At 54.7% G+C, this 55,409-nt stretch carries 54 protein-coding genes and 1 other annotated feature; of the genes, 33 read left to right on the top strand and 21 right to left on the bottom strand.

Annotation, left to right across the window (positions count from 1 at the left end; translation table 11 throughout):
• On the top strand, positions 1 to 336 hold a 336-nt coding region (locus tag GTGU_RS06150; RefSeq protein ID WP_038154975.1), incomplete at its 5' end, for a metal-dependent hydrolase.
• 42 nt (positions 337 to 378) lie between these two features.
• Here GTGU_RS06150 and cysS read toward each other — a convergent pair.
• On the bottom strand, positions 379 to 1,764 hold the full coding sequence (cysS, locus tag GTGU_RS06155; protein ID WP_038154977.1) for a cysteine--tRNA ligase: 1,386 nt from the start codon (positions 1,762 to 1,764) through the stop codon (positions 379 to 381).
• 172 nt (positions 1,765 to 1,936) lie between these two features.
• Here cysS and ppiB point away from each other — a divergent pair, with 172 nt between their 5' ends.
• From ppiB to mnmH, 7 genes are all read left to right on the top strand, one after another.
• Positions 1,937 to 2,431: a peptidylprolyl isomerase B gene (gene ppiB, locus GTGU_RS06160; RefSeq protein WP_038154980.1), complete on the top strand. Its 495-nt coding sequence runs from the start codon at positions 1,937 to 1,939 to the stop codon at positions 2,429 to 2,431.
• A 3-nt stretch (positions 2,432 to 2,434) separates the two neighbouring features.
• Positions 2,435 to 3,157 (top strand): UDP-2,3-diacylglucosamine diphosphatase, encoded by a 723-nt coding sequence (gene lpxH / locus GTGU_RS06165; protein WP_038154982.1) that lies wholly within the window; start codon positions 2,435 to 2,437, stop codon positions 3,155 to 3,157.
• Between the two features lie 60 nt (positions 3,158 to 3,217).
• Complete coding sequence (locus GTGU_RS06170; RefSeq protein WP_038154984.1) at positions 3,218 to 4,090, top strand: hypothetical protein; 873 nt, start codon at positions 3,218 to 3,220, stop codon at positions 4,088 to 4,090.
• Positions 4,087 to 5,028, top strand: a complete 942-nt coding sequence (locus GTGU_RS06175) for a DUF1848 domain-containing protein (protein WP_038154986.1) — start codon at positions 4,087 to 4,089, stop codon at positions 5,026 to 5,028. Before GTGU_RS06170 ends, GTGU_RS06175 begins: the two co-directional genes overlap by 4 nt.
• A gap of 117 nt (positions 5,029 to 5,145) precedes the next feature.
• The gene (gene purE, locus GTGU_RS06180; protein WP_038154988.1) at positions 5,146 to 5,655 is read left to right on the top strand and encodes a 5-(carboxyamino)imidazole ribonucleotide mutase; all 510 of its coding nucleotides are present in this window, start codon (positions 5,146 to 5,148) and stop codon (positions 5,653 to 5,655) included.
• On the top strand, positions 5,652 to 6,719 hold the full coding sequence (purK, locus tag GTGU_RS06185) for a 5-(carboxyamino)imidazole ribonucleotide synthase (protein ID WP_038154990.1): 1,068 nt from the start codon (positions 5,652 to 5,654) through the stop codon (positions 6,717 to 6,719). The genes purE and purK overlap by 4 nt, the downstream gene beginning before the upstream one ends.
• A 109-nt stretch (positions 6,720 to 6,828) precedes the next feature.
• The gene (gene mnmH / locus GTGU_RS06190) at positions 6,829 to 7,911 is read left to right on the top strand and encodes a tRNA 2-selenouridine(34) synthase MnmH (RefSeq protein ID WP_038154992.1); all 1,083 of its coding nucleotides are present in this window, start codon (positions 6,829 to 6,831) and stop codon (positions 7,909 to 7,911) included.
• Between the two features lie 41 nt (positions 7,912 to 7,952).
• On the opposite strand, the gene ybbP is transcribed toward mnmH, so the two are convergent.
• Together ybbP and ybbA are read right to left on the bottom strand one after the other, a co-directional pair.
• Entirely contained in the window at positions 7,953 to 10,367 is a 2,415-nt protein-coding gene (gene ybbP / locus GTGU_RS06195; protein WP_038154994.1) for a putative ABC transporter permease subunit YbbP, read from the bottom strand.
• Entirely contained in the window at positions 10,364 to 11,050 is a 687-nt protein-coding gene (ybbA, locus tag GTGU_RS06200; RefSeq protein WP_038154995.1) for a putative ABC transporter ATP-binding protein YbbA, read from the bottom strand. Before ybbA ends, ybbP begins: the two co-directional genes overlap by 4 nt.
• On the opposite strand from ybbA, the gene tesA reads away from it, so the two are divergent.
• The 3 genes from tesA to GTGU_RS06215 are packed head-to-tail and all read left to right on the top strand — an operon-like array spanning position 11,018 to position 13,355.
• On the top strand, positions 11,018 to 11,644 hold the full coding sequence (gene tesA, locus GTGU_RS06205) for a multifunctional acyl-CoA thioesterase I/protease I/lysophospholipase L1 (protein WP_156964078.1): 627 nt from the start codon (positions 11,018 to 11,020) through the stop codon (positions 11,642 to 11,644). The two genes, ybbA and tesA, sit on opposite strands and share 33 nt — an antisense overlap.
• Positions 11,645 to 11,672: 28 nt before the next feature.
• On the top strand, positions 11,673 to 12,443 hold the full coding sequence (locus tag GTGU_RS06210) for an SDR family oxidoreductase (protein WP_038154996.1): 771 nt from the start codon (positions 11,673 to 11,675) through the stop codon (positions 12,441 to 12,443).
• Between the two features lie 57 nt (positions 12,444 to 12,500).
• Positions 12,501 to 13,355 carry a co-chaperone YbbN gene (locus tag GTGU_RS06215; protein WP_038154997.1) on the top strand — a complete coding sequence of 285 codons (855 nt, stop codon included), beginning with the start codon at positions 12,501 to 12,503 and terminating at the stop codon, positions 13,353 to 13,355.
• Between the two features lie 17 nt (positions 13,356 to 13,372).
• Here the strand turns inward: GTGU_RS06215 and fetB are convergent, their stop codons facing one another.
• Both fetB and fetA read right to left on the bottom strand, forming a co-directional pair.
• Positions 13,373 to 14,152: an iron efflux ABC transporter permease subunit FetB gene (gene fetB / locus GTGU_RS06220; protein WP_038154998.1), complete on the bottom strand. Its 780-nt coding sequence runs from the start codon at positions 14,150 to 14,152 to the stop codon at positions 13,373 to 13,375.
• Positions 14,139 to 14,819, bottom strand: coding sequence for an iron efflux ABC transporter ATP-binding subunit FetA (fetA, locus tag GTGU_RS06225; RefSeq protein WP_038154999.1), 681 nt, complete (start codon positions 14,817 to 14,819; stop codon positions 14,139 to 14,141). The genes fetB and fetA overlap by 14 nt, the downstream gene beginning before the upstream one ends.
• Positions 14,820 to 14,968: 149 nt before the next feature.
• On the opposite strand from fetA, the gene GTGU_RS06230 reads away from it, so the two are divergent.
• On the top strand, positions 14,969 to 15,886 hold the full coding sequence (locus GTGU_RS06230; RefSeq protein ID WP_038155000.1) for an SPFH domain-containing protein: 918 nt from the start codon (positions 14,969 to 14,971) through the stop codon (positions 15,884 to 15,886).
• The gene (locus GTGU_RS06235; RefSeq protein WP_038155001.1) at positions 15,883 to 16,344 is read left to right on the top strand and encodes an NfeD family protein; all 462 of its coding nucleotides are present in this window, start codon (positions 15,883 to 15,885) and stop codon (positions 16,342 to 16,344) included. The genes GTGU_RS06230 and GTGU_RS06235 overlap by 4 nt, the downstream gene beginning before the upstream one ends.
• Here the strand turns inward: GTGU_RS06235 and cueR are convergent, their stop codons facing one another.
• On the bottom strand, positions 16,345 to 16,761 hold the full coding sequence (gene cueR, locus GTGU_RS06240; protein ID WP_038155003.1) for a Cu(I)-responsive transcriptional regulator: 417 nt from the start codon (positions 16,759 to 16,761) through the stop codon (positions 16,345 to 16,347).
• Between the two features lie 114 nt (positions 16,762 to 16,875).
• Here cueR and copA point away from each other — a divergent pair, with 114 nt between their 5' ends.
• From copA to ybaK, 3 genes are all read left to right on the top strand, one after another.
• Entirely contained in the window at positions 16,876 to 19,377 is a 2,502-nt protein-coding gene (gene copA, locus GTGU_RS06245; protein WP_038155004.1) for a copper-exporting P-type ATPase CopA, read from the top strand.
• Between the two features lie 88 nt (positions 19,378 to 19,465).
• Positions 19,466 to 20,260, top strand: coding sequence for a TraB/GumN family protein (locus tag GTGU_RS06250; RefSeq protein WP_038155005.1), 795 nt, complete (start codon positions 19,466 to 19,468; stop codon positions 20,258 to 20,260).
• Positions 20,261 to 20,459: 199 nt separating this feature from the next.
• A complete protein-coding gene (ybaK, locus tag GTGU_RS06255; RefSeq protein ID WP_038155007.1) occupies positions 20,460 to 20,939 on the top strand; it encodes a Cys-tRNA(Pro)/Cys-tRNA(Cys) deacylase YbaK in 480 nt (159 codons plus the stop codon).
• Between the two features lie 2 nt (positions 20,940 to 20,941).
• Here ybaK and ushA read toward each other — a convergent pair whose 3' ends face one another.
• Positions 20,942 to 22,594, bottom strand: coding sequence for a bifunctional UDP-sugar hydrolase/5'-nucleotidase UshA (ushA, locus tag GTGU_RS06260; RefSeq protein ID WP_038155008.1), 1,653 nt, complete (start codon positions 22,592 to 22,594; stop codon positions 20,942 to 20,944).
• A 165-nt stretch (positions 22,595 to 22,759) separates the two neighbouring features.
• Here ushA and GTGU_RS06265 point away from each other — a divergent pair, with 165 nt between their 5' ends.
• Positions 22,760 to 23,962: an MFS transporter gene (locus GTGU_RS06265; RefSeq protein ID WP_038155009.1), complete on the top strand. Its 1,203-nt coding sequence runs from the start codon at positions 22,760 to 22,762 to the stop codon at positions 23,960 to 23,962.
• 234 nt (positions 23,963 to 24,196) lie between these two features.
• Entirely contained in the window at positions 24,197 to 25,873 is a 1,677-nt protein-coding gene (ybaL, locus tag GTGU_RS06270) for a YbaL family putative K(+) efflux transporter (RefSeq protein ID WP_038155010.1), read from the top strand.
• Here the strand turns inward: ybaL and GTGU_RS06275 are convergent.
• The 9 genes from GTGU_RS06275 to GTGU_RS06315 form a co-directional block, all read right to left on the bottom strand.
• A complete protein-coding gene (locus tag GTGU_RS06275; protein WP_038155011.1) occupies positions 25,870 to 27,174 on the bottom strand; it encodes an inosine/guanosine kinase in 1,305 nt (434 codons plus the stop codon). The two genes, ybaL and GTGU_RS06275, sit on opposite strands and share 4 nt — an antisense overlap.
• A 107-nt stretch (positions 27,175 to 27,281) precedes the next feature.
• The gene (gene hemH / locus GTGU_RS06280) at positions 27,282 to 28,244 is read right to left on the bottom strand and encodes a ferrochelatase (RefSeq protein ID WP_038155013.1); all 963 of its coding nucleotides are present in this window, start codon (positions 28,242 to 28,244) and stop codon (positions 27,282 to 27,284) included.
• Positions 28,245 to 28,370: 126 nt separating this feature from the next.
• Positions 28,371 to 29,015, bottom strand: coding sequence for an adenylate kinase (adk, locus tag GTGU_RS06285; RefSeq protein ID WP_038155015.1), 645 nt, complete (start codon positions 29,013 to 29,015; stop codon positions 28,371 to 28,373).
• Positions 29,016 to 29,195: 180 nt separating this feature from the next.
• Positions 29,196 to 31,070, bottom strand: a complete 1,875-nt coding sequence (gene htpG / locus GTGU_RS06290; protein ID WP_038155016.1) for a molecular chaperone HtpG — start codon at positions 31,068 to 31,070, stop codon at positions 29,196 to 29,198.
• Positions 31,071 to 31,181: 111 nt separating this feature from the next.
• Positions 31,182 to 31,787, bottom strand: a complete 606-nt coding sequence (recR, locus tag GTGU_RS06295; RefSeq protein WP_038155018.1) for a recombination mediator RecR — start codon at positions 31,785 to 31,787, stop codon at positions 31,182 to 31,184.
• Positions 31,787 to 32,116 (bottom strand): YbaB/EbfC family nucleoid-associated protein, encoded by a 330-nt coding sequence (locus GTGU_RS06300; RefSeq protein ID WP_038155020.1) that lies wholly within the window; start codon positions 32,114 to 32,116, stop codon positions 31,787 to 31,789. The genes recR and GTGU_RS06300 overlap by 1 nt, the downstream gene beginning before the upstream one ends.
• 47 nt (positions 32,117 to 32,163) lie before the next feature.
• Complete coding sequence (gene dnaX / locus GTGU_RS06305; RefSeq protein WP_038155021.1) at positions 32,164 to 34,095, bottom strand: DNA polymerase III subunit gamma/tau; 1,932 nt, start codon at positions 34,093 to 34,095, stop codon at positions 32,164 to 32,166.
• Positions 32,770 to 32,834, bottom strand: a sequence feature (DnaX frameshifting element). Its footprint overlaps the gene before it by 65 nt.
• Positions 34,096 to 34,188: 93 nt before the next feature.
• Positions 34,189 to 34,740, bottom strand: a complete 552-nt coding sequence (gene apt, locus GTGU_RS06310; RefSeq protein WP_038155023.1) for an adenine phosphoribosyltransferase — start codon at positions 34,738 to 34,740, stop codon at positions 34,189 to 34,191.
• A gap of 150 nt (positions 34,741 to 34,890) precedes the next feature.
• Positions 34,891 to 35,268 carry a DUF454 family protein gene (locus GTGU_RS06315; RefSeq protein ID WP_038155024.1) on the bottom strand — a complete coding sequence of 126 codons (378 nt, stop codon included), beginning with the start codon at positions 35,266 to 35,268 and terminating at the stop codon, positions 34,891 to 34,893.
• A 67-nt stretch (positions 35,269 to 35,335) separates the two neighbouring features.
• On the opposite strand from GTGU_RS06315, the gene priC reads away from it, so the two are divergent.
• On the top strand, positions 35,336 to 35,863 hold the full coding sequence (priC, locus tag GTGU_RS06320; protein WP_038155025.1) for a primosomal replication protein N'': 528 nt from the start codon (positions 35,336 to 35,338) through the stop codon (positions 35,861 to 35,863).
• 11 nt (positions 35,864 to 35,874) lie between these two features.
• Positions 35,875 to 36,066: a pleiotropic regulatory protein RsmS gene (gene rsmS / locus GTGU_RS06325; protein ID WP_038155026.1), complete on the top strand. Its 192-nt coding sequence runs from the start codon at positions 35,875 to 35,877 to the stop codon at positions 36,064 to 36,066.
• Positions 36,067 to 36,253: 187 nt separating this feature from the next.
• On the opposite strand, the gene mscK is transcribed toward rsmS, so the two are convergent.
• Both mscK and acrR read right to left on the bottom strand, forming a co-directional pair.
• Positions 36,254 to 39,607, bottom strand: a complete 3,354-nt coding sequence (gene mscK, locus GTGU_RS06330) for a mechanosensitive channel MscK (RefSeq protein WP_038155027.1) — start codon at positions 39,605 to 39,607, stop codon at positions 36,254 to 36,256.
• 126 nt (positions 39,608 to 39,733) lie between these two features.
• Positions 39,734 to 40,378, bottom strand: a complete 645-nt coding sequence (gene acrR / locus GTGU_RS06335) for a multidrug efflux transporter transcriptional repressor AcrR (RefSeq protein ID WP_038155028.1) — start codon at positions 40,376 to 40,378, stop codon at positions 39,734 to 39,736.
• A gap of 142 nt (positions 40,379 to 40,520) precedes the next feature.
• On the opposite strand from acrR, the gene acrA reads away from it, so the two are divergent.
• The 12 genes from acrA (at position 40,521) to GTGU_RS06395 (ending at position 53,248) form a co-directional block, all read left to right on the top strand.
• On the top strand, positions 40,521 to 41,714 hold the full coding sequence (gene acrA / locus GTGU_RS06340) for a multidrug efflux RND transporter periplasmic adaptor subunit AcrA (RefSeq protein WP_038155029.1): 1,194 nt from the start codon (positions 40,521 to 40,523) through the stop codon (positions 41,712 to 41,714).
• A 22-nt stretch (positions 41,715 to 41,736) separates the two neighbouring features.
• Complete coding sequence (gene acrB / locus GTGU_RS06345; protein WP_038155030.1) at positions 41,737 to 44,886, top strand: multidrug efflux RND transporter permease subunit AcrB; 3,150 nt, start codon at positions 41,737 to 41,739, stop codon at positions 44,884 to 44,886.
• Between the two features lie 504 nt (positions 44,887 to 45,390).
• Positions 45,391 to 45,765 carry an Hha toxicity modulator TomB gene (tomB, locus tag GTGU_RS06350; protein ID WP_038155031.1) on the top strand — a complete coding sequence of 125 codons (375 nt, stop codon included), beginning with the start codon at positions 45,391 to 45,393 and terminating at the stop codon, positions 45,763 to 45,765.
• Between the two features lie 26 nt (positions 45,766 to 45,791).
• Entirely contained in the window at positions 45,792 to 46,010 is a 219-nt protein-coding gene (locus GTGU_RS06355) for an HHA domain-containing protein (RefSeq protein WP_038155032.1), read from the top strand.
• Between the two features lie 208 nt (positions 46,011 to 46,218).
• Positions 46,219 to 46,680, top strand: a complete 462-nt coding sequence (locus GTGU_RS06360; protein WP_038155033.1) for a YlaC family protein — start codon at positions 46,219 to 46,221, stop codon at positions 46,678 to 46,680.
• 78 nt (positions 46,681 to 46,758) lie between these two features.
• Positions 46,759 to 47,460, top strand: a complete 702-nt coding sequence (locus GTGU_RS06365) for a GNAT family N-acetyltransferase (protein ID WP_038155035.1) — start codon at positions 46,759 to 46,761, stop codon at positions 47,458 to 47,460.
• 225 nt (positions 47,461 to 47,685) lie between these two features.
• Entirely contained in the window at positions 47,686 to 48,714 is a 1,029-nt protein-coding gene (locus GTGU_RS06370) for an isopenicillin N synthase family dioxygenase (RefSeq protein ID WP_038155037.1), read from the top strand.
• Between the two features lie 20 nt (positions 48,715 to 48,734).
• Positions 48,735 to 49,541: a MetQ/NlpA family ABC transporter substrate-binding protein gene (locus GTGU_RS06375; RefSeq protein ID WP_038155039.1), complete on the top strand. Its 807-nt coding sequence runs from the start codon at positions 48,735 to 48,737 to the stop codon at positions 49,539 to 49,541.
• Positions 49,538 to 50,329, top strand: a complete 792-nt coding sequence (locus GTGU_RS06380; protein WP_084222754.1) for a methionine ABC transporter ATP-binding protein — start codon at positions 49,538 to 49,540, stop codon at positions 50,327 to 50,329. Before GTGU_RS06375 ends, GTGU_RS06380 begins: the two co-directional genes overlap by 4 nt.
• Complete coding sequence (locus tag GTGU_RS06385) at positions 50,326 to 50,985, top strand: methionine ABC transporter permease (RefSeq protein WP_169741168.1); 660 nt, start codon at positions 50,326 to 50,328, stop codon at positions 50,983 to 50,985. Before GTGU_RS06380 ends, GTGU_RS06385 begins: the two co-directional genes overlap by 4 nt.
• 117 nt (positions 50,986 to 51,102) lie before the next feature.
• Positions 51,103 to 52,662, top strand: coding sequence for an EAL domain-containing protein (locus GTGU_RS06390; RefSeq protein ID WP_038155042.1), 1,560 nt, complete (start codon positions 51,103 to 51,105; stop codon positions 52,660 to 52,662).
• Positions 52,663 to 52,702: 40 nt separating this feature from the next.
• Entirely contained in the window at positions 52,703 to 53,248 is a 546-nt protein-coding gene (locus tag GTGU_RS06395; RefSeq protein WP_038155043.1) for a flavin reductase family protein, read from the top strand.
• A gap of 3 nt (positions 53,249 to 53,251) precedes the next feature.
• Here the strand turns inward: GTGU_RS06395 and GTGU_RS06400 are convergent, their stop codons facing one another.
• Positions 53,252 to 53,524, bottom strand: a complete 273-nt coding sequence (locus GTGU_RS06400; RefSeq protein ID WP_038155044.1) for a metal/formaldehyde-sensitive transcriptional repressor — start codon at positions 53,522 to 53,524, stop codon at positions 53,252 to 53,254.
• A gap of 132 nt (positions 53,525 to 53,656) precedes the next feature.
• Here GTGU_RS06400 and GTGU_RS06405 point away from each other — a divergent pair, with 132 nt between their 5' ends.
• Positions 53,657 to 54,484, top strand: a complete 828-nt coding sequence (locus GTGU_RS06405; RefSeq protein WP_038155051.1) for a nickel/cobalt efflux protein RcnA — start codon at positions 53,657 to 53,659, stop codon at positions 54,482 to 54,484.
• A 44-nt stretch (positions 54,485 to 54,528) separates the two neighbouring features.
• On the opposite strand, the gene GTGU_RS06410 is transcribed toward GTGU_RS06405, so the two are convergent.
• Both GTGU_RS06410 and GTGU_RS06415 read right to left on the bottom strand, forming a co-directional pair.
• Positions 54,529 to 54,882 carry a DUF1428 domain-containing protein gene (locus GTGU_RS06410; protein WP_038155045.1) on the bottom strand — a complete coding sequence of 118 codons (354 nt, stop codon included), beginning with the start codon at positions 54,880 to 54,882 and terminating at the stop codon, positions 54,529 to 54,531.
• 62 nt (positions 54,883 to 54,944) lie between these two features.
• Positions 54,945 to 55,409 (bottom strand): beta-galactosidase small subunit-related protein (locus tag GTGU_RS06415; protein WP_483855307.1); only part of this gene is annotated, 465 nt, incomplete at its 5' end.

The raw sequence follows: 55,409 nt of genomic DNA on the forward strand, positions 1-55,409 counted from the left end.
GCCTGGCGCGCGGCATTCGTGGTGCCGCTGCTGTGCGTGCTCATCGGGCGACGATGGTTTCGCGCCAGCCTGATGCGTTGCTGGCTGTTTCTGACCGTGTCGCTGCTGTCGCACAGCCTGCTGGATTCAGTGACCACCGGCGGCAGAGGCGTTGGCTGGCTGTGGCCCTGGTCAGATGAACGCTTCTTTGCGCCGTGGCAGGTCATCAAAGTCGCGCCGTTCGCGCTGTCGCGCTATATGACGCCATACGGTCATCAGGTGATTATTTCAGAGCTGTTGTGGGTGTGGTTGCCGGGCGTGGTGATAATGGGATTATTGTGGTGGAAACGGCGTTAAATTCCACGCCCGGCAGGCATCATGCTACCGGGCGTGACAGACTTACTTACGGCGCCAGGTGGTGCCTTGTGGGCCATCTTCCAGAATGATGCCCATTTCGTTCAGACGATCACGTGCCGCGTCAGCCGCCGCCCAGTCTTTCGCCTGACGGGCTTCCAGGCGCTGTTTGATCAGCGCTTCAATCTCCGCGACCTCATCGTCATCCGCCTGCGCACCGCTCTGCAGGAAGGTTTCCGGCTCCTGCTCCAGCAGCCCCAGCACCCCGGCGAGTTTACGCATATGCGACGCCAGCGCGTTCGCCGCGGCGGCATCTTCCATTTTCAGGCGGTTAACGTCGCGCGCCATGTCAAACAGCACAGAGTAGGCTTCCGGCGTGTTGAAATCGTCATCCATCGCTTCAACAAAGCGAGCTTCGAATGCCTCGCCACCAGCCGGTGCTACGGATTTATCGGTGCCGCGCAGCGCCGTGTACAGACGTTCCAGCGCTGAACGCGCCTGTTTGAGGTTCTCTTCGCTGTAGTTCAGTTGACTACGATAATGACCGGACATCAGGAAATAACGGATGGTTTCCGGATCGTAATACTTCAGCACATCGCGGACGGTAAAGAAGTTGCCCAGTGATTTGGACATTTTTTCGCGATCCACCATGACCATTCCGGAGTGCATCCAGGTATTAACGTATTCACCGTCGTGCGCACAGGTTGACTGCGCGATTTCGTTTTCATGATGCGGGAACATCAGATCCGATCCGCCGCCGTGAATATCAAAATGGGTACCTAACTGTTTGCAGTTCATGGCCGAGCACTCGATGTGCCAGCCAGGGCGCCCTTCGCCCCACGGCGACGGCCAGCTTGGCTCACCCGCTTTGGACATCTTCCATAGCACGAAGTCCATCGGGTTGCGTTTGACGTCAACCACGTCAACGCGTGCGCCCGCCTGCAGTTGCTCCAGATCCTGGCGTGAAAGCTGACCATAGGTCGGGTCGGTCGGTACAGAGAACATCACGTCGCCATTGTCCGCCACGTAGGCATGGCCGCGATCAATCAGGCGCTCGGTGATCTCAATGATCTCGTGAATATGGTGCGTCGCACGCGGTTCGCTGTCCGGGCGCAAAATATTCAGTGCATCAAAATCTTTGTGCATTTCGACGATCATGCGATCAACCAGCGCGACAAAGCTTTCGCCGTTTTCATTCGCGCGCTTAATGATTTTGTCATCGATATCGGTGATATTTCGCACGTATTTGAGTTTGTAACCCAGAAAGCGCAAATAGCGCGTCACAACATCAAACGCCACGAACGTACGACCGTGACCAATATGACAGAGATCGTAAACGGTAATGCCACACACGTACATGCCGACTTCCCCGGCACGAATGGGTTTGAATTCCTCTTTCTGACGAGTCATGGTGTTGAAGATTTTTAGCATCGAAGATTCCATATATCCGTGTGTGAACGAAAAGCGCGTATTCTACCCGTAATTCAATCCGGAAGCAGCACACATTGCAAGATGATCCCGCCCCAAGGTTATGCTATAACAGCCCCCTACATCTGACCTATTGTTGGGTCTACGCACTACTCTACCGGAACAGGATGCAAAAATGGTTACTTTCCACACTAATCATGGCGATATCGTTATCAAAACTTTTGATGAAAAAGCGCCTGAAACAGTTAAGAACTTCCTGGACTACTGCCGTGAAGGTTTCTACAACAACACCATTTTCCACCGTGTAATCAATGGGTTTATGATCCAGGGCGGCGGTTTCGAGCCTGGCATGCATCAGAAAGAGACCAAAGCGGCGATCAAAAACGAAGCGAACAACGGTCTGAAAAACAGCCGCGGTACGCTGGCAATGGCCCGTACTCAGGCACCACACTCTGCTACCGCACAGTTCTTCATCAACGTAGTAGATAACGACTTCCTCAACTTCTCCGGCGAAAGCCTGCAGGGATGGGGCTACTGTGTTTTCGCCGAAGTGGCTGAAGGCATGGACGTGGTCGACAAAATCAAAGGCGTCGCCACTGGCCGCAGCGGTATGCATCAGGACGTACCGAAAGAGGATGTCATCATCGAAAGCGTGACTGTCAGCGAGTAGCTCGTGGCGACTCTCTTTATTGCAGACTTGCATCTGCACACAGAAGAACCGGCGATCACCGCCGGTTTCCTGCGATTTTTAAACGGTGAAGCCCGGCAGGCGGACGCGCTCTATATATTGGGCGATCTGTTTGAAGCCTGGATCGGTGATGACGATCCAAACCCGCTATATCGTGAAATTGCCGCGGCTATTCACGCGCTGGTGGATACCGGCGTTCCCTGCTATTTCATCCACGGCAACCGTGATTTCCTCGTCGGCAAACGGTTTGCGCGCGAAAGCGGAATGATCCTGCTACCTGAAGAAAAGGTTCTCGATATCCATGGTCGCCGGGTGCTTATCCTGCATGGCGACACACTCTGTACCGACGATACCGAGTATCAGGCGATGCGTAAAAAAGTGCACACGCCATGGATCCAGACCTTGTTTCTCGCCCTGCCGTTGTTTATCCGCCACAAAATCGCCGCCCGGATGCGTGCGAGCAGTAAAGCCGCTTACAGCAACAAATCTTTAGAGGAGATGGACGTCAACCCGCAGGCGGTGGTCAATGTAATGGAAAAACACCGCGTCCAGTGGTTGATCCACGGGCATACCCATCGCCCGGCGATTCATTCCCTTCAGGCCAACGGCAACGAGGCGTTTCGCGCGGTACTGGGTGCCTGGCACCGTGAAGGGTCGATGATCAAAGTCACCACTGAGGACGTTAAGCTGATCGCCTTCCCGTTTTAAATTTTCTTTTCTCATTATGTTCTACTGATGTAGATCATCATCCCGGGTAGCGGGACCGCTATGCTGAAACGCAATAACCAATATTGCGGGATCGTTATGAACATAGAACGTGATTTTATCCATGAGGTTGTTAATAATTTCTATAACAGCATCATGCAGGATGGTGATTTATGTGGCTACTCGGACGCATCACCAGCAAATGGCAATTATGATGATGAAATTTATCAAAAACTCTATGCTCTGAAATACCTTCCCGCTTATTATTTCGAATATTGCGTTCTTGCCACAAAACTTGCCAACAGATTGAAAAACAATGGGGCAGATGAAATAAATGTCTCTTCTTTTGGCTGTGGGCTCTATCCGGATTACTTTGCGCTCCTGCATAATCTGCAAGATATTGAGTTTGATTATTACGGTTACGACATCTGCAAATGGAAAACAAGAAATTTACTGCCTGAAAGCGAGGATAACCTGTGCTTAAAAACGATGTCCATTTCCGACATAACGCAAACTGCGCTTGATGATACGGATGTTTTTATCTTTCCAAAATCCCTGGGTGATATTGCTGAAAACATTAATATGCCTTCGTTCGCCAGGAAAATAGCCAGTACGCCGAAGGATACCGTTTACTTCCTTAACTCTTTTATTACCGTCAATCACAATCTTAACCGCCATCATGTTGAACTGTTCTCTCACTTCCATGACGCTCTGTTAAAGCAGGGTTTCACTACCGATGATCCCAGTGACGAGACGTTTTACCGGGGAGACCACGAATTCCAGGGTCTGAAAGGGATAAATTACGGTTTCGACTATCCGGATGGAATACATCTTTGCGAAGAAGGCGCTGAACTTGATTGTAAATGCCGGGTCGTCCATAGCCCGGTAATGAAGAACAGCTATATGAACTATCAAATCCTGGAATACACGCGATGATCATCAGCGCCAGTCGCCGGACCGACATTCCTGCGTTTTATAGCGAATGGTTGATGAACCGCATTCGGGCGGGGTTTCTGCTGACCCGCAATCCGTTTAACTATCATCAGGTATCGCGTGTTTCGCTGCTGCCAGAAGATGTCGATGCCATCGTGTTCTGGACGCGCAACCCCACAAAACTGCTCCCTTACCTTGATGAGCTAAGCGAACTCGGGCATCGCTTTTATTTCCAGTTCACCATCACGGGCTACCCGCGCGTGCTGGAAGCAAAGACGCTGAACCCGCATAAGGCGATCGATGTGTTCAAACAGTTGTCAGCGAAAGTGGGCACTGACAAAGTGATCTGGCGGTACGACCCAATCCTGTTTTCTAACATTCTGCCCTTTGACGAACACCTCCGTCTGTTCAACAAACTGGCAGGCGAGCTGGAAGGCCACACTCGCCGTGTCGTGATTAGCTTTGCGGACTTCTATCAGAAAACCGAAAAGAACCTGAAAACCGTCGATTCGCTGGTGTACAGCGATATTACCCACAACCATGAACTCTGCCTGTCGCTGTCGCAGAAGATGGCGGACATCGCCCGGCAACATGGTCTGGCGATCTACTCCTGCGCCGAGAATGTTGATCTGGCAGCGCAGGGGGTTCTGCATGGCAAATGCATTGATGACGCGCTCATCAATATGCTGTTTGGTTTGTCACTGGCAAATAGTAAAGATCCCGGTCAGCGCGAAGCCTGTGGTTGTGTCAAAAGTATCGATATTGGTGCCTATAATACCTGCCTGCATGGATGCAAATACTGCTATGCCACCTTCAATCACAACCTCGCCAACAGTAATTTCAAAAAGCACGATCCCCAAAGCCCCTTTTTACTCGGTGACGCCACAGGGGTGGATCCGCACCTGTTGCAGCCGGTTATCTTTCAGCAAAATTTATTCTGACACCGTTCGGGTGTCATGATTTCATGGCTGCGCAACCGTTTTCCTTGCCGGTTTTCCGTGCTATTCTCTGTGCCCTCTGCAGCAGTGTGTATGACACCCACAGGAGTTTTAAGACGCATGTCTTCCCGCACTAATCCGGCGCGTATCGCCATCGTTATGGGGTCCAAAAGCGACTGGGCAACCATGCAGTTCGCCAGCGAAATCCTCGATACTCTGAATGTTCCGTACCACGCCGAAGTGGTTTCCGCTCACCGCACCCCGGACAAACTGTTCAGCTTTGCCGAAAGCGCGGAGGCGAACGGCTATCAGGTGATTATTGCGGGCGCGGGCGGCGCGGCGCACCTGCCGGGCATGATTGCCGCGAAAACCCTGGTGCCGGTGCTCGGCGTACCAGTGCAAAGCGCCGCGCTGAGCGGAGTAGACAGCCTCTACTCCATCGTTCAGATGCCGCGCGGCATTCCCGTTGGAACACTGGCGATAGGTAAAGCTGGCGCGGCCAACGCGGCACTGCTGGCAGCACAGATCCTCGCGCAGCACGATGCGGCGCTACATCAGCGTCTGAGCGACTGGCGCAAGGCGCAAACGGATGACGTACTGAATAACCCGGATCCGCGGGGTGCGGCATGAAACAGGTTTGCGTGCTCGGCAACGGTCAGCTTGGACGGATGCTGCGCCAGGCGGGTGAACCGCTGGGAATTGCCGTCTGGCCGGTCGGTCTGGAAGCCGATCCCGAGGCCGTGCCATTTCAGCAAAGCGTGATCACCGCCGAAATCGAACGCTGGCCGGAAACGGCGTTAACCCGTGAACTGGCGCGTCACCCGGCGTTCGTCAACCGCGACGTGTTCCCGATTATCGCTGATCGCCTGACGCAAAAATCCCTGTTCGATAAACTCGACCTGCCTACTGCTCCCTGGCAGTTGCTGGCAGACCCCGGCGAGTGGCCGGGTGTGTTTGCGCGTCTCGGCGAACTGGCTATCGTCAAGCGCCGCACCGGCGGTTATGACGGCCGCGGTCAGTGGCGTCTGCGCGCGGGTGAAACCGACGAACTGCCGCAGGAATGTTACGGCGAATGCATCGTTGAGCAGGGCATAAAATTCTCCGGCGAAGTGTCTCTGGTCGGCGCCCGTGCCCATGACGGTAGCACCGTGTTCTATCCGCTGACGCACAATTTGCATCAGGACGGCATTTTACGCGTCAGTGTGGCGTTTCCGCAGGCCGATGCTCAGCAGCAGGCGCAGGCTGAAAACATGCTTACCGCAATCATGAACGAACTGGATTACGTCGGCGTGATGGCGATGGAGTGTTTTGTCACCCCCTCTGGCTTGCTGATTAACGAACTGGCGCCACGCGTTCACAACAGCGGACACTGGACGCAGAACGGCGCGTCGATCAGCCAGTTCGAGCTACATCTGCGCGGCGTTACTGGTTTACCGTTGCCACCGCCGGTGGTCAACAGTCCGTCAGTAATGATCAACCTGATCGGCACCGACCTGAATTATGACTGGCTTAAACTGCCACTGGTGCATCTGCACTGGTACGACAAAGAAGTGCGTCCGGGTCGTAAAGTCGGGCATCTCAATCTGAATGATAACGATACCGACCGACTACACGCCACACTCGAGGCGCTGACACCCCTTCTGCCCGCAGAGTACGCCAGCGGTATCGCATGGGCGCAAAATCATCTGAAATAACCGCTTTCGCCGGGGAATTCCACATCCCCCTCTTCCCCGGCACACCTCCTGGCGCGTACACTTCCCCGATGCCCTGATCGGCTTCAGATTTTCACAGAAGGATTTGCCCATGAACGATGGGACAGACTACCGTGCGATCCTCAGCGCGGATATCCCCATTATTGACGTTCGCGCCCCGGTTGAATTCAGCCAGGGTGCGATGCCCGCCGCCGTGAATCTTCCGTTGATGGATGACGACGAACGTGCCGCGGTCGGTACCTGTTATAAACGCCACGGTTCACAAGCGGCGCTGGCACTCGGCCACCAGTTAGTCAGCGGCGAAAAACGCGCCCGCCGCCTCACTGCCTGGCGCGAGGCCTGCGCCCGTTACCCGCACGGCTACCTGAGTTGCGCCCGCGGCGGGCAGCGTTCGCACATTGTTCAGCAATGGCTGAAAGAGAGTGGGGTCGATTTTCCGCTGGTGATCGGCGGATATAAAGCGCTGCGCCAGGCTGCCATTCAGGCAACGGAGTCGCTGGTGCAACACCCACTGGTGCTGGTCGGCGGCTGTACCGGCAACGGCAAAACACAACTGGTGCGCGAAATGGCGCAGGGGATCGATCTCGAAGGGCTGGCGCATCATCGCGGATCCTCGTTTGGCCGCACACTGCAGGCGCAACTGCCACAGGCCTCGTTCGAAAATCACCTTGCGGTGGCGTTGCTGAAAAACGCACAGCAGAACGATAACCTGCGCTGGGTGCTGGAAGACGAAGGCCATATGATCGGCGCTAACCATCTGCCGGAGTGCCTGCGCGAGCGGATGGCGCAGTCGCCGATTGCGGTGGTGGAAGATCCGTTTGACATTCGTCTCGAGCGACTGCGGGAAGAGTATTTCACCCGCATGCATCACGATTTTATCGCCGCGATGGGGGAAGACGCGGGCTGGCAGGCCTACAGCGACTATCTGCATCACGGGCTGTTCGCGATCCGCCGTCGTCTCGGGTTACAGCGCTTTGCACAGTTGACTGACCATCTTGACACCGCACTGCTGCAACAGCAAAAGACAGGCTCTACAGAAGTGCATTTCAGCTGGCTAGTTCCACTGCTGAATGAGTATTACGATCCGATGTACCGCTATCAGCTGGAGCGCAAAGCCGGCAATGTCGTTTTTCGCGGCAACTGGCAGAGCGTGAAGGCGTGGCTGAGCAAATAAGCAAACAAACAGGCAGGAATTCCCGCCTGTTTGTTTATCACTCAACCGCTGAACTGGCGGAACAGGGCTTTACCTTTCAGCAGGCGGGTGCCGAGCCAGCCACCGCACAATGACAGCAAAATCGCTCCACAGACAGGCAGCGTGGCCCACAGACGCCAGTCAGGTTCCCACGGGAAATCAAACACGCTTGTCTGCAATACCGCCAACGCGGTTTCCGCGCCGATAGCTGCTACCAGACCGGAGACCACACCCAACAGGGCGAATTCCGCCCATAGCGTCAGCCGCAGCAGCCGTTTACCTGCGCCAAGCGTGCGATAAACCACCAGTTCCTGATGACGCTGGCGCATGCCAACCTGCACCTGTGCCAGCAACAGCAAAATGCCACAGGCGGTGACCAGCACCACCATCACTTCCAGCGCCCGGCTCACCTGCCCCAGTACCTGCCCGACCTGCTGAAGGATTGCGCCAATATCCAGCAGACTGACGGTCGGGAACTGGCGATTCAGTTGCGTCAACAGCGTATTGCCGTTATCCCAGCGGAAACTGGTCAGCCAGCTCTGCGGCTGTCCGTCCAGCGCACCTGGCGGAAAGATAAAGAAGAAATTAGGGCGCAGGCTCTCCCAGTCAACTTTACGAATACTGGTGACTTTCGCGGTGAATTCCTGGGTATCGCCGGTAAACGTGACGCTATCGCCAGTGTGAATGTTCAGCCGTTCGGCCAGCCCCTCTTCGATGGACACTTCTCCGGCTTTCGGCGGCCAGGTGCCGTCGACAATCGGATTATGCTCCGGTCGTTGGCTTTGCCAGGTCAGATTCAGCTCGCGGTTCAGGGATTCATCACTGTTGCCTTCCGTCGGCTCGCCGTTAATTTGCGTCAGCCGTGCGCGAACGATAGGGTAGAACGCTTCCGGCGTCACCTGATGCCCTGCAAGAAACGCTTTCACCGGCTCTACCTGCTCCGGCGCGATGTTAATCAGAAAGTAGTTCGGGCTTTCCGGCGGTAACTGCTGCTGCCAGCGATCCAGCAGATCCCCGCGCAACACCAGCAACAGCGCCAGCAGCATGAACGACAGCGAGAAAGCCGCCAGCTGGCTGAGCGTGGCCCACGGCTGGCGCAGCAGACGGTTAACCGCAAGGCGCAACGGCAGCGCTTTCAGCGTCAAACGTTTAAGGATGTTGAGCAGAAACCAGCCCACCACGCCGCACAGCATCGCCAGCACCACTGCGCCAGCCAGCACCGACCACAGCAGCATGCTTCCACCCATCAACCACGCCAGCAGCAAAACGACCACCACGGTGATCACCGGAATGTAATAGTGCAGCGGCCAGACCTGTGCAACGACGTCGCCACGCAGTACGCGCAATGGCTGTGTTGCCAGCAGCAACCGGTATGGACGTAGCCCGACCAGCAGCGAAATCACCACCATCGCCCCCACCGCCCACAGCCACGGCCAGAAGCTGGCGGGTGGCAGCGTGGCGGGCAACACTGGCTTCAGCAGGATCATTAAGATTTGCTCAAACAGCAGCCCGATAACGCCGCCGGTGATCACAGAAATCACCAGCAACAACAGCCACTGACCGATAATCAGCTTACGCAGCTGCGCCCGTCCGGCGCCGAGCGTTTTCAGGATCGCCACCAGATCGTAACGGCTGCGGCAATAATGCCCCATCGCCACAGCGACCGCCGCCACCGCCAGTAGCAGCGTCAGTAACGCGGAAAGCAGCAAAAACTGTTGCGAACGTTCCAGTGATTTTCCCAGCGCGCCGTCGTCCTGCTCCAGTCCGTACCAGCGATGCTCCGGTTTGAGCTGCGGTAACAACCACTTTTCATAGCTTCCGAGCTGGTCTGGCGTACCGGCAAATTTATAGCGCCAGCTGATGCGGCTTCCTGGTTGCACCGCACCGGTTTTCGCCACATCAGCCATGTTCATCATCAACCGCGGCGCCATCTGGAAAGGATTGAATCCGCCGTCCGGCTCCTGGATCACCGCCCCGGCGATCCTCAGCGTAGCATCGCCCACGTCAATGTTGTCGCCGGGTTTGAGATCAAGCAACGCCATCAGGCGTGGTGCCAGCAGCACTGTTCCGGCGGTCGGTTTCAGCCCCGGCGGGTCGGTTTCCAGCTTGCCATACAGCGGATAGAGGTCATCCACCGCTTTGACGTTGGCGAGCTGCGGCGTATCCCCGGCAAAGGTCATGGTGGTGAAATTCAGTTGCTCGCCGACTTTCAGCCCCTCTTCACGCGCCCGGGTGATCCACGCCGCAGGCACTTCGCGGGAGCTACGCAACTGACGATCGCCCGCCATAAAATCGCGGCTTTGCTGATTGAGCCCTTTTTCCATACGATCGCTGATATTGCCCAGCGCCAGCACACAGGCGACGGCCAGGCTAAGCGCCATCCAGACAATCAGCAGCGAGGGCGAGCGCCACTCGCGCCAGAACCAGCGTGCAATCATGCTTCCTCCTGCAACTGCCCGTCCACCAGACGTAAACGCCGGTCGCAGCGCGCCGCCAGCGCCGGATCGTGGGTCACCAGCACCAGCGTGGTGCCATGTTCCTGATTGAGGCTGAACAACAGGTCGGCGATTTTATCGCCCGTCTGGCGATCGAGATTGCCGGTAGGTTCGTCAGCAAACAACAGCGCCGGGCGACCGTTAAACGCACGGGCCAGCGCCACGCGCTGCTGCTCGCCGCCGGACAGTTGCGCCGGAAGGTGCGTGAGACGTTTCCCCAGCCCCAGCTGTTCCAGTAACGCGCTGGCCTGCTTGCGACTCTGAGCGCTGTTCTCACCACGCAGCAGCGCCGGCAGTTCGACGTTCTCCAGCGCATTGAGCGTAGGAATTAACATAAATGACTGAAAAACAAAGCCAACATGCTGAGCACGCAGTTTCGCCCGCGCTTCTTCATCCATGTTGGTGAGCGATTGTCCGAGCAGTTGAACGTCACCGCTGCTCCCGTCATCCAGCCCGGCGAGGATCGCCAGCAGCGTGGATTTACCAGAACCCGATTCGCCAATCAGCGCCAGGGTCTGCCCCCGTTTGACAACCAGGTCAACTCCGGTAAGGATGGAAAGCTGATGATCCCCCTGACCGACGGACTTCTTAAGATGATGGACTTCAAGTATATTTTCCGCTGGCATTTGCCTTTCCTGTTGCTGGTTCTGTTTGCCTTCCGCGCCGCAGCGGCGGACACGGTGTTAGTTCTGGGTGACAGCCTGAGCGCCGGGTATCGTATGGCGGCGAATGCTGCCTGGCCTGCGCTGCTCAATGAAAAATGGCAGCCACAAACGCGTGTGATCAATGCCAGCATTAGCGGTGATACCGCGCAGCAGGGGCTGGCGCGCCTGCCCGCGTTGCTGAAACAGCATCAGCCGGACTGGGTGCTGGTGGAACTGGGCGGTAACGACGGTCTGCGCGGCTTCCAGCCACAGCAGACGGAACAAACGTTGCGCACCATTTTACAGGATATCAAAGCGGCAAATGCCCGGCCCGTGCTGATGCAAATTCGCCTGCCCGCCAACTACGGGCGTCGGTATAATGAGGCGTTCAGCGCAATTTATCCAAAGCTTGCCGGTGAATTCAGCGTCCCTCTCCTGCCGTTCTTTATGGAAGAGGTCTATCTGAAACCGCAATGGATGCAGGATGATGGCATTCACCCCAATCGTGACGCCCAGCCATTCATTGCTGACTGGATGGCGGCACGTCTGGCTCCCTTAGTTAACCACGACTCCTGAGCCTCCGGGGTCGTTTCCAGGTAAAGATATGCAAAAAACGGTCTTAATTACAGGATGTTCCAGCGGTATTGGTCTCGAAAGCGCACTTGAGCTTAAACGCCAGGGGTTTCGGGTGCTGGCGGCCTGCCGTAAACCGGAAGATGTGGCACGTATGCAGGGAAAGGGGCTGACTGGCATTCAGTTGGATCTCGACTCCCCTGAAAGTGTGGATCGCGCAGCGGATGAAGTGCTGGCGCTCACTAACAATCGCCTGTACGGCATTTTTAATAACGCCGGTTATGGCGTTTATGGTCTGCTCACCACCATCAGCCGTACGCAGATGGAACAGCAGTTTTCTGCCAACGTTTTTGGTGCCCACCAACTGACCATGCGCCTGCTGCCTGCCATGGTGCCGTATGGCGAAGGCCGTATTGTGATGACCTCGTCGGTGATGGGATTGATCTCCACACCGGGTCGTGGCGCTTATGCCGCCAGTAAATATGCGCTCGAAGCCTGGTCTGACGCGCTGCGCATGGAGCTGCGCCATTCAGGTATTAAAGTGAGCCTGATTGAGCCAGGCCCTATCCGCACGCGTTTTTTCGAGAACGTCAACCAGACACAAACCGATAAACCGGTGGAAAATCCGGGGATCGCCGCCCGTTTTACGCTTGGCCCGGAGGCGGTCGTTGAAAAAGTGCGCCATGCTTTTGTCAGCGACAAACCGAAAATCCGCTATCCCGTGACGCTGGTGACCCGGGCAGTCAGCCTGCTGAAGCGCCTGTTGCCCGACCGCGCGATGGATAAAATTTTACACAACTGAGTTGAAGGCCGCGCCAGCGCCCCCATGTCATTGGAAACTGACTAAAGAGAAAGCCCCATGTCTGTACAGAATATTATCGATATCACTGAAGCTAACCTGCACCAGACGCTGGAACAGTCGATGACGACGCCAGTACTGTTTTATTTCTGGTCCGCCCGCAGCCAGCACTGCGAGCAACTGACCCCGGTGCTGGAGAGCCTCGCGGCACAGTACAACGGACAGTTTATTCTGGCGAAGGTCGATTGCGATGCGGAGCAGATGGTGGCCTCTCAGTTTGGCCTACGTGCCATCCCGACAGTCTATCTGTTCCAGAATGGTCAGCCGGTAGACGGTTTCCAGGGGCCGCAGCCGGAAGAGGCTATTCGCGCCCTGCTCGACAAAGTGCTGCCGCGTGAAGAAGAGTTAAAAGCGCAGGAGGCGATGGCGCTGATGCAGGAAGGCAATTATGCCGACGCGCTGCCGCTGCTGAAAGACGCCTGGCAGCTTTCCGGTCAGGAGAGCCAGATTGGCCTGCTGCTGGCGGAAACTCAGATCGCGCTAAACCGCTCTGAAGACGCCGAAGCAGTGCTGAAAACCGTGCCGTTGCAGGATCAGGACACCCGTTATCAGGGGCTGGTGGCGCAAATTGAGCTGCTGAAGCAGGCGGCGGATACGCCGGAAATCCAGCAGTTGCAGCAGGATGTTGCGCAGAACCCGGATGACGCGGCGCTGGCCTCGAAACTGGCGCTTCAGTTGCATCAGGTGGGCCGCAACGAAGAGGCGCTGGAATTGCTGTTCAGTCATCTGCGCAAAGATTTAGGTGCGGCAGATGGTCAGGTGCGTAAAATGCTGCAGGAGATCCTTGCCGCCCTCGGCACTGGCGATGCGCTGGCGTCGAAATACCGCCGCCAGCTTTATTCGCTGTTGTACTAAGTGTTTCACATTTCCCCTTAGCGTTTCTTCAACACCGTCACCACCAGCTGGTGGCGGTCATTATAAAACTTACGATACGTCAGATAGCAGGCGATGATCGTCGACAGGCTTGCAGTCGACAGCAACATAAACGTCACCATAATCTGGTACTTAATCGCTTTTACCGGATCAATCCCGGCAAAAATTAGCCCTGACATCATCCCCGGCAAACTCACCAGGCCGACAGTTTTTGCAGAATCTACGGTTGGAATCAACGATGCGCGGATGCTGTCGCGAATGAGCTGAGCGGAGGCCATTTTCGGTGTCGCGCCAAGGCTCAGCTTCTCCTGAATCTGCTGTTGCTCGCTACTGAAACGCTGACCGAGGTTGTTGTAGCACAACCCCACCGCCACCATCGCGTTACCGGCAATCATCCCGGAAATGGGGATCACCTGCATCGGGACGAACTCAATCGAACCGGAAAAGACCAGCACCGCAAGCGTTAATCCGGCTCCGGTGGTAATCGCGATAAACGACGAAACAAAGGCTTTATCAATGTATTTACTGCGTTTCTTCGCGTTATATGCCGCGTTAAAGCAAATAAATAACACCATTAATAACGTCAACACCGCATGATTGACGTTAAATATATATTTCAGAACATAGCCGACGATAATTAATTGCACCACCGCCCGGCAAATGCTCCAGATAATGTCTTTTCCCAGTGTCAGTTTTTCGCGATAACTCACCAGAATCGCAATGAACACCAGGATCATCGAGAATGCCAGCGATTCGTTAGTAATATTATGCCCGTTCACGATTTACCTCCCACGCCTCGGTTCTGACGTGCGCCTGAAGGGTGATCACATCATCCGCATGGGCGATTTCGTTTTTATCATGCGTCACCCACAATACCGCAAGCTGCTGTTCCCGCACGTAGCGATGAACGATCTCATTGACGTTCTGCTTATTGGGCTCATCCAGTGCGCTGGTGATCTCATCGAGCAGCAGCACCCTGGGCAAAAACTGCAGATTGCGGATCAGCGACACCCGCTGTTTTTCACCCCCCGACAGTTCGGAGATGGGTTTCTCCAGCGTCTCGTGCGCTAAACCCAAACGAGCCAGATCCGCAAGAAACGTTTTCGGATCAGGTGTCTGATTACGGATTTGCCATGGGAAAATCAGGTTATCGTAGACCGTAGCCCCGAACAGTGTCGGAGTTTGTGCGCAATAAGAGACCTGCTGCCGGTAGGCTTCCGGCGACAGCGTGGCAATGTCTTTACCCTCAAACAGAAGGGTGCCCTCGGTCGGGCTCAGCAGCGAAGCGATGATCTTCAGCAGTGTGCTTTTCCCGCAGCCGGAGGGGCCAGTTATCAGTTTGAATTCACCAGGATTCAGTGTGAGATGGATATTACTGAGGATAGTCGTGTCATCGGGGCGATACCCGACATTGTCTAATTGCAAAAGCGTCATAATTTCCTTCATACCGATTTCGGACTTTCTTCCTGTTTCGTTATAAGTGTACCGGGTTGGTTTATTCCTGGCGAACTCCCCTTAATAAACAGATATACTTACTGGCAACGAGTGACAAATAAATCTCGTCACCACACGGACTGTACGACAGGAGGTTTTTAATGCTTATTGTTATCCCCGTTTTAATTTTCGTTGCGCTGGTGATCGTCGGTGCGGGTATCAAAATCGTCCCGCAGGGTTTCCAGTGGACGGTCGAACGCTTCGGCCGTTACACTAAAACCTTGCTGCCAGGTTTAAACCTTGTCGTCCCGTTCATGGACCGTGTGGGTCGTAAAATTAACGTGATGGAGCAGGTGCTGGACATTCCCTCACAGGAAGTCATCTCGAAAGATAACGCCAACGTCACCATTGACGCGGTCTGCTTTATTCAGGTGATTGATGCGCCGAAAGCGGCGTACGAAGTCAGCAACCTTGAGCTGGCGATCATTAACCTGACCATGACCAACATCCGTACCGTGCTGGGGTCGATGGAGCTGGATGAAATGCTCTCCCAGCGTGACAGCATCAACACCCGTCTGCTGCATATCGTTGACGAAGCGACCAATCCGTGGGGCATCAAAGTCACACGTATTGAAATCCGCGATGTACGCCCTCCCGCCGAGCTTATCGCCTCCATGAACGCGCAGATGAAAGCAGAACGTACCAAACGTGCTTATATCCTTGAGGCAGAAGGGGTGCGTCAGGCGGAAATCCTCAAAGCTGAGGGTGAAAAACAGTCGCAAATCCTGAAAGCCGAAGGTGACCGCCAGTCCGCGTTCCTGCAGGCAGAAGCGCGTGAACGCTCGGCGGAAGCCGAAGCCCGGGCCACCAAAATGGTGTCTGAAGCCATCGCCGCCGGGGACATTCAAGCCGTGAACTACTTTGTGGCGCAGAAATATACCGATGCGTTGCAGCAAATCGGATCGGCGAATAACAGCAAAGTGGTGCTGATGCCGCTGGAGGCTAGCAGTCTGATGGGCTCTATCGCCGGGATCAGCGAACTTATCAGTGAAAGCACGGGGTCACGGAAAAAATCATGATGGAACTGATTCTGGCCCATCCACATATCTTCTGGCTGAGTCTCGGGGGATTGTTGCTGGCGACAGAAATGCTGGGCGGTAATGGCTATTTACTGTGGAGCGGCGTGGCGGCTGTCGTCACCGGGCTGGTGACCTGGCTGCTGCCCCTCAGTTGGGAGTGGCAGGGCGTGCTGTTTGCCCTGCTGACGCTACTCGCCGCCTGGCTGTGGTGGCGCTGGATGTCGAATCGCGTTAAACGTCAGCGCCCGAGCGACAGCCATCTCAACCAGCGCGGTCAGCAGTTAATCGGCAGTCGCTTTGTGCTGGAAAATACGCTGGTGAATGGTCGTGGTCATATGCGGGTTGGCGACAGCTCCTGGCCGGTGTCGGCAGAAGAGGATCTCACCGCCGGGACGAAAGTGGAAGTGATCGCCATCGAAGGTATCACCCTGCGCATCCGCCCCCTGCCACCCCGCTAATCAGGCTTTTGCCTTTGCTTTGTGATGACAGCAGCCGGACAGATTATCAATAATCGGACAGTCGGCGCTGTCATCGCCCGGGCAGGCTTCCGCCAACGCCAGCAGTTGTGCGCGCATCGCCTGCAGTTCTTCAATATGCCGCTCAATATTCGCCACACGTTGTAACGTGCGCGATTTCACATCTGCGCTGTGACGAGCCGGATCGTTAAACAAATTCACTAACTCGCCACACTCTTCCAGAGTAAATCCGACCTGACGCGCCTGACGCAACAGCGTTAGTTCATCAAGGTGTTTTTGCGAGTAGCTGCGATACCCGTTTTCGCTACGCAACGGCGGCGTCACGATCCCTTTTTCTTCATAGAAGCGGATCGCCTTGCTGGTCAAACCGGTTTTTTTCGCCACATCGCTAATATTCATATTTCCCCCTTGACCTTCCCCTTGATGGAAGGTTTACCCTTATTCACAGTGATATGAAAAAGGTGGATCAGGTAGTCTCTGGTCTGATGATTATACCCTAAAAGGAGATGCATTATGTCTCACACGATAAACCTGACGCTGGATGGTCTCAGCTGTGGTCATTGTGTCAAACGCGTGAAAGAGAGTCTCGAACAACGTCCCGACGTTGAAAAGGCCGAGGTTTCCCTTGACCATGCAGAAGTCGTTGGCAGCGCCAGTGCTGACCAGTTGATCGACACCGTTAAACAAGCCGGATATGGGGCAGAGTTAAGCCACCCAAAGGCTGACCCGCTGGCGGAATCAAAAATCCCGTCGGAAGCACTGACAGCGGCGACTCCTGAGCTTCCGGCAGCACAAGAGCCAGATGACAGCCAACAATTGTTGATCAACGGCATGAGCTGCGCCAGTTGCGTCTCCCGTGTGCAGAATGCGCTTCAGGCGGTTCCTGGGGTGACGCAGGCACGGGTAAACCTTGCGGAACGCTCTGCGCTGGTGATGGGCAGCGCGTCCGCAGCCGATTTAGTGCAGGCGGTGGAAAAAGCCGGCTACGGCGCAGAAGCAATCGAAGATGATCTTGAGCGCCGCGAACGCCAGCAGGAAACCGCCCTTGCCACCATGAAACGTTTCCGCTGGCAGGCCATTGTGGCATTGCTGGTCGGTATCCCGGTGATGGGCTGGGGGATGATCGGCGACAACATGATGGTCACCGACGACAACCGCTCACTGTGGCTGATGATTGGCCTTATCACCCTTGCGGTGATGGTGTTCGCCGGGGGGCATTTCTACTCCAGCGCCTGGAAGAGCCTGAAAAATCGCACCGCCACCATGGACACGCTGGTCGCCCTCGGCACCGGGGTCGCGTGGCTTTATTCGATGAGCGTCAATCTGTGGCCACAGTGGTTCCCGATGGAAGCACGGCATCTTTATTATGAAGCCAGCGCGATGATCATCGGTCTGATTAACCTGGGTCATATGCTGGAAGCCCGTGCCCGTCAGCGTTCGTCAAAAGCGCTGGAAAAACTGCTCGACCTCACCCCGCCCTCTGCACGCGTCGTGACCGAAGACGGCGAAAAAACCGTGCCGCTGGCTGACGTTCAACCGGGCATGACACTGCGCCTGACCACCGGTGATCGCGTACCGGTTGACGGTGAAATCACTCAGGGCGAAGCCTGGTTCGATGAAGCGATGCTGACCGGCGAGCCGATCCCACAGCAGAAAAGCGATGGCGAAAGTATCCATGCCGGGACGGTCGTACAGGATGGCAGCGTACTGTTCCGCGCCAGTGCAGTGGGCAGCCATACCACGTTGTCCCGTATTATTCGCATGGTACGCCAGGCGCAAAGCAGTAAGCCAGAAATCGGTCAGATGGCGGACAGAATTTCTGCAGTGTTCGTCCCGGCCGTTGTCGCTATTGCGTTGCTCAGCGCCGCCATCTGGTATTTCTTCGGCCCTGCGCCGCAAATTGTCTACACGCTGGTGATCGCTACCACTGTGTTAATTATTGCCTGTCCGTGTGCGCTGGGACTGGCAACGCCGATGTCGATCATTTCGGGTGTGGGCCGCGCGGCGGAATTTGGTGTACTGGTGCGCGATGCCGATGCGCTGCAGCGCGCCAGTACGCTCGACACGCTGGTCTTTGATAAAACCGGCACGCTGACCGAAGGTAAACCGCAGATCGTGGCGGTGAAAACCGTCGCTCAGCTCGATGAAAGCGAGGCGTTACGCCTGGCGGCGGCGCTGGAACAGGGTTCGAGCCATCCGCTGGCGAGAGCAATCCTCGAAAAAGCGGGCGACACCACGCTGCCGCAGGTCAACGGCTTCCGCACCCTGCGTGGACTGGGCGTCAGCGGCGAAGCGGAGGGGCACACGCTACTGCTCGGCAACCAGGCGTTGCTCAACGAACAACAGGTAGATACGAAAGCACTGGACAACGAACTGGCTGCACAGGCCTCCCGTGGTGCTACGCCAGTGCTGCTGGCAGTTGATGGTCAAGCCGTCGCGCTGTTTGCCATCCGCGATCCGCTGCGTGAAGACAGCGTGGCCGCGCTTGAGCGTTTACACCGCGCAGGCTATCGTCTGGTGATGCTCACTGGCGACAACCCGACCACCGCGAAGGCGATTGCCAAAGAAGCGGGCATTGACGAGGTCATCGCCGGCGTGTTACCGGACGGCAAAGCAGACGCTATCAGGAAACTGCAAAGCCAGGGACGCCAGGTGGCGATGGTCGGCGATGGTATCAACGACGCACCAGCGCTGGCGCAGGCGGATGTCGGGATTGCCATGGGCGGTGGTAGCGATGTCGCCATCGAGACTGCGGCGATCACCCTGATGCGTCACAGCCTGGCAGGCGTTGCCGACGCGCTGGCGATTTCCAAAGCCACGCTGCGCAATATGAAACAGAACCTGCTTGGCGCGTTTATTTACAACTCGCTGGGTATCCCGATCGCCGCCGGGATCTTATGGCCGCTCACCGGCACGCTGCTGAACCCGGTTGTGGCCGGGGCCGCGATGGCACTCTCTTCCATCACCGTCGTAAGCAATGCCAACCGACTGCTGCGTTTTAAACCGAAAGAGTAACCTGACACCCTCTCCCGCCCGGGAGAGGGTTCCGTTTGCACCTGTCTTTGCAACGCGTTAGCATGGTCGCCTCAACCACGGAGTGCGTATGAGCCTGTTAACTCAACTAAAAACGCTGTGGAATCATCTGAAGGGAACGGCGTATTCATGGCCCGCCATCGACCTTTCACTTTCCGGCGATCGCCATTTCCACCTCGTCGGCAGCATTCATATGGGTACGCGCGACATGTCGCCGCTCCCTCCCCGGCTGTTGATGAAAATGCGTCAGGCGGATGCGCTGATCGTCGAAGCTGACATTTCTGGTCAGGAAACGCCATTCAGCAATCTCCCCACTTATCCCCCACTTGAGGAACGCCTCAGCGCCGCACAACGCGAACGGTTAACCATGCTGGCCGAAGAGATGGGGCTTTCCGTTTCGCTGTTCGATAATCAACCGTTATGGCAAATCGCCATGGTATTGCAGGCGACCCAGGCGCAAAAACTGGGTCTGCGCCCGGATTACGGCGTGGACTATCAGTTACTGAAAGACGCCAGAGAGCATGATATGACGATTATCGAGCTCGAAGGGGCAAACTCGCAGATGGCGTTGCTGAATCAGCTTCCGGATAATGGTCTGATGTTGCTTGAAGATACGCTGACCCACTGGCATACCAATGCACGGCTGCTACAGGTGATGATCGGCTGGTGGCTGGAGCAGGCGCCGACGCAGGGGACTGTCGAATTACCAAATACATTTAGCGAATCGCTTTACGATATCCTGATGCATCAACGTAACCTCGCCTGGCGTGATGCGCTACTGGCGCTTCCCGCCGGGCATTATGTGGTGGCCGTTGGCGCGCTGCATTTGTATGGAGAGGGGAACCTGCCGACGCTGTTGAAATAAAAAAGTGGCCAATATTTCTATTGGCCCGTCAAAGAGGAATTTCATCATTATTATTATCCCGGGATTTGCACCCCGGATCTTTCGATTGTCGCTCAAACTCATCATCACTGCCAACACTATTGAGCAAGATAATGCTATTTTTTAGACAACCGTCAGGCGTAATCTTTACCGGTAACGTTATTGTAGAAGAAGGACTGTTATGACTCCCGCGGTTAAGTTACTCGAAAAAAACAAGATTCCTTTCCAGATACACACTTACGATCACGATCCGAATGAAACGAACTTCGGAGACGAAGTGGTGCGCAAGCTTGGTCTGGATCCAGACAGGGTTTATAAGACGCTACTGGTTGCAGTAAATGGCGATATGAAGCATCTGGCGGTGGCGGTCACGCCTGTTGCCACGCAGCTCGATTTAAAGAAAGTGGCGAAAGCCCTTGGCGCAAAAAAAGTGGATATGGCAGATCCACTGGTAGCGCAGCGCACGACGGGTTATCTGGTCGGTGGCATCAGCCCCCTGGGGCAGAAAAAACGCCTGCCGACGCTGATTGATGCGCCGTCACAGGCGTTTGAGACCATTTATGTCTCCGGCGGAAAGCGTGGTCTGGATATTGAACTGACGGCGAGCGATCTGGCAAAAATGCTGAGCGCACAATTTGCCGACATCGCCCGCCGTGACTGACATTACTGCCAGCTCACCTCGCCTTTCGGTTCGTAAGCATTCACATCCAGCGGAGAATTCTGCTGGATGTATTGTTTCAGCACCTCGGCATCAATAAAGCCAGTATTCACATAACCCGGTTTACTGTCGATTTTCGGGTAGCCGTCACCGCCGGTAGCGTTAAAGCTCAGCGTCGCCATACGGTATTTTTTGTTGGGATCGACCGGCTCGCCGTTAATTTTCAGATCAATGAGTTTGCCCGCTTTCGCTACAAAACTGACGTTAGCGAATTGCGGGTAAGCTCCTGAATCCGGCTTCATCTGCGCAACCGCCGTCAGGTAGTCCGTCACCTCCTGCCCGCTCATATCGGCATAGACCAGGATGTTGCCAAACGGCTGCACTTTCAGCACATCTTTATAGGTGATATCCCCCGACTCAATGGAATCGCGGATACCGCCGCCGCTCATAACGGCGAAATCCGCGTTGGTACGCGCCATTTGCGCGGCCAGGATCAGATGCCCCAGATTCGTCTGTACGAAACGCACCTTGCTGCGATCGCCTTCAAGATGGCCATTAACATTGCCGATCTTCACGCCCAGTTGCGCTTTGCCTTTGTTCTGGAACGGTGACAGCAACGACAGCATTTGCGGGTTTTCCGGGATCTGCGGCGTATACAGCACGCGCTCACTCTCGCCGTTGTCGTATGTAATTTTCTTCTTCAGGTTGACAGGGATGAGTTGATAGTGCACCAGTTTCATCTCTCCATTGCGGAATTCAAAATCCGCGCGCCCGACGTATTTTCCCCATTCGTGAGCCTGTACAATCCAGATGCCGTTTTGTTTGTCCGGCGCACAAGGAGTCCCGGGGACGTAATCCACCTGCTTTTTATTTTCCGACGCCATACATACCGGATCCTGCGAGTGACCGCCCACAATCATCGCCAGCGAACCGGCCGTCAGACTGCGCGCCAGCTCAACGTCTCCCGGCGCGTTAGAGCCGTGATTGCCGTTATCGTAATGGCCCATATGGGTGGTCGCGATCATGATGTCCGGCTTCACCGTCTGCTGAAGCTCCTGAATCACCAGCTTTGCTTCCCCGGCAGGCTTGCGGAATTCAATGTCGGTAAAAAACTCAGGATTACCGATTTTCGCCGTGTCATCTGTAGTCAGGCCGATCACTGCGATGTTCAGCCCCTGTCGCTTAAACAACGCCCAGGGTTTAAACAACCGCTCACCGGTGCTTTTCTGGTAAATGTTGGCGGAGAGAAACGGGAATTTCGACCACTTCTCCTGCTGGCGCAACACCGTCAGCGGGTTATCAAACTCATGGTTACCGACGGCCATCGCGTCATAACCAATCAGATTCATGCCGCGAAAATCAGGCTCTGCATCCTGCAAATCAGATTCCGGTACGCCGGTGTTGATGTCGCCGCCCGACAGTACCAGCACGCTGCCGCCCGCCGCTGCCACCTCTTTGCGAATGCCATCCACCAGCGTTTTCTGCGCTGCCAGCCCGTACTCGCCGTAATCGTTACGCCAGAAATGGCCGTGGTGATCGTTGGTGTGCAAAATGGTGATGTTGTAGGTTTTATCCTGTTCGTACGCCTGTGCGGGTAACCCTGCCAGGGACCATGCCGCGACAAATGCCAGCGCCACACCCCGTTTATTCAATTTCATATTTCTCTCCCTGACGTGATGACTTAGCAAAAACTACCGTGGCTGACGGCATTAAACAACACTGTTTTCAGAATTGAGGCTTCCTTCAAACGCCCGACACAGTTATCTTAGTCTGATAATTATTACATCCCCTAAACATCGCACACTCTGAATTAAGTGAAATCTATGGCAATCAGTGAAACCTCCTCTGCGCTGCCAAATAAAGCGCGGACTTCGTTTGGAATTCTGGGAGCGATCAGTCTCTCTCACCTGCTGAACGACATGATCCAGTCGTTGATCCTGGCAATATACCCGCTGCTGCAGTCAGAGTTCTCGCTGACGTTTGTGCAGATCGGCATGATCACCCTCACCTTCCAGCTTACGTCATCCTTGCTGCAACCGGTGGTGGGTTATCTGACCGATAAGCACCCGATGCCGTGGTCGCTGCCGATAGGCATGTGCTTCACGTTAAGCGGTCTGGTGCTGCTGGCGTTGGCTGGCAGTTTTGGCACCGTCGTGCTCGCCGCCGCGCTTGTCGGAACCGGGTCGTCGGTGTTCCACCCGGAATCTTCGCGCGTGGCACGCATGGCCTCCGGTGGCCGCCACGGCCTGGCGCAATCGCTGTTTCAGGTGGGCGGAAACTTTGGCAGCTCGATGGGGCCGTTGCTGGCTGCGGTGATCATCGCGCCATATGGCAAAGGCAATGTCGCCTGGTTCGTGCTGGCGGCGCTGCTGGCGATCGTCGTACTGGCGCAAATCAGCCGCTGGTACGCCGCGCAACACCGCATTAATAAAGGAAAACCAAAGGCACCGGTGCTCAATCCGCTGCCGCGCAATAAAGTTATTCTGGCGGTTTGCGTCCTGTTAATGCTGATTTTCTCCAAATACTTCTATATGGCGAGCATCAGCAGCTATTACACCTTTTATTTGATGCATAAGTTCGGCTTATCCGTACAAAATGCGCAGTTTCACCTGTTTGCTTTCCTGTTTGCCGTAGCGGCAGGTACCGTGATTGGCGGGCCTGTGGGCGATAAAATCGGGCGTAAATATGTTATTTGGGGCTCTATCCTTGGTGTTGCACCGTTTACCCTCGTTTTACCTTACGCAAGTCTTGAATGGACGGGGATCCTGACGGTGATCATTGGATTTATCCTCGCCTCTGCCTTTTCTGCCATTCTGGTCTACGCGCAGGAACTGCTTCCGGGGAGAATCGGCATGGTTTCCGGGTTGTTCTTCGGTTTCGCCTTTGGCATGGGTGGCCTTGGCGCTGCGGTGTTAGGGTTGATCGCCGACCATACCAGCATTGAGCTGGTTTATAAAATCTGTGCTTTCCTGCCACTTCTTGGCATGTTGACCATATTCCTCCCTGACAACCGACAGAAACACTAATTTTCAGGCAGCTAAAGTCAAACTTTGGCTGCCTTGATTTCCTTTGTTCATCAATCACTTCCTTCTTACTACTCTCGTCCTTTTCCGATCCGTGCTTTTTCAGCGTCTGATGACGATTTTCTTCAAAATTCAACAATTATTCATAAACGCAGTGGTTAAAATTGTCATAAACTATTACCAGGTTTTTTGGTTTTTATGCCAAAAAAGGATCACGCACTGACGAAAGGAGACGGAATGCATCACGCCACCCCGCTTATTACCACCATTGTTGGCGGCCTTGTGCTCGCTTTTATCCTTGGCATGATTGCCAACAGACTGCGTATTTCTCCTCTGGTGGGATATTTGTTAGCGGGCGTATTGGCCGGTCCATTTACGCCGGGTTTTGTCGCAGATACTAAACTGGCCCCGGAACTGGCGGAACTGGGCGTGATCCTGCTGATGTTTGGCGTGGGCCTGCACTTCTCTCTGAAGGATTTGATGGCGGTAAAGTCGATCGCCATTCCCGGTGCGATAGCGCAGATAGCGGTCGCCACGCTGCTGGGTATGGCCCTCTCCGCCGTCCTGGGCTGGTCAATCATGACAGGCATCGTCTTTGGGTTGTGTCTTTCCACTGCCAGTACCGTGGTGCTGCTGCGGGCGCTGGAAGAACGGCAATTAATTGACAGCCAGCGCGGACAAATCGCCATAGGCTGGCTGATAGTTGAAGATCTGGTGATGGTGCTGACGCTGGTGTTGTTGCCTGCGGTGGCGGGCATGGTGGAGAAAGGTAACGTCGGCTTCGCTACCCTGGCGCTCGACATGGGGCTGACCATTGGTAAAGTTGTCGCCTTTATCGCCATCATGATGCTGGTTGGTCGTCGTCTGGTGCCGTGGATCATGTCCCGCAGCGCGGCAACCGGTTCCCGCGAACTCTTCACACTCTCTGTGCTGGCGCTGGCACTGGGCATCGCGTTTGGCGCGGTCGAGCTGTTTGATGTTTCCTTCGCCCTCGGCGCTTTCTTCGCCGGAATGGTGCTCAATGAATCAGAACTGAGCCACCGCGCCGCCCACGACACGCTGCCACTTCGCGACGCGTTTGCCGTGCTGTTCTTTGTCTCTGTCGGCATGCTGTTTGATCCGATGGTGCTTATCGATCAACCGCTGGCGGTGATCGGCACGCTGGCGATTATTATCTTCGGTAAATCGGCGGCGGCCTTCATTCTTGTGCGTCTGTTCGGCCACTCGCCGCGTACGGCGTTGACCATCGCGGCAAGCCTCGCGCAGATTGGTGAATTTGCGTTTATCCTCGCCGGACTGGGCATGTCACTGAACCTGCTGCCGCAGGCGGGACAAAATCTGGTACTGGCAGGCGCCATTCTCTCCATCATGCTTAACCCGGTGTTGTTCGCGCTGCTCGAAAAATACCTGGCAAATACTGAAACGCTGGAAGAGCAGACACTAGAAGAGGCTATCGAAGAAGAGAAACAGATCCCGGTGGATATCTGTAACCACGCGCTGCTGGTTGGCTATGGTCGTGTTGGCAGCCTGTTGGGTGAAAAACTGATGGCACAGGGGATCCCGCTGGTGGTGATTGAAACCTCGCGCACCCGTGTGGACGAACTGCGCGAACGCGGCGTCCGGGCCGTACTGGGCAATGCCGCCAACGAAGAGATCATGAATCTGGCGCATCTTGACTGCGCCCGCTGGCTGCTGCTGACCATTCCTAACGGCTACGAAGCCGGTGAGATTGTCGCCTCAGCACGCGAGAAATGCCCGGACATCGAGATTATCGCCCGGGCGCATTACGATGATGAAGTGGACTACATTACCGAGCGCGGTGCCAGTCAGGTGGTAATGGGGGAACGCGAAATCGCCAATACCATGCTGGCGCTGATTGAAACGCCGCCAGCAGGTGAAGTGGTCACGGGTTAGCGGTCCCAGTAGGCTTCTTCGAGGCTATCTTCACGCTCAGGTAGCCCACGGGTCAGTCGCGGCGAATGCTGGTTCAGCACCTGATAACTCACGCGGTTAGCGTATTTGCATACCTGCGCCAGCGATGAGTACGTCAGCCAGGTAAACTGGTGCTTGCTGGAGTTCGGCACGTTGTTGCGGTGGTAGTTGTTGGCGGTAATATCATGCAGTAATGCCGCCAGCGCACCGTCGCCTGCGCCGTTGGTGTTCATGATCTTCTCTGGCCCACCCATGTACGGGGCGATATGCGAATAGATGCGCAGTGGGTGCTGGCAGTCCTGGAAACGCATTGCCCGGCTAAATTCATACTGGTTAAACTCGGCAATAGCACCCGGCAGCAGTGGATGCTGCGTTTTACGCTTCGCGGCTTCCTCAGTATACCCTGCCATGTACAGACCAATCGGGCCTGCGGTGCATAAGACGAGATCCACCCACTCCAGCGCCTTATCGGACGCCAGCAGCGGATCAGCAATCCCTGTCAGCGCTTCCCCTTCTTCCTCGTTCATCGCCAGAATCGAGACGTTTTCTTTGAGAAAATCCTGCCACCAGAGCGGGTTATCGGCAATGACGTATTTGGTGCCCAGCGTCAGTACCACCGGGACGTTGTATTTTTTGGCGTAGCTAATCGCTTTCATTGTAGCGTCTGGCATCGGCTCGCCTGGTTTACAGCGCACCAGGTAGGAGGTGAGCACCAGTGCGGACGCACCGGCAATCACCGCTTCAGGAATACTCTCTGCGCGCAACTGGTTCATATGCCCCGGGCTGATGGCAAACGTCCGCTCGCCTGAATCGCTAATCAGCGTAAAACAGCGGCCAATCGGCCCGTCCACGCCCTGCAAATGATTGAGATCAGTACGGCTGGAAGTGTTGCACAAATAGCGGTAGGCATAGCCGCCAATGTCGATGTTGCTGCACATCACACCCAGCAGGACGGAACGGTCATCTGCCAGCACCGAATAGTTGTGCATGGTGTTGCCAATGGTGCCACCAGCAAACTGATGAGTAATGAGATTTTCGCGAACCAGCTCGTTGTACAGCGCGTCGGCAACCTCATCTTCAATGACCAGCGAATGGCCCGCGCTGAGTCCATACCGTTCGATAAACGCATCATCCACTTTCGCTTCAATATCCACCAGCGTCTGGTCGATGCCGACCACCCAGGACGTACTGGTTTCGCTTTCCGGCTGGATTTGTTTCAGTAGCGGATCGCGAGCATTGACGGGGAAATAGTGTTTAGATTTACGTTTACCGGGAAATTTCATAGTTGTGCTTACGGATGATCAAAAGAGCGGTAAAGAGTACCACATTCTGCTTTCGGCAGCGATTTGCGACGGCGTCCACTATTTTGTTCAGCGACTGGTCTGCTGATTCACCGGTAAGGCTGTGTCAGGTTAACCATCATCTCAATATGTTCCGGTGTAGCATTTAGCGCCGGAATATATTCATATTTCTCGCCACCCGCTTCGAGGAATAATTCCCGGTTCTGCACGGCGATCTCTTCCAGCGTTTCCAGGCAGTCTGCCGCAAATCCGGGACACATCACCTGAATATGCTTCACGCCTTTTTCCGCCAGCATTTTCAGCGTTTCGTCGGTATAGGGCGTCAGCCAGGGTTCGCGCCCGAAGCGAGACTGAAAAGTCATCATGACGTTATCGTGCGGAATTCCCAACGCGGAAACCAGCTCACGCGTGGTATCACGGCAGCGCTGCGGGTAATCGTCACCTTCGTCAGCATAACGCTGCGGAATGCCATGATAAGAGAGCAGCAGGAGATCGGGTTCCCCATGAATGGCAAACGACGCACGGGCGCTGTTGGCCAGCGCGGTAATGTAATCATGGTCATCGGCGTAATCACGGATAAACGAGATGCCGGGAATACGGCGTTTTGTCGCGAAGATCCGCGCCAGCTCGTTCCAGACGGCAGCCACGGTGGAGCAGGAATACTGCGGGTAGAGTGGCAACACGACGATATGGTCAACGCCCTGCGCTAACAGTTCTTCCACCGCGCTCTCCAGCGACGGCGAACCGTAGCTCATACCTAACGCAACGGGTGTGTCCGGCAAACGCGCCGCCAGCGCCTGCTGTTGCTCGCGACTGTACACCATCAACGGGGAACCGCCTTCCATCCAGATGGACTGGTAATGCTTCGCGACCCGGGGCGCACGCAGGGGCAAAATCACGCCGCGCAGTAAGGGCCACCACAGCAGACGAGAGGTGTCGACGACCCGTGTGTCGCTTAAAAATTGTCGTAAATAGCGTTTCACTGCCTGCGGGGTTGGCGCATCGGGCGTGCCAAGGTTGGCTATCAATATGCCGGTTTTCGTCTGACGCATTACCGCCTCTTAATCGTTGAACTGGCTGATAATTGTAGCTGAAAAGGGCGTAAGAAGAACCAATTGTAGCGAAAGGTAAAGTGAGGATGTTCTCACCCGGAAGAGACCGGGTGAGAAACACGGCCATTAGCCGAGGATTTTTTCCAGTTCTGCGCGAACGGCAGTCACGGCCTGAGTGCCGTCAATTTTGGCGTATCTGGTGTTGCCCGCCTGAGCTTCTTTCTGATAGTAGCCGATCAACGGTGCAGTCAGCTGATGGTATTCCACCAGACGTTTACGTACGGTCTCTTCCTGATCGTCTTTACGGGTGGTCAGCGCTTCGCCGGTCACGTCGTCTTTGCCTTCGACTTTCGGCGGATTGAATTTGATGTGGTAAACGCGGCCCGAGGCGGCGTGAACACGGCGACCCACGATGCGTTCAACGATCAGGTCATCCGGTACGTCAAACTCCAGTACGTAATCTACTGCGATTCCAGCTTCTTTCATCGCGTCAGCCTGAGGGATGGTGCGCGGGAAACCGTCCAGCAGGAAACCGTTACGGCAGTCTTCCTGTGCAATGCGTTCTTTGACCAGCGCGATAACCAGTTCATCAGTGACCAGCTTGCCGGCGTCCATGATGTCTTTCGCTTTTTTACCCAGCTCGGAGCCAGATTTTACCGCGGCGCGCAGCATATCACCGGTGGAAATCTGCGGAATACCGTATTTCTCCATGATGAACTGAGCCTGAGTCCCTTTACCCGCGCCCGGAGCGCCAAGCAGAATAATACGCATTGCGAAAATCCCCTCAAATGTCGATTTAATTTTTCAAAAAGCGCTAAACGATACCACCAGAACGCGGATGTCTCAAGGAAGGCGGATCAGCTGAAACGGTTAATGGGAAATATTTAGGAGGAGTACAGGTAACGCCCCTCTCCTGGGAGGAGAGGGGGAAGGTCATCACGCTGATGTGAATTATGACACCAGCAACTGGTTCATCCGGCGAATAAACTGGTTCGGATCTTCCAGCGTGCCGCGCTCGGCGAACAGCGCCTGATCGAGCAGCAGCTCAACCCATTCACTGAATTTTGCTTCGTCCTCGGTATCAGCAGCGCGTTTCACCAGCGCGTGATCCGGGTTCAGTTCGAAGATGTATTTCACATCCGGTACGCTCTGGCCCGCCGCGGCAAACAGTTTTGCCATCTGGGTGCTCATTTCATCCGCATCGGTAGTGACGATAGCCGGGGTATCGGTCAGACGATGGGTCAGACGCACCTCTTTTACTCGCTCGCCGAGCAGCGTTTTCACGCGATCAACAAACGGCTCCAGCGCTTTTTCCGCTTCTTTGCCGTTGTCGTCCAGCTCGTCCGCCAGTTTATCCAGCGATTCATCTGCTTTTGCTACTGACTGGAAGGCTTTGCCGTCAAACTCGGTCAGATAGCTCATCATCCACTCGTCAATACGGTCGGAGAGCAGCAAGACTTCGATGCCTTTCTTACGCAGCAGTTCCAGATGCGGGCTGCTTTTCGCCGCCGCGTAGCTGTCTGCGGTGATGTAGTAGATCTTCTCCTGCCCTTCTTTCATGCGCGAAACGTAGTCTTCCAGCGATACGGTCTGTGCGGAAGAGTCAGTATGCGTAGAGGCAAAACGCAGCAGCTTCGCGATGGTCTGCGTGTTCGCACTGTCTTCTGCCGGGCCTTCTTTCATCACCAGACCGAACTGTTTCCAGAACGTCTGGTATTTTTCAGCATCATCTTTCGCCAGTTTTTCCAGCATCTGCAGCGCACGTTTGCTCAGGGCATTACGAAGATTACGGGTCACGGTGCTGTCCTGCAGGATTTCACGCGACACGTTAAGCGGCAGGTCGTTAGAATCAATCAGACCGCGCACAAAGCGCAGGTAATTCGGCATGAACTGCTCGGCGTCATCCATGATGAACACGCGCTGCACGTACAGCTTCAGACCGTGCTTGTGATCGCGATTCCACATGTCCCATGGCGCCTGAGACGGGATATACAGCAGACTGGTGTACTCCTGCTTACCTTCCACACGGTTGTGGCTCCAGGTCAGCGGATCAGTAAAGTCATGAGCGATATGCTTGTAGAATTCGTTGTATTCGTCGTCTTTAATTTCTGACTTATTACGCGTCCACAACGCCTGCGCCTTGTTGATTTTCTCCCAGGACACAACGGTTTCACCGTCTTTCTCTTCCTGTTTTTCAATCTCAACCGGCAGCGCGATGTGGTCTGAATATTTGCTGATGATGGAACGGACGCGCCAGTCATTCAGGAAGTCATCTTCGCCTTCGCGCAGATGCAGGGTAATTTCGGTACCGCGATCCGCTTTATTGATGTCAGCTACGGTATATTCGCCTTCACCTGCGGATTCCCAGAACACGCCATGGTCCGCACTGTCGCCTGCCGCACGGGTCCGCACGGTCACTTTGTCGGCAACGATAAAGGCCGAGTAGAACCCCACACCAAACTGACCAATCAGCTGGCTGTCTTTCGCCTGATCAGAACCCATGGATTCGAGGAAGGATTTTGTACCGGATTTCGCGATAGTTCCCAGGTGGTCAATCACTTCGTCACGGTTCATACCGATACCGTTATCAGCGATGGTCAACGTGCGTTTTTCCTTATCGAACGACACGCGAACACGCAACTCGCCATCGCCTTCGTACAGGTCAGGGTTCGAGAGCGCACGGAAACGCAATTTGTCGGCGGCGTCGGAGGCGTTGGAGATAAGCTCACGCAGGAAAATTTCTTTATTTGAATACAGAGAATGGATCATCAGATGCAGAAGCTGCTTCACTTCAGACTGAAAGCCACGGGTCTCTTGTCCTTTCATTTGGGAATACCTCAACAAAAACAGGTAACAGTAGAAATAAAACGTTGAGGATGAGATGGGGATACAGGGGGAAAATTTCAAGCGGAGGCCAGTGGTTCAGCCTCCGTTTGTTCAGAATTTAATCTTGTGACGGCCCGCGAGGGAGTGAGACAGCGTGGTGCCATCCACCATTTCCAGTTCGCCACCCACCGGCACGCCATGGGCGATACGGCTGGCATCGACACCATATTGCGCGCAGAGCTCAGCAATATAGTTCGCGGTGGCTTCGCCTTCGACTGTCGGGTTGGTCGCCAGGATCACCTCGCTGAGGGTTTCCTCCTGCAGACGCTGTTCGAGGCGGTCAAGACCGATATCGTCCGGGCCAATGCCATCAAGCGGGGAAAGATGCCCCATCAACACGAAATAACGTCCCGAAAACTGCCCGGTTTGCTCAATGGCGTAGATGTCCGCCGGACTCTCTACCACGCAAATCTGACCATTTTCCTGGCGACGCGGGTTCGCGCAGATGTTGCAGACCTCCTGCTCGGTAAAGGTCCGGCAATCCGCGCAATGGCCGATTTCGGACATCGCACGGGTCAGCGCCTGCGCCAGGCGCATGCCACCGCTGCGATCACGCTGCAATAGCGTAAACGCCATCCGCTGCGCAGACTTGGGGCCAACGCCCGGCAAGCAACGCAGCGCTTCCATTAGCTGGGTTAACAGCGGGCTGGTTTGCATCAGAACGGCATCTTAAAGCCCGGCGGCAACTGCATACCGGAAGAGACAGAGGCCATTTTCTCTTTCTGTGTTTCTTCGATACGGCGCGCAGCATCGTTGAATGCAGCGGCGACCAGATCTTCCAGCATCTCTTTGTCGTCTTCAAGCAGGCTCGGGTCGATCTCGACGCGACGGCAGTTATGCGCACCGTTGATCGTCACTTTCACCAGACCTGCGCCAGACTCGCCAGTCACTTCCAGTTGCGCGATCTCTTCCTGCATTTTCTGCATTTTGTCTTGCATCTGCTGGGCCTGTTTCATCAGGTTGCCCAGACCGCCTTTTCCAAACATAGGCTTCTCTCTCATTGAGGGTTGTCGACCGCAAGCCAGGCTTGCAGTCAAATGGGACGAATACTTTCTTCATCCAGCTCCGCATCAAAGAAGCGGCGCAGAGTCTGAATATTGTTATCCGCGATCATCGACTCGCGCGCTTGCGCGAGTTTCTCTTCATAAATGGCCTGTCGCCACTCCAGCGGTGTTCGCACCGCCGGATTATCATCTTCAACGATGGTCAGTTCAACCGCTTCACCGGTAAAAGCGCGTAACGCTTCCGTCAGTGTCTGTAGCGCACCCGCATTATTCAGGTGGCGCTGCGATGGTCGTAAATGCAAACAAACTGCCGTACCGTTCTGTTCTTTCCAGGCGTTTAACGCGACCTGCTCTACCAGTTTAGGCAATTTAAGCTGGCTGACTTCTGCCGCCCAGCTATCGCGGGCAATGGACTCTTCCGCCAGTTTCGCCGCCAGTTCTGGTGTCTTTTCGTGTTCCAGCGCTTTCTTCAGCGCTTTAGGCGTGGCGATCTCTTCCTTCACCTCATCAGAGATGGTGGTTGCCTTCCAGCGATACGCCTCTTTTTTGACCGCATGTTGTGTTTCCAGCGCAGAAGGCGATGGACGCGACTGCGCGCGTTCGCTCATCGAAGCCAGTCTTTCCAGCGCAGCGTTATTCACCGGCCGCGCGCGGGGTGCGGCTGCCGGTTCACTCTTTTTTGGTTTGGGCGCTCCCTGGGTGCGCTGAAGCTGACTGCGCGCTGCCAGCACCTGGCTGGTCGATTCGGGCAAGGCTTCGTTCTGGTGCGCGGGCGCAGCGGGTTGCAGCGGCGGCACCTGCGTTGGAGTCATCACCGCCGTCGGCGCGACGGGTGCAAAAGAAGGCGTCTGCACTTCCGGTGCCGGCAATGGCTGACGAGGATGGAACGCCAGCGCGCGTAGCAGCGTCATTTCGATGCCCATACGCCGGTCCGGCGCATAGGGCAGCTCTTTGCGGCCGATGAGCATTGTCTGGTAATAGAGCTGGATATCAGCAGGCGGTACGGTACGTGCCAGGTCGCGCATTCGTTGCTCCACCGCGGCCATATCGGCGCCCAGCGCCGATGGTGACAGTTGCACCATGGCGATGCGATGCAGCAGGCTTTGCATTTCAACCAGCAGAGCTTCCCATTCAACGCCACGCTGGGCCGCTTCATTGACGAGCGCCATTACGCGTTCACCGTCTGCCGCAACCAGCGCTTCGATCAGCGACAATGCCTGATCGTCGTCCAGTGTACCGAGCATGGTGCTCACGGCGTCGGTCGTCAGTTGCCCTTCCCCACTGGCAATGGCCTGATCGGTAAGGCTGAGCGCATCGCGCAGACTGCCGTCAGCGGCGCGGGATAACAACTGCAACGCGCGCGGCTCGAAGCTGATTTTCTCTTCACTAAGGATATGCTCAAGCTGATGACGAATTTGTTCGACATCCAGCGCTTTGAGATGGAACTGCAGGCAGCGGGAGAGAATCGTCACTGGCAGCTTTTGCGGATCAGTGGTCGCCAGAAGGAATTTCACGTGCGATGGCGGCTCTTCCAGCGTTTTCAGCAGCGCGTTAAAGCTGTGGCGTGACAACATGTGCACTTCATCGATCAGATAGACCTTAAAGCGGCCACGCGCCGGGGCGTACTGGACGTTATCGAGCAAATCACGGGTATCTTCGACTTTGGTGCGCGACGCGGCATCGATCTCAATCAGATCGACAAAACGGCCTTGCTCGATTTCGCGGCAGTTATCGCACACGCCACAAGGGGTCGCGGTAATACCGGTTTCACAATTAAGCCCTTTCGCCAGCAGTCGGGCAATCGAGGTTTTCCCGACACCACGGGTGCCGGAGAAAAGATAAGCGTGATGAATGCGTCCTAACGATAAGCCATTCGCCAGGGCTGTCAGCACATGTTCCTGGCCAACGACGTCAGCAAAGGTTTGTGGGCGCCATTTTCGGGCTAAGACCTGATAACTCATGGGCAGGCTCTGCAACGCTGGAAGGTGGATTGTCAGGGGAGTAATGCTAACACAGCCTCGCAGTGACCGCGAGACTGTGTCTTCGAGTCGGGATCAATGTCCCGGGAATGGGACGAGGCTGTAGCTATGAATGCCCAGCTTCTCCAGGCGCTTCTCGCCACCCAGATCGAACAGGTTAATGATAAACGCCGCATCAGTGACTTCACCGCCCAGACGGCGGATCAGTTTTACGGTTGCTTCGATAGTGCCGCCAGTCGCCAGCAGATCGTCAACCACAAGCACTTTATCACCCGGCTGGATGGCATCCTGGTGAATTTCCAGTTGATCGGTGCCGTACTCCAGTTCATAGCTTTCGGCGATGGTTTCACGCGGCAGTTTACGCGGTTTACGCACCGGGACAAACCCTACGCCCAGCGCCAGCGCTACCGGAGCGCCAAACAGAAAACCACGAGCTTCGGTACCCACCACTTTAGTGATACCTGCGTCTTTATAGCGCTCGGTAAGCAGTTTGATACTCAGCGCGTACGCTTTCGGGTCTTCAAGCAAACTGGTGACATCACGGAACAGAATGCCAGGCTTCGGATAGTCCTGGATACTTTTAATGCTGTTTTTCAGATATTCAAGCTGCTGTGCAGTCGCGGTCATAGGTTTGTGCCTGATAAATACTGTTACTTCAGACGCGCGACATTCCGGGCCAGGGAGACGATTGTCTAACCTTTGACCGGGCGCGCCTGTACTCGAAAACGCTCGAATTTACTGGCAGAAGGCAATAATTGCAACAGCCATTATTGTGCTTTACGGTTTTTGTTGCTTTTCATCAACCACCGGCAGTCGCCACATAAAAATGAGCAGACAGAAAAGGATAATAAGAAGCAAGATTCGTACCCACATCATTTTTACCACCCACAGCGAGAGACCGAATGTGATTAAAATCACTACAATGGCACGCGGCTTCGCCCCTGCCGGCATCGCTTTATGTTTCTGCCAGAAACGCAAATAGCCGCCAAACCACGAGCGATACAGCAGCCAGTGGTGAAAACGTGGCGATGAGCGTGAGAAACACCAGGCGGCAAGCAGAATAAAAGGCGTCGTCGGTAAAATGGGCAAAAAGACCCCGAGCGTCCCTAAGACTACCGCCAGCCAGCCAATGATGATTAAAATAGTACGTTGCATAATGCGAATCGTTATCAACCCTGATCGCTAATGTAGCATAAACACTTGCCATTACTGGAAGCGCAACGTGAAAACTGACTCGCTTTTACAAACGCTGGAAAAACAGCTGGCTATGCTGGAAGCCCGTGCCGCCCCACTGGCGAATTTCGCGACGCTCGGCCCGCGCTTCGACCGGCAGCTGTTTCAGACGCGCAGCACGCGCCTGGAGGCCTGTCTGACGGAAGCGCGGCACAATCTCAACGCCCTAAAGCAGGCCGTTGAACAACAGCAACTGCCACAAATCGCCTGGCTTGCTGAGCATCTGGCCGCACAAATGGAAGCCATCTTGCGCGAAACCGACGCCTGGTCGCTACGTTCATGGGATACCGGCTCTCCGGCGCTGACGCGCTGGCAGCGTAAGCGGCTACAGCATCAGGAATACGAACGTCGGTTGCTGGCGCTGTGGCGTGAACGCGAGCAGTTACTGGCGCAGGCTACCGGTTTTGAGGAACAGCAGCGGTTGTCCCGTGAAGTGGAAACCTGTGCGGGCAGGCTCCAGCGCTGCCAGAAAGCATTACAGGATATTGAAGCCGTTCTGGCGCGAATGACCCGTTAACAGGAGACACTATGTCACTCGAAAATGCCCCGGACGAGGTCAAACTGGCCGTCGATCTGATCATGCTACTGGAGCAACATGCGATCCCACCGCAGACGGTGTTGCGCGCGCTCGACATTGTGAAGCGAGATTATGAAAGCAAGCAAAAAATGGCGGAAGCCGCTTCGCAAGAAACGAATCATCCCTCTGACGCCGGACGATAAATGCTGTCATCGTGGTGCTTTGCGACAACGATGATGGAAGGAGGAAACGCGAAACATCGCCCGGAAAATGCTGGCTTGTGGTATTGACATCACCACCGTACTGACAGTTACTGGCTTAACGCTTGAAGAATTGACGGCGCTGACGCATTAAATGTTAACGGGGCGAGCATTCCCCCGCCCCGCGTCGTTATTCGCTTACCGCTCCTGCGGCGTCATCCCCTTTGATCTCCCGCTTCACTTCCCTGACTTCATCACCCTTTTCATTACGCAGATGGACTTCCAGCTGGTTAAAGGCAATGTCGATACCATTTTCACGGCACAGGCGATCAATAGCCCGGTTCAGCTCATCAACGGTGTAACTGCGATCGCGTAATTCCCGGACATACAGACGAAGTTCGTGGTCCAGTGTGCTGGCGCCAAAAGTGGTAAAGAACACCGCTGGTGCCGGATCCTGCATCACGGTGGGATGTTCATTCGCTGCCTGCAGCAGCACCTCTTTTACTTTGTCGAGATCAGATCCGTAAGCCACCCCAAGGCGGATCACCACGCGAGTGATGGTATCGGACAATGACCAGTTGATCAGCCGCTCGGTCACGAAAGCTTTATTCGGGATAATCACTTCCTTACGGTCGAAATCGGTAATCGTAGTGGCACGAATACGGATTTTGCTGACAGTGCCGGAAAACGTACCGATAGTGACGGTATCGCCGATGCGTACCGGGCGTTCAAACAAGATGATCAAACCGGAAACAAAGTTACCGAAAATTTCCTGTAATCCAAAACCAAGACCGACCGATAACGCTGCCGCCAGCCACTGTAGTTTATCCCACGAGACACCCAGTGAACCAAAAACGGTCATCGCGCCCACAGCGATAATCACGTAATTGAGAATGGTGGTAATGGCATAGGATGCCCCCTGGCGCATATTAAGTCGGGACAACACCAGCACTTCCAGCAAACCCGGCAGGTTGCGGATCAGCGCCCAAGCCACCATTGACGCGATCACCGCGAACAACAAACTGCCCAGCGTGACGCTCTTCATCACGCTGGCGCCCGCCTCAGAACCGGTGTAATGCCACAGCGTAATGCTGTCCAGATAGGCAAATACGGTGATGAGATCGGACCAAATGGCCCAGAACATCACGGCAAACAGCGCCACCATCACCAGCATAGTGATACGCAGCGTTTGCTGGTTGACCTGCTCCAGCGCAATGGTCGGCTCTTCCTGTGGCTCTGCGCCCTCTGCCCCCTCTTTCACCAGATGTTGACGACGCGCCAGCGCCCGGCGATAAGCGATACGGCGTGCAGCGACGCTCAGACCACGCAGGACAGTCTGGTACAACAGATTCCAGAGGATGACCAGATAAACGGTTTCGATCCAGCGCCCGGCCAGTCGCAATGTGGTGTAAAAATAGCCGGTGGCGGTCAGAACCATCAGCGCTATCGGGACAATCGCCAGTACCGTAACGGTCACCAGACGCAAACTGTGGGACTCTTTATCCCGCCAGCTGTCACGGCACATCGGCCAGATCAGAACAGTGATGAGCAATAGATTGAGCAGAATGACAAACTGCCCCAACACATCGTCCATCAAATGCAGTGGCGACAGCTCAGACACCACCGACCAGAAATGCAGCGGCAGCAGCGCCAGGCTGACGCGGACAATCTGGCGACGCCAGTGGCTGGTTAGCTCGGCGGGCATATTGAAATGCGTCACCGCCACGCCATTTTTTTCCAGCACCTTCCAGCACAGGCCGAATACCAGCCAGAACATTGCCAGCTTTTTACTGAATGCCCACAGCAGATCACTAATGTTGAGCTGCATGGTCAGCAAAATAAGCCCGACGGCGAGAATAATCATCACCACGGGTAAGGCGCGGATCAGATCGATAAGAATCGCTTTCGGCGTATGTAACTGACTGTCATTACGCAGTTGTCCGACCTGAGACGCCAGCTTTTGCTGATAATCCCGCAACCATTTGAGCCGCCAGCGGATCAACACAGCAATAAGCAGTAGCGGCAACCCGGCAAGGAAAGCGATAAACACCGCAGGCCACGCCTTTTCCCAGTTCACGGTAATTTTCATCGCTTTGAACTGATCTTTCAGCGCCTTAGGGAAGGATTTAATCCAGTCCCAGTCCACCGGCTTGTTGCTGTTGACCCAAAAAATCTGCTGGGTCAGGATCTCTTTTAAACTTTTCGAAACACTGACCAGTTGCTGTTGGTTGACTTGCAGGTTAATGGCCATCATCAGCTGGTTGCCCAGTTGTTTGTTAAGCTGATCGAGCAGCTCGCGACGCATATCGACCACTTCCAGCAGCGCGTCATGCACCTCGCCATTCACCTCACTGCTGTGCCCCTCCTCCAGTTTTGCAACAAACGCGTCGCTCTGGAAAAGGGCGTCACGCTGCTGGTTCACTTCGAACTGCTCCAGACGCAAATCCGCGATGCGGTTAGTCATGTCTTCCAGTTCATCAGCGGATGGCAGCGTCTGTTGCTGTTGATAAAGGATACGCGACAGCAGCAGACTGCCCTTCAGCACCGCAATCTGCTCTTTGATATTGCGCTCGGATTGCAGCGCGCGATCCAGCCAGTTTTTCACTTTAATATTCTGCTGAACCAGCTGGTTGCCATTTTCGGTGGCGGTGATAAGGCGCTGGCTCAACTGATGGTTGATTTCCAGTTCCTGTTTCACCAGCGGATTAGCCTGAATCCGCGCCGTTTCATCCGGCGTTACCGCTTCCTGTGCGGTTTTCTCGGTGAGCGTCAACCGTTTGCTGTTTACCGCCTCCTGCAGCAACTGGAGCTGATGCTCGAGACGGTTACTGTTAGCGGTCACATAGTCACGCTGTTTCTGCAGCGTATCCTGTAAAATCGTATTGCCTTCGAGGCTTTTGCGCTGTTGGTCAATCTGCGCATTCAGCAGCGCCTGTTGCGCCAGCAAGAGCCCCTGCTCGCTGGGTCGCAGCGCCCCTTCACCGACAATCGTGCCATTCAGGCGATTACGGATCTGCTGAAGCTGCTGCGACGCCGCATACATCGTGTTCTGAACCCGTTCAGGCTGGGTCTGCAGCGAAACCAGTTGGCTGTTATAGGTCGCGAGATCATTCTGCGACGTCTGTAATTCATCGAGGATTTGTGATACCCGCGCTTCCAGTTGTCGCAGCGACAGTGTGCTCAGCGTTTTGCGGGTTTCGTCGTCGTTATCCACATCGCTCAGCGCATTGAGGCTGTCCGTCGCCTGGCGCATTTTTGCAGGCGCCTGCGCCACCTGTTGCTTGAGCTGAGCCGTCTCATCTTTGACGCGATCAATTTTATCGAACGTCTGTAATGTTTCGGTAAGATCCTGCTGGATAAGCTTGTCCTGCGGGGAGAGTTCTTTTTGCTTATTCAGCGCGTTCAGTTGGCTCTGAACATCAGCGCGATCAGGCAGGTCATTTGCCCCAGCGCGGGCCTGACTCATGGAGACGACGCTAAAAAAACCAATGAATACGACAATCAGTGCGGAGAGAGTATTCCGCCAGCGAATTGAGTGCAGCATAGTGTTATCAAGAATGATTGCAGAAACCGGGATGACCGGGGACAATTGCCCGGCGAAGAATAGCACTTATGCCATCTGCCGAATAGCTAAAGACGATAAGAAAATTCCTGGTGTGATGGCACATATTCAGCTCGCTGGCGTCGCGCGCAGCGTCGGGCAAAATTGATACATTTCCAGCAAGATGGCGACATAGTCCCGCGCTTCTTTTTTGAGGTCAAATAGCTCTGGGGAAAAAAGCCAGTTTTCCATGATGCCGGAAATGTAGCTGCGCATGAGGATCGCTGAGCGGCGGGTCAACAAACTGGCAGGGAGGAGTTTGGCATTAATACACTCTTCCAGCGCCTGTTCGATGCGATCGTAACTCTGGAGACAGAGACTGCGCTGCGCCTGTTGCACCTCGGCCATCTCGCCGACAAACTCGCATTTGTGGAAGATAATCTCCATCATCAGGCGACGGCGCTCTTCGATCACTGTAGCTTCAAGAATATAGACTAGTATTTCCCTTAAAACTGAGAGTGGATCCTCAGGGAATTTTGCCCGATACTCAGTTTCGAGATCGCTGATACTGGATTCTGAAAGCTCCCAGATTTCGCTGAAAACATCAGATTTGTTTTTGAAATGCCAATAAATAGCGCCACGCGTAACGCCAGCGGCTTTTGCAATATCCGCCAGCGAGGTGGATGATACTCCCTGCTGCGAAAACAAACGCAGCGCGACATCCAGAATGTGTTGTCGCGTCTCGAGCGCTTGCTGTTTGGTTTTTCGTGCCATATGTCGGTGAATTTACAGGGGTTAGATTTACATACATTTGTGAATGTTTGTACCATAGCACGACGATAATATAAACGCAGCAATGGGTTTGCGGACATTTGATCCATTGATCAATTTGAAATCGGACACTAGAGGTTTACATATGAACAAAAACAGAGGGTTGACGCCTCTGGCGATCGTTCTGATGCTCTCAGGCAGCATAGCGCTAACAGGATGTGACGAAAAACCAGCTCAACAAGGAGCGCAACAGATGCCAGCCGTTGGTATCGTAACGCTCAAATCAGAACCTCTACAGATCACCACTGAACTCCCTGGCCGTACCAGCGCGTACCGTATTGCTGAAGTTCGACCACAGGTCAGCGGTATCATCCTGAAACGTAACTTTGTAGAAGGTAGTGATATCGAAGCCGGTGTCTCTCTGTATCAGATTGATCCAGCAACCTATCAGGCCACTTATGAAAGCGCGAAAGGTGATCTGGCAAAAGCCCAGGCTGCCGCCAACATCGCGTCGCTGACGGTCAAACGTTATCAGAAACTGTTGGGTACGAAGTACATCAGTCAACAGGATTACGACAACGCCCTTGCGGATTCCCAGCAGGCAAACGCTGCAGTGGTCGCCGCTAAAGCCGCGGTAGAAACCGCACGCATTAACCTCGCCTACACCAAAGTCACGTCACCGATCAGCGGCCGCATTGGCAAATCTGCTGTAACGGAAGGCGCGCTGGTGCAGAACGGGCAGTCAACGGCGCTGGCCACTGTGCAACAACTCGATCCGATCTACGTAGATGTCACGCAATCAAGCAATGACTTCCTCCGTCTGAAAGAAGAGCTGGCCAGCGGCAAGCTGCAGCAGGAGAACGGTAAGGCGAAAGTCGAGCTGGTCACCAGTGAAGGCAAAACGCTGCCGCAGGCGGGTACGCTGGAGTTTTCCGATGTGACCGTTGATCAGACGACCGGCTCTATCACACTGCGCGCTGTCTTCCCGAACCCGGATGGCTACCTGCTGCCAGGTATGTTTGTGCGTGCCCGCCTGCAGGAAGGCACCAATCCGGAGGCGTTACTGGTTCCGCAACAAGGCGTAACCCGCACACCGCGTGGTGATGCCACCGCAATGGTTGTTGGCGCAGGTGATAAAGTCGAAGTGCGTCAGATTACCGCAACCCAGGCGATTGGTGACAAATGGCTGGTGACAGAGGGTCTGAAATCTGGCGATCGCGTCATTGTTACAGGACTGCAAAAAGTGCGTCCTGGTGTTCAGGTACAAGCGCAGGAAGTCGCGGCGGATAATAAGCAGCAAGCCGCGGCGGGCAACCAGCCTGAACAACCTAAGTCTTAACTTAAACAGGAGCCGTTAAGACATGGCTAAGTTTTTTATCGATCGCCCCATCTTTGCGTGGGTTATCGCGATCATCATCATGTTGGCAGGGGCGCTTGCTATCCTGAAGCTGCCAGTGGCGCAATATCCTACGATTGCGCCGCCGGCGATTCAGATCACGGCAACTTACCCTGGCGCAGATGCAAAAACGGTTCAGGATACCGTCACACAGGTTATCGAACAGAACATGAACGGTATCGATAACCTGCTGTACATGTCCTCGGCCAGTGATTCCTCTGGTACGGTACAAATTACGATCACCTTTGATTCCGGGACGGACGCGGACATCGCGCAGGTTCAGGTGCAGAACAAACTGCAACTGGCCATGCCGCTGCTGCCTCAGGAAGTTCAGCAACAGGGTGTAAGCGTAGAGAAATCGTCCAGTAGCTTCTTGATGGTTCTCGGTATGATCAGTACCGATGGCTCCATGACCCAGGAAGACATCGCGGACTATGTCGGTGCGACGATTAAAGATCCGGTCAGCCGTACCAGCGGTGTGGGTGACGTTCAGCTGTTTGGAGCCCAGTACGCGATGCGTATCTGGATGGATCCGAACAAACTGAATAATTTCCAGTTAACGCCGGTTGACGTTATTACTGCGATCAAAGCACAGAACGCCCAGGTGGCTGCCGGCCAGCTCGGTGGTACACCGCCGGTGAAAGGCCAGCAACTGAACGCCTCGATCATCGCGCAAACCCGTCTGACCAATACTGACGAGTTCGGCAAAATTCTGCTGAAAGTGAATCAGGATGGCTCTCAGGTTCGGCTGCGTGATGTGGCGAAAATTGAGCTGGGCGGTGAAAACTACGACGTTATTGCCCGCTTTAACGGCCAGCCGGCTTCCGGTCTGGGGATTAAACTGGCAACTGGTGCCAACGCGCTGGATACCGCCGAAGCGGTGCGTGCGACCATCGCGAAACTGGAACCGTACTTCCCGCATGGCCTGAAGGTGGTTTACCCGTACGACACCACCCCGTTCGTTAAAATCTCCATTAACGAAGTGGTGAAAACGCTGGTTGAAGCGATCGTGCTGGTATTCCTGGTGATGTACCTGTTCCTGCAAAACTTCCGTGCGACGCTGATCCCAACCATCGCGGTACCGGTCGTACTGTTGGGGACATTTGCGATCCTCGCCGCGTTTGGCTACTCGATAAACACCCTCACGATGTTCGGGATGGTGCTGGCGATAGGCCTGCTCGTGGATGACGCCATCGTCGTGGTGGAAAACGTCGAACGTGTGATGATGGAGGAAGGGCTACCACCGAAAGAAGCCACGCGTAAATCCATGGGCCAGATTCAGGGCGCACTGGTCGGTATCGCGATGGTGCTTTCTGCGGTGTTCATCCCGATGGCCTTCTTCGGCGGTTCGACCGGGGCCATCTACCGCCAGTTCTCGATCACGATCGTTTCCGCGATGGTGCTGTCAGTGCTGGTGGCGATGATTCTTACCCCTGCCCTGTGCGCCACTATGCTGAAACCAGTCGCCAAAGGCGATCACGGCGAAGGCAAAAAAGGCTTCTTCGGCTGGTTTAACCGCATGTTTGAGAAGAGCACGCACCATTACACCGATAGCGTAGGCAACATTCTGCGCAGCACCGGTCGTTATCTGCTGCTCTACATCATCATCGTGGTTGGCATGGCGTATTTGTTTGTTCGTCTGCCGAGTTCGTTCTTGCCGGACGAAGACCAGGGCGTATTCCTGACCATGGCGCAGCTGCCCGCCGGTGCTACGCAGGAGCGTACGCAGAAGGTGCTGGATGAAGTAACCGATTACTACCTGAAAAACGAGAAAGACAACGTTAACTCTGTCTTTACCGTTAACGGCTTCGGTTTCTCCGGTCGTGGGCAAAACTCCGGTCTGGCGTTTATCTCGCTGAAAAACTGGGATGAGCGTCCGGGCGAAGAGAACAAAGTCCCGGCTATCGCCGAACGCGCCAGCGGACACTTCGCCGGAATCAAAGATGCGATGGTTTTCGCCTTTAACCTGCCTGCTATCGTGGAACTGGGTACGGCGACTGGCTTTGACTTCGAGTTGATTGACCAGGCGAACCTGGGCCACGAGAAACTAACGCAGGCGCGCAACCAGCTGTTTGGCGAGATTGCGAAACATCCTGATCTGCTGGTCGGTGTTCGTCCTAACGGTCTGGAAGATACACCGCAGTACAAGATCGATATCGATCAGGAAAAAGCTCAGGCGCTGGGTGTTTCCATCAGCGATATCAATACCACGCTGGGCTCAGCCTGGGGCGGTAGCTACGTTAACGACTTCATCGACCGTGGTCGTGTGAAGAAAGTGTATGTGATGTCTGAAGCGAAATACCGCATGTTGCCGGACGATATCAATAACTGGTACGTGCGTGGTAGCAACGGGCAGATGGTGCCGTTCTCAGCGTTCTCGACATCACACTGGGAGTACGGTTCACCGCGTCTGGAACGCTATAACGGTCTGCCGTCGATGGAAATCCTGGGTCAGGCCGCGCCTGGCAAGAGTACCGGTGAAGCCATGGCAATGATGGAAGAGCTGGCAGGTAAACTACCGACCGGTATCGGTTATGACTGGACAGGCATGTCTTACCAGGAACGCCTCTCCGGTAACCAGGCACCGTCGCTGTATGCCATCTCGCTGATCGTGGTCTTCCTCTGTCTGGCCGCGTTGTATGAGAGCTGGTCGATTCCGTTCTCGGTCATGCTGGTAGTGCCACTGGGGGTTATCGGTGCGCTGCTGGCCGCGACCTTCCGCGGGCTGACTAACGACGTATACTTCCAGGTGGGCCTGCTGACAACTATTGGCTTGTCGGCGAAGAACGCGATATTGATCGTGGAATTCGCTAAAGATCTCATGGAGAAAGAAGGTAAAGGTCTGATTGAGGCGACACTGGAAGCGGTTCGTATGCGTCTGCGTCCGATTCTGATGACCTCGCTGGCATTCATCCTTGGGGTGCTGCCACTGGTGATCAGCTCCGGTGCGGGCTCCGGCGCGCAGAACGCTGTCGGGACGGGCGTAATGGGCGGGATGGTGACCGCAACCATTCTCGCTATCTTCTTCGTACCGGTGTTCTTCGTGGTGGTTCGCCGCCGCTTTAACCGCAAAAATGAGGATATTGAGCACAGCCACACGGTTGAGCATCACTAATCCTGCCGAACAAGGGCCGCATACGCGGCCCTTTTTTTCGTCTGAATCTCAAAATGAACTTATGGCGTTAAAGCTTATTTAAGGTAAGGTAATTAAAGTATATAATATACATTATAGAGACTTTACCCTTTTCCTTGTGTGGGCTAAATATGGTTTCTCAGAACTGAGCAGACCACCAGGAATATTCCTGGCTGAGTGATCACTCAAAGAATTGCCATTAGGGTGTGGGTAATAATACTAACTTAATGAATTCAAAGGGCCATAGATGGAACTTCGCCTTTTATCCATGGTCTGAATGATTAGTTTTACTTACAGCGCCGGGAGATTACTTTTATTACATCGTATATTTGTAATTTTTCGTAATAGGCCAGTGAAATCTTTATAAGAGTAGATTATAGTAATAGCTAATCAGGTTTACAGCTAATGTCTCAGGTCAGTCAGTAGTATCCATCCCGAAACGGTGTTTGATCGTCGTCGTGTATACCACTCATAAGGGGATGCGTTATGGACGAATATTCGCCAAAAAGACATGATATCGCACAGCTTAAATTTCTCTGTGAAACCCTGTATCATGATTGCCTTGCTAACCTTGAGGAGAGCAACCACGGCTGGGTTAACGACCCGACCTCCGCGGTTAATCTTCAGTTGAATGAGCTGATCGAGCACATTGCAACCTTCGCACTTAATTATAAAATTAAGTACAATGAAGACAATAAACTGATTGCTCAGATTGATGAATACCTGGACGACACTTTTATGTTGTTCGGAAACTATGGGATTAATGCAGAGGATCTGCAGAAATGGCGGAAGTCCGGGAACAGGCTTTTTCGTTGTTTCACCAATGTGAGCCGGGCCAACCCCGTCAGTCTCTCATGTTAAAGATATTACAAACAACAGGTGAATTTATGTCAGATAAGCCATTAACCAAAAATGATTATTTGTTGCGTCTGCGACGTTGCCAGTCTATTGATACCCTTGAACGTGTGATCGAAAAAAATAAATATGAACTTTCCGACAATGAGCTGGCTGTATTTTACTCAGCAGCAGATCATCGTCTCGCTGAATTGACGATGAATAAACTTTACGACAAGATCCCGACGTCCGTATGGAAGTTTATCCGGTAATTTTACGTTCTCTTCACTGTATGTTTGTCTTCGTTTCTGCTTTCAGGCTCGTGGCCTCTGCGTACACACAGCATCATTGGGATTGTTCCCTGCGAACGGTTATTGCAGCCAACTGTTATGCTTTTCTGCAACCAATCTGTTACTTTTCGCCTCGGTTTTCGCAACATAAAATAGGCCGTTTCCCTATATAGCTAAACCCGAGGTCCGGATGACAGAGATCCAGCGGCTGCTCACCAATACCATTGATGAGCTCAATGTTCAGGAAAAGCGCGACAACCGGCCGCGTTTCAGTATCAGTTTTATTCGTAATCATCCTGGTCTGTTTCTCGGCATGTATGCGGCGTTTTTGGCCACGCTGATTGTGATGCTGCGCAGCGAAACGCTGGCTGATTCGGTCTGGCTGTTACTGGTGCTGTTCGTCCTGTTGAATGGTTTTTTCTTTTTTGACGTTTATCCGCGGTATCACTATGACGATATCGACGTGCTGGATTTACGCGTTTGCTATAACGGCGAATGGTATAATACCCGTTTTGTGCCTTCAGAATTAATCGACCGCATTCTCCAGTCACCCGACGTCGCAGAACAGCAAAAATCACAGCTGCAAAAAATGGTTGCCACTAAAGGCGAGCTGTCTTTCTACGATATCTATACCCTCACCCGTGCCAGTTGATGCTGGCACCCACTGAGCATCTTTTCATCCGACGCGGAACAGCATACGCTCATAACGTGTTCCCATAAGGATATTCCCATGACTCAGTTTAATCAGTATGGCCAGCCCGTTGGCGACGCGCTTCCTGACTGGCAACCCCGCCGCTCCCCTGAACGTGTGACCCTGGAAGGGCGTTTATGTCGCCTTGAACCGCTACAGGTTCGTCATGCCAGCGCACTGTTTGCTGCTTATAGCCAGTCGCCCGATACCCGCAGCTGGACGTGGCTTGCGCGCGAACCGGACAGCAATGCCGGGGACTTTACCCGCTGGGTTGAGAGCATCAGCACATTGCAGGATCCGCTCCATTTTGCCGTTATCGACAAGCAAACGAACGCCCCGGTCGGCTCACTGGCCCTGATGCGCATTGATGCCAAAAACGGCGTCATGGAAGTGGGCAGCGTCCACTTCTCTTCCCTGATGACGCGCACGCCATTATCAACAGAAGCCCAGTGGCTGCTGATGCGTTACGCCTTCGATACGCTCGGTTATCGACGCTATGAATGGAAATGCAACAGCCTCAATGAGCCGTCGCGTCTTGCGGCAGCGCGACTTGGGTTCCAGTATGAAGGGCGTTTTCGCCAGGCGCTGGTCGCCAAAGGTCACAATCGCGACACCGACTGGTTCTCCATTATCGATAAAGAGTGGCCAGCCCTTGATCGCGCCTTCCGCAAATGGCTCTCTGCTGACAACTTCTCCGCCGACGGTAAGCAACTGAACACGCTGGAAAGCTTCCGTCAGTAGTAGTCCCGTACATACTGGTGCTTTTGCGTTATGCGTTTTATGCAAAAGCACCGAACCCCTCGCTGTCATAAGTTAGAAAAGAACGGTATTGGTTGAAAAATTCTGCTTCAGGCACTCTGCATGCAGAAACCCATCACGAGGAAATCACCATGCAGCGCTGTTGTTGTTACTCCCCGACACTCCCCATAAGAACATTTTCATCGCACCTGTTTTCAGGAGATAACAATGAGCATTACCACGCTGCCCGTACTGGACTTTGCCCGCTACCATAATCCCGCCGAACGCCCTGCATTCCTGCAACAGCTGCGCCACGCCGCGCGTGATGTCGGCTTTTTCTATCTCACTAACCACGGTATTGAAGACGAACTGCAACTGACCCTGCAGCAGGAAGCCCGCCGTTTTTTTGCTCTCAGCGAGGCGCAAAAACAGCAGGTGGCGATGATCCACTCTCCTCATTTTCGTGGCTATAACCGGGCGGCTGCCGAGTTGACGCGCGGGCAACCCGACTGGCGTGAACAGTTCGACATCGGTGCTGAACGCCCTGCCCTCCAGTTGACTGACGACACCCCGCGCTGGCAACAGCTCCAGGGCCCTAATCTGTGGCCGGAAGCCCTGCCGACACTGAAACCTGCACTACTGACGTGGCAACAGGCAATGACCGGGATGGCTATCGATTTGCTGCGCGCGTTTGCCGAAGCGCTCTCGCTGCCAGTCACCGCATTCGATGCGCTGTATGGCGAAAAACCCAACGAACATATCAAACTGATTCGCTATCCCGGGCAGCAGGAAAGCCAGAGTTCGCAAGGCGTGGGCGCCCATAAAGATTCTGGTTTCCTCAGTTTTCTATTGCAGGATGCGCAAAAAGGATTGCAGGTGGAAGTGAGCGAAGGCGAATGGATTGACGCCGCGCCACTGCCCGGCAGTTTTGTCGTGAATATCGGCGAACTGCTGGAACTGGCGACCAATGGTTACCTGCGCGCCACGGTTCACCGCGTCGTCTCACCGCCAGCAAATCAGGAGCGACTGTCGATTGCCTTCTTCCTTGGCGCACAACTGGATGCTGTCGTGCCGGTCTTTGCGTTACCAGATGCGCTGGCGAAAGAAGCCCAGGGGCCGCAAAGCGATCCGCAAAACCCGCTGCTGCGCGACGTGGGATGGAATTACCTCAAAGGCCGGCTGCGTTCACACCCGGATGTCGCCGAACGCTACTATCGCGACGTGTTGCGCGAACGTACTGAACAGTTAATCGCTTAAATAACTACAGGAATAACATCATGAAAAATGCCGCATTCAAACTGGCAGGGGTTACGCTGGCGCTTTCACTGGCATGGGGCGCTCAGGCTGAAACTTTGCGCATTGCTGCCGATCCGGTGCCGCACGCCGAAATCCTCAACTTCATCAAAAAACAGGATCCAAAACTGGATCTAAAAATTGTCGAACTGACCAGCGGCGTGAACGCCAACGAACTGCTGGCAAATGGTGATGTGGACGCCAATTATTTCCAGCATCTGCCCTATCTGAAAGATCAGGAAAAGGCACTGGGCAAGACGTTTGCTGTCGCCGCGACGGTACATATTGAGCCGCTCGGGATCTATTCCCACAAACACAAAGATTTTAAATCACTGCCTGACGGCGCCACGGTTGCTGTACCGAATAACGCCACCAACCTGAGCCGCTCGCTGTTCCTGCTGCAAAGTCAGGGACTGATTAAGCTCAACGCGAAATTCACCGATCCGGCAACCACGCTGGCGACACCGAAAGATATCGTTGATAACCCGAAAAAACTGAAGATCCTGGAGATCGAATCACCGCAAATTCCCCGTTCGCTGGACGACGTCGACCTCGCCGTGATTAACGGTAACTACGCGCTGGAAGCGGGTCTGTCGCCAGCCAAAGATGCGCTGGGGCTGGAGAAGGCGGCACATAATCCCTACGCCAATATTCTGGTGACCACGCCGCAACTGGAGAACGATCCACGCATTAAAGAACTGGCGAAAGATCTGGCCTCGCCGCAGGTGGCGGAGTTCATCCGTCAGCATTACAACGGTTCGGTGATCCCGGTCGCGACGCCGCAGTCATGATCCAGATTGAAGGGCTGAGTAAGCAGTATGCCGGCACAGGCCAACCGGCGCTTCAGGACATCTCGTTTGAGATCCCGCGCGGAGCCATCTATGGCATCCTGGGCCGTAGCGGTGCGGGGAAAAGTACCCTGATTCGCTGTCTGAACATGCTGGAGCGGCCCTCTGCGGGCCGGGTTTTGTTCGATGGTGAAGACATCGGTCTGTTTGACAGCCGTGCGCTGCGGGCTCACCGGCTGCGCACCGGGATGATTTTTCAGCACTTCAATTTACTACACGCCCGCAATGTGGCCGATAACATCGCCGTTCCACTGGAGATTGCCGGGGTGTCAAAAAACCAGCGGCAGGCGCGGGTGGCGGAATTGCTTTCGCTGGTCGGGCTCAGCGAAAAAGCCGCTGCTTTTCCGTCACAGCTTTCCGGCGGGCAAAAACAGCGCGTCGGTATCGCCAGAGCGCTGGCGGCACGGCCTGACGTGCTGCTGTGCGATGAAGCCACCAGCGCCCTCGATCCGGAAACCACCGCGTCAGTACTCTCCCTGCTGGAGCAGATCAACCAGCAACTTGGCCTGACGATCGTCCTGATTACCCATCAACTGGAGGTGGTCAAGACTCTCTGCGATCACGCCGCTCTGCTGGAAAACGGCGAACTGATTGAAAGCGGACGTATTGCTGATTTACTGCTATCGCCGTGGTCGCGCCTGCGCCAGGCATTGCTTGTCGACCCGGATGCCGAGCGGCGCTTTCTGGCCCGTCATAATGTCGACAGGAGGCTGCTATGGGGAGTCGCATGAGCTGGGAAGACTTGTGGCCGGTGCTGCTCAACGGCACGCTGGAGACGCTGTATATGGTCGGTTTTGCCGCGCTGTTCACCGTGCTCATCGGCCTGCCGCTCGGCGTACTGCTGTTCGTGTCACGTCGTGACGGGCTGCTGCCGTTGCCAAAAATCAACGCCGTACTGGGTGCGATTATCAACATCGGTCGTTCACTGCCGTTTATTGTATTGCTGATCGCCATGATCCCGCTCACCCGGCTGCTGGTTGGAACGACGCTTGGCAGCACAGCGGCCATTGTTCCGGTCACCATCGGCGCGTTTCCATTTTTTGCGCGCCTGACGGAAAACGCGCTGGATGAGGTAGATTACGGACGCATCGAAGCGATTTTGTCGATGAGCGGTAATCTCTGGCAGGTGATCATCAAAGCGTTGTTACCCGAAGCGCTACCGACATTGCTGGCGGCCATTACCTTAACGGTGGTAATGCTGATTGGTTTCTCGTCAATGGCAGGCGTCATTGGCGGCGGCGGGCTTGGTGATCTGGCGATCCGCTACGGCTATCAGCGTTTTAATAATGAGATTATGTTTGGCACTGTCGCTATCCTGGTATTACTGGTGCAAGGCGTACAAATGGCGGGTGATCGGCTGGTTCGCGCACTGGCGCATCGGCGCTAAGCCTTCTCTTCCGGGAGTGACCGCCAGGCGCTCCCTTTTCCCCATGACCACAGGTAGTATTTTCCACCATCGCGTATAATAGTTTTACTGATATCAGCCTTTTAAAAGGGAAGGTCTGTGGCGACGCGACATCTGGTAAGCCTGGTGACGGGTGTTTTGATCCTTTCTGTTTTTGTTCCTATTCTCCTCAGCGTCTGGCTGGCGAATCGTCAGGCTCATGACGATTTTATCAAGGAGCTGGATTCCTACACCGAACGGGTTCTGATGCGCACTAACATGGTGACGAAACAGGCTAAAGAGGCGCTGGATCAGGCAAACGCCTTCACCGGCGTTCCCTGCAGCAGAGCGCACCTGCGTTCGATGCGGCAGATTTCCTATATTCATCGTTATATTCAGGAAGTCCTGTGGACAGAACATGCGGTGCCGCAATGCTCATCGCTTGAACGTCACAGCCAGGAGTTCACCTTCCCTCCTCCTGATCATGTTACGCCGGACGGTTACAGGGCCTGGTTAACCCAGCAAAATGACCTCGGTCTCAAGCGCTTCATGGGAGCGTTTGGTTTGGGGAATTACATGGTAATGATCGATCCCGGCTCGCTCATCGACGTACTTCCGGCAGGCACGAATAAAATTGAGGTCGCGCTGATTGGCATCAAAGGACAACGCGTTATTGCCTCGACAACGCCAGCAGACATGGTCATCTGGCAACAGATGCTGAAAGAGAAATTACCGACGCTGAAAAACAAAAATGCTATTTACAACCTGCGGGAATACCCGGACCTCGGTCTGGCAATCCTGACCTGGTCATCTATTAAGCCACTGGAAGTACAGTGGCATCATCAGTTACTGGTGTGGGTGCCGATTGGCATTCTGGTCAGTCTGTTAACCTGCTTTTTCATTGTGCGTCTGCTGCGCCGTTTGCAGTCACCTCATCACCGGATGCTGGATGCGATCAACGCCAACGATATCTCAGTGCATTACCAGCCAATTGTGTCGCTGAGCAGCGGCAAAATCGTCGGCGCCGAAGCGCTCGCACGCTGGCAGCAGCCGGACGGCAGTTGGCTGTCGCCGGAAATTTTCATCCCACTGGCAGAACAGACCGGGTTGATTACCAGACTCACCGAACGGGTCATTGCCAACGTATTTCAGGATCTGGGGAAATGGCTCCAGCAGCACCCGGATTTTCACGTCTCGATTAACCTGTCGGTAGAGGATTTACTGTCGCCTTCGCTGGCGACACTGCTCAGCAATCAACTCACCCACTGGCAGGTGGCGCCGTCACAAATTGCCCTTGAGCTGACTGAACGCGGGTTTGCCGATCCGAACAAAACGTTGCCGGTACTGACCCGGTATCGTAAAAACGGTCACGCTGTCTATATCGATGATTTCGGCACGGGTTATTCCAGCCTGAGTTATTTGCAGGATCTGGATGTAGATACGCTCAAAATCGACAAGTCTTTTGTCGATGCGCTGGAATATAAGCAGGTAACGCCGCATATTATTGAGATGGCAAAATCGCTGAAGCTGGCGATGGTTGCTGAAGGTGTGGAAACGACAGCCCAGCGCGACTGGCTGCGGGCGCATGGTGTGCAGTACGGTCAGGGCTGGTTGTACAGTAAGGCGCTGCCAAAAGCAGATTTTATTCTGTGGGCAGAAGCGAACCTCAGAACACCGTGAGCCCGGTTGTCATGGTGTTCTCCTGATGAGGATTACCATGATGCAAAAGAAACCCTGGCCGTTGCATGATGTCCGCCACTGGCTGGAGCCCGGCCCGGTGGTATTGATTAGCAGCCGCTGGCAGGGGCGAAATAATATTATGACCCTCGGCTGGCACACGATTCTGGAATTCACTCCATCACTGATTGGCTGCATGATCTCCGCCGGTAATATCAGCTTCGACATGATCCGCCAGAGCGGCGAGTGCGTAATAAACCTTCCCGATGCCAGCATGGTCGACATCGTCGCGAAAATCGGCAACTGCGATGGCGATCATATTGATAAATTTGCCGAGTTCGGCCTGACGGCGGAAAAATGCGAGCATGTCCATGCCAGCGCGATAGCCGAATGTCACGGCAGTTTTGAATGCCGTTTATACGACGATGCGCTGGTCGATAACTACAACTTTTTTATTTTCGAAGTGGTGGCGGCCCGGGTTAAACCTGAGCCCGAATGGCCGCAAACGCTGCATTACCCCGGCGGCGGGCTGTTCCGTACGGATGGCGAGGTGATCGACCGCCGAAAGCTGTTCACGAAAGTGTCGTAAAGGCTATTTGAGGTAGGATTTGATCACCTGCATCACAACCTCAAGATCCGCCTCGCGCTGCTCTTCGGCGGGTTCTTTGACCACATGATCGGTCAGATGCCCCTGAATCACCTGCAACATCATGCCGTTCACCGCGCCGCGGATGGCGGCGAGCTGTTGCAGGACTTCTGCACACTCATGCTCGCGATTGAGCATTTTTTCCAGCGCACTGCTCTGCCCCTGAATTTTCTTCAGGCGAGTCAATAACATCTTCTTGTGACGAACGGTATGCGACATAGCGGGATCCTGCTGTTAATTCGGTTACCAGCATATCATGCTCTCCCCTGGCGGCGTATTTTTCTACTGGGGGGTAGTATAATTATACTCAGGGGGAGTATGATGACGCCACTTTATGGCAAGGATCTTTTTATGAACGACTTCTCCTCATTGCTTCAGCAGGGAAACGCCTGGCTGTTCATTCCCAGCGCGATTTTGCTCGGTGCGCTGCACGGTCTGGAACCCGGCCACTCCAAAACGATGATGGCCGCTTTTATTGTGGCGATCCGGGGAACGCTCAGACAGGCGGTGTTGTTGGGGCTGGCGGCAACGGTGTCACATACGCTCGTTGTCTGGATCATTGCCATGGCGGGGATGTGGTTTGGCCGCGGCTGGGACGCCCAAACGTCCGAACCCTGGTTCCAGTTGATTTCCGGTATCGTCATTATTCTGATCGCCATCTGGATGCTGTGGCGCACCTGGCGCGCGACGCAGCCTCATGATCACTCGCATCATGATCATGACCATAATCATCACCATGACCATCATCATGATCATGATCATGATCACCATCATCATCATGATGAACTGGTGACTGCCGAAGGGCTGGATGCGCACGCTTTCGCTCATGCGAAAGAGATCAACCGCCGCTTTCAGGGGCAGAGCGTTACTACCGGGCAGATTGCCCTGTTTGGCCTGACGGGCGGGTTAATTCCCTGCCCGGCCTCCATCACTGTGCTGCTGATTTGCCTGCAACTGAAACAGGTAGCGCTGGGCGCCACGCTGGTGCTCAGCTTTAGCATCGGGCTGGCGCTGACGCTGGTCGCTTCCGGTGCCGTCGCGGCGCTGAGCCTGAAGCATGTTTCCTCGCGCTGGAAAGGGTTTGGCGAACTGTCGCAGAAAGCGCCGTGGATTTCTGGCGTGTTGATCATCGCGGTGGGGATTTACATGATGGTGCACGGTCTGAGCGGCATTCTGTAAAACACAGACAACTGGCTGGCGGTCACGCCGCACAGCCAGACAAACTACTCGTCAAGAAGTGGCGCAAAGCCGCCGTAGATCATGCGCTTGCCATCAAACGGCATTGTTTCGCCGAACTCTTTCATCCGTGGGTCGGCCATCATTTTGGCGTTTGCGGCATCGCGCACCTCTTTCGAGGGGTACTCGATCCAACTGAAAACCACCTCTTCGTCGTCCTCCGCTTTTACCGCCATGCGGAAATCAGTCAGTTTCCCGTCCGGGACATCGTCTGCCCAACACTCCACCACGCGGGTAGCGCCAAATTCCTTAAACAACGGCGCCGCTTTTGCCGCCATCTGGCGATACTCCTCCTTATTTTTCGCCGGTACGGCAACAACAAAACCATCAACATACTTCATGAGAGAACCTCCGAAGTGAGCAGTGCGGCCAGCGTGTCTGACCGCATCTGGCGTTGATAAGTTTAGTCCTGACGCCAGCTAAACGCGTAATGCACGCGCCGCTGTGGCAGTAAAAACTCAGGCGATACGCTGGGGCTCCAGGAGTCATCACCGCCGACCCCCATGTGGAACGCATCCAGATTCAACCATGTGCCCGGCTCTTCGCGCAGGCGATGACGGTGCGTTGTGTCATGCAACTGACGTTGACTGTAACGGCTGAGGCCAAAATGGAACGCACCCTGTAAATGGTGTACGCCATAATGCAGTTCACGGGTATCACAGCGTAAACCGTTTTCTGACGGGAACACGTACGGCGTAAACAGTTCTGACAGCGGTAACGTCCAGCGCCCCTGTCTCGCCGCCAGCTTGCGGTCCGGGTAATTTTCGTGCGGCCCCAGGCCCAGCCAGCTGACGTCCGCTGCGGTTTCGTCCAGCTGGCAATGTAAGCCGATGCGCGCAGGCGGCGGGATATCCGCGGCAACCTGCAC

It is taken from the genome of Trabulsiella guamensis ATCC 49490 (genome assembly GCF_000734965.1).
Lineage (GTDB): Bacteria > Pseudomonadota > Gammaproteobacteria > Enterobacterales > Enterobacteriaceae > Trabulsiella > Trabulsiella guamensis.

What these genes read in the sequence shown, in the direction of transcription:
- acrR (WP_038155028.1), bottom strand. Translation starts at nt 40,378, where the DNA reads ATGGCACGAAAAACCAAACAGCAAGCGCTCGAGACGCGACAACACATT.
- ybaK (WP_038155007.1), top strand. Translation starts at nt 20,460, where the DNA reads ATGACTCCCGCGGTTAAGTTACTCGAAAAAAACAAGATTCCTTTCCAG.
- GTGU_RS06175 (WP_038154986.1), top strand. Translation starts at nt 4,087, where the DNA reads ATGATCATCAGCGCCAGTCGCCGGACCGACATTCCTGCGTTTTATAGC.
- recR (WP_038155018.1), bottom strand. Translation starts at nt 31,787, where the DNA reads ATGCAAACCAGCCCGCTGTTAACCCAGCTAATGGAAGCGCTGCGTTGC.
- htpG (WP_038155016.1), bottom strand. Translation starts at nt 31,070, where the DNA reads ATGAAAGGACAAGAGACCCGTGGCTTTCAGTCTGAAGTGAAGCAGCTT.
- ybbP (WP_038154994.1), bottom strand. Translation starts at nt 10,367, where the DNA reads ATGATTGCACGCTGGTTCTGGCGCGAGTGGCGCTCGCCCTCGCTGCTG.
- GTGU_RS06355 (WP_038155032.1), top strand. Translation starts at nt 45,792, where the DNA reads ATGTCAGATAAGCCATTAACCAAAAATGATTATTTGTTGCGTCTGCGA.
- ushA (WP_038155008.1), bottom strand. Translation starts at nt 22,594, where the DNA reads ATGAAATTGAATAAACGGGGTGTGGCGCTGGCATTTGTCGCGGCATGG.
- ybbA (WP_038154995.1), bottom strand. Translation starts at nt 11,050, where the DNA reads ATGCCAGCGGAAAATATACTTGAAGTCCATCATCTTAAGAAGTCCGTC.
- GTGU_RS06230 (WP_038155000.1), top strand. Translation starts at nt 14,969, where the DNA reads ATGCTTATTGTTATCCCCGTTTTAATTTTCGTTGCGCTGGTGATCGTC.
- GTGU_RS06275 (WP_038155011.1), bottom strand. Translation starts at nt 27,174, where the DNA reads ATGAAATTTCCCGGTAAACGTAAATCTAAACACTATTTCCCCGTCAAT.
- purK (WP_038154990.1), top strand. Translation starts at nt 5,652, where the DNA reads ATGAAACAGGTTTGCGTGCTCGGCAACGGTCAGCTTGGACGGATGCTG.
- GTGU_RS06365 (WP_038155035.1), top strand. Translation starts at nt 46,759, where the DNA reads ATGACTCAGTTTAATCAGTATGGCCAGCCCGTTGGCGACGCGCTTCCT.
- mscK (WP_038155027.1), bottom strand. Translation starts at nt 39,607, where the DNA reads ATGCTGCACTCAATTCGCTGGCGGAATACTCTCTCCGCACTGATTGTC.
- GTGU_RS06215 (WP_038154997.1), top strand. Translation starts at nt 12,501, where the DNA reads ATGTCTGTACAGAATATTATCGATATCACTGAAGCTAACCTGCACCAG.
- apt (WP_038155023.1), bottom strand. Translation starts at nt 34,740, where the DNA reads ATGACCGCGACTGCACAGCAGCTTGAATATCTGAAAAACAGCATTAAA.
- cysS (WP_038154977.1), bottom strand. Translation starts at nt 1,764, where the DNA reads ATGCTAAAAATCTTCAACACCATGACTCGTCAGAAAGAGGAATTCAAA.
- tomB (WP_038155031.1), top strand. Translation starts at nt 45,391, where the DNA reads ATGGACGAATATTCGCCAAAAAGACATGATATCGCACAGCTTAAATTT.
- GTGU_RS06370 (WP_038155037.1), top strand. Translation starts at nt 47,686, where the DNA reads ATGAGCATTACCACGCTGCCCGTACTGGACTTTGCCCGCTACCATAAT.
- hemH (WP_038155013.1), bottom strand. Translation starts at nt 28,244, where the DNA reads ATGCGTCAGACGAAAACCGGCATATTGATAGCCAACCTTGGCACGCCC.
- GTGU_RS06210 (WP_038154996.1), top strand. Translation starts at nt 11,673, where the DNA reads ATGCAAAAAACGGTCTTAATTACAGGATGTTCCAGCGGTATTGGTCTC.
- copA (WP_038155004.1), top strand. Translation starts at nt 16,876, where the DNA reads ATGTCTCACACGATAAACCTGACGCTGGATGGTCTCAGCTGTGGTCAT.
- ppiB (WP_038154980.1), top strand. Translation starts at nt 1,937, where the DNA reads ATGGTTACTTTCCACACTAATCATGGCGATATCGTTATCAAAACTTTT.
- cueR (WP_038155003.1), bottom strand. Translation starts at nt 16,761, where the DNA reads ATGAATATTAGCGATGTGGCGAAAAAAACCGGTTTGACCAGCAAGGCG.
- mnmH (WP_038154992.1), top strand. Translation starts at nt 6,829, where the DNA reads ATGAACGATGGGACAGACTACCGTGCGATCCTCAGCGCGGATATCCCC.
- dnaX (WP_038155021.1), bottom strand. Translation starts at nt 34,095, where the DNA reads ATGAGTTATCAGGTCTTAGCCCGAAAATGGCGCCCACAAACCTTTGCT.
- ybaL (WP_038155010.1), top strand. Translation starts at nt 24,197, where the DNA reads ATGCATCACGCCACCCCGCTTATTACCACCATTGTTGGCGGCCTTGTG.
- acrA (WP_038155029.1), top strand. Translation starts at nt 40,521, where the DNA reads ATGAACAAAAACAGAGGGTTGACGCCTCTGGCGATCGTTCTGATGCTC.
- GTGU_RS06315 (WP_038155024.1), bottom strand. Translation starts at nt 35,268, where the DNA reads ATGCAACGTACTATTTTAATCATCATTGGCTGGCTGGCGGTAGTCTTA.
- GTGU_RS06400 (WP_038155044.1), bottom strand. Translation starts at nt 53,524, where the DNA reads ATGTCGCATACCGTTCGTCACAAGAAGATGTTATTGACTCGCCTGAAG.
- GTGU_RS06300 (WP_038155020.1), bottom strand. Translation starts at nt 32,116, where the DNA reads ATGTTTGGAAAAGGCGGTCTGGGCAACCTGATGAAACAGGCCCAGCAG.
- GTGU_RS06265 (WP_038155009.1), top strand. Translation starts at nt 22,760, where the DNA reads ATGGCAATCAGTGAAACCTCCTCTGCGCTGCCAAATAAAGCGCGGACT.
- purE (WP_038154988.1), top strand. Translation starts at nt 5,146, where the DNA reads ATGTCTTCCCGCACTAATCCGGCGCGTATCGCCATCGTTATGGGGTCC.
- GTGU_RS06380 (WP_084222754.1), top strand. Translation starts at nt 49,538, where the DNA reads ATGATCCAGATTGAAGGGCTGAGTAAGCAGTATGCCGGCACAGGCCAA.
- GTGU_RS06170 (WP_038154984.1), top strand. Translation starts at nt 3,218, where the DNA reads ATGCTGAAACGCAATAACCAATATTGCGGGATCGTTATGAACATAGAA.
- fetA (WP_038154999.1), bottom strand. Translation starts at nt 14,819, where the DNA reads ATGAAGGAAATTATGACGCTTTTGCAATTAGACAATGTCGGGTATCGC.
- GTGU_RS06385 (WP_169741168.1), top strand. Translation starts at nt 50,326, where the DNA reads ATGAGCTGGGAAGACTTGTGGCCGGTGCTGCTCAACGGCACGCTGGAG.
- GTGU_RS06375 (WP_038155039.1), top strand. Translation starts at nt 48,735, where the DNA reads ATGAAAAATGCCGCATTCAAACTGGCAGGGGTTACGCTGGCGCTTTCA.
- rsmS (WP_038155026.1), top strand. Translation starts at nt 35,875, where the DNA reads ATGTCACTCGAAAATGCCCCGGACGAGGTCAAACTGGCCGTCGATCTG.
- GTGU_RS06250 (WP_038155005.1), top strand. Translation starts at nt 19,466, where the DNA reads ATGAGCCTGTTAACTCAACTAAAAACGCTGTGGAATCATCTGAAGGGA.
- adk (WP_038155015.1), bottom strand. Translation starts at nt 29,015, where the DNA reads ATGCGTATTATTCTGCTTGGCGCTCCGGGCGCGGGTAAAGGGACTCAG.
- GTGU_RS06235 (WP_038155001.1), top strand. Translation starts at nt 15,883, where the DNA reads ATGATGGAACTGATTCTGGCCCATCCACATATCTTCTGGCTGAGTCTC.
- tesA (WP_156964078.1), top strand. Translation starts at nt 11,018, where the DNA reads ATGATGGACTTCAAGTATATTTTCCGCTGGCATTTGCCTTTCCTGTTG.
- acrB (WP_038155030.1), top strand. Translation starts at nt 41,737, where the DNA reads ATGGCTAAGTTTTTTATCGATCGCCCCATCTTTGCGTGGGTTATCGCG.
- GTGU_RS06405 (WP_038155051.1), top strand. Translation starts at nt 53,657, where the DNA reads ATGAACGACTTCTCCTCATTGCTTCAGCAGGGAAACGCCTGGCTGTTC.
- GTGU_RS06360 (WP_038155033.1), top strand. Translation starts at nt 46,219, where the DNA reads ATGACAGAGATCCAGCGGCTGCTCACCAATACCATTGATGAGCTCAAT.
- GTGU_RS06410 (WP_038155045.1), bottom strand. Translation starts at nt 54,882, where the DNA reads ATGAAGTATGTTGATGGTTTTGTTGTTGCCGTACCGGCGAAAAATAAG.
- GTGU_RS06395 (WP_038155043.1), top strand. Translation starts at nt 52,703, where the DNA reads ATGCAAAAGAAACCCTGGCCGTTGCATGATGTCCGCCACTGGCTGGAG.